The organism is Haloparvum sedimenti (assembly GCF_001462205.1).
Taxonomy (GTDB): Archaea; Halobacteriota; Halobacteria; order Halobacteriales; family Haloferacaceae; genus Haloparvum; species Haloparvum sedimenti.
Genome location: NZ_LKIR01000121.1, coordinates 6,521 through 61,015 on the forward strand (window position 1 = coordinate 6,521; position 54,495 = coordinate 61,015).

At 69.6% G+C, this 54,495-nt stretch carries 56 protein-coding genes and 1 tRNA gene (1 of these 57 running past the window's edge); 13 read left to right on the forward strand and 44 right to left on the reverse strand.

The window, feature by feature from the left end; genetic code table 11:
- Both AN233_RS17695 and AN233_RS07305 read right to left on the reverse strand, forming a co-directional pair.
- Positions 1 to 211, reverse strand: a 211-nt coding sequence (locus AN233_RS17695; RefSeq protein WP_218055073.1) for a hypothetical protein, incomplete at its 3' end; no start/stop codon positions are given.
- 18 nt (positions 212 to 229) lie between these two features.
- Positions 230 to 3,778 (reverse strand): hypothetical protein, encoded by a 3,549-nt coding sequence (locus tag AN233_RS07305; protein WP_058366141.1) that lies wholly within the window; start codon positions 3,776 to 3,778, stop codon positions 230 to 232.
- Between the two features lie 463 nt (positions 3,779 to 4,241).
- Here AN233_RS07305 and AN233_RS07310 point away from each other — a divergent pair, with 463 nt between their 5' ends.
- The 4 genes from AN233_RS07310 (at position 4,242) to AN233_RS07325 (ending at position 13,204) form a co-directional block, all read left to right on the forward strand.
- Positions 4,242 to 6,302, forward strand: coding sequence for a hypothetical protein (locus AN233_RS07310; RefSeq protein ID WP_058366142.1), 2,061 nt, complete (start codon positions 4,242 to 4,244; stop codon positions 6,300 to 6,302).
- A gap of 7 nt (positions 6,303 to 6,309) precedes the next feature.
- Positions 6,310 to 9,813 (forward strand): hypothetical protein, encoded by a 3,504-nt coding sequence (locus AN233_RS07315; RefSeq protein WP_058366143.1) that lies wholly within the window; start codon positions 6,310 to 6,312, stop codon positions 9,811 to 9,813.
- Between the two features lie 48 nt (positions 9,814 to 9,861).
- On the forward strand, positions 9,862 to 11,319 hold the full coding sequence (locus AN233_RS07320; protein WP_058366144.1) for a hypothetical protein: 1,458 nt from the start codon (positions 9,862 to 9,864) through the stop codon (positions 11,317 to 11,319).
- Positions 11,320 to 11,392: 73 nt separating this feature from the next.
- Complete coding sequence (locus AN233_RS07325; RefSeq protein WP_058366145.1) at positions 11,393 to 13,204, forward strand: restriction endonuclease; 1,812 nt, start codon at positions 11,393 to 11,395, stop codon at positions 13,202 to 13,204.
- 53 nt (positions 13,205 to 13,257) lie between these two features.
- On the opposite strand, the gene secY is transcribed toward AN233_RS07325, so the two are convergent.
- From secY to AN233_RS07445, 25 genes are read right to left on the reverse strand one after another with little or no spacing between them, the layout of a single operon-like run.
- Positions 13,258 to 14,727: a preprotein translocase subunit SecY gene (gene secY, locus AN233_RS07330; RefSeq protein WP_058366146.1), complete on the reverse strand. Its 1,470-nt coding sequence runs from the start codon at positions 14,725 to 14,727 to the stop codon at positions 13,258 to 13,260.
- Between the two features lie 3 nt (positions 14,728 to 14,730).
- Positions 14,731 to 15,222, reverse strand: coding sequence for an uL15m family ribosomal protein (locus AN233_RS07335; RefSeq protein ID WP_058366147.1), 492 nt, complete (start codon positions 15,220 to 15,222; stop codon positions 14,731 to 14,733).
- The gene (locus AN233_RS07340) at positions 15,219 to 15,683 is read right to left on the reverse strand and encodes a 50S ribosomal protein L30 (RefSeq protein ID WP_058366148.1); all 465 of its coding nucleotides are present in this window, start codon (positions 15,681 to 15,683) and stop codon (positions 15,219 to 15,221) included. The genes AN233_RS07335 and AN233_RS07340 overlap by 4 nt, the downstream gene beginning before the upstream one ends.
- The gene (locus tag AN233_RS07345) at positions 15,683 to 16,330 is read right to left on the reverse strand and encodes a 30S ribosomal protein S5 (RefSeq protein WP_058366149.1); all 648 of its coding nucleotides are present in this window, start codon (positions 16,328 to 16,330) and stop codon (positions 15,683 to 15,685) included. The genes AN233_RS07340 and AN233_RS07345 overlap by 1 nt, the downstream gene beginning before the upstream one ends.
- Positions 16,323 to 16,880, reverse strand: coding sequence for a 50S ribosomal protein L18 (locus tag AN233_RS07350; RefSeq protein WP_058366150.1), 558 nt, complete (start codon positions 16,878 to 16,880; stop codon positions 16,323 to 16,325). The genes AN233_RS07345 and AN233_RS07350 overlap by 8 nt, the downstream gene beginning before the upstream one ends.
- Complete coding sequence (locus AN233_RS07355) at positions 16,880 to 17,341, reverse strand: 50S ribosomal protein L19e (RefSeq protein ID WP_058366151.1); 462 nt, start codon at positions 17,339 to 17,341, stop codon at positions 16,880 to 16,882. The genes AN233_RS07350 and AN233_RS07355 overlap by 1 nt, the downstream gene beginning before the upstream one ends.
- Complete coding sequence (locus AN233_RS07360; protein WP_058366152.1) at positions 17,338 to 18,042, reverse strand: 50S ribosomal protein L32e; 705 nt, start codon at positions 18,040 to 18,042, stop codon at positions 17,338 to 17,340. The genes AN233_RS07355 and AN233_RS07360 overlap by 4 nt, the downstream gene beginning before the upstream one ends.
- Positions 18,043 to 18,579 (reverse strand): 50S ribosomal protein L6, encoded by a 537-nt coding sequence (locus AN233_RS07365; RefSeq protein ID WP_058366153.1) that lies wholly within the window; start codon positions 18,577 to 18,579, stop codon positions 18,043 to 18,045. It lies immediately after the preceding gene.
- A 2-nt stretch (positions 18,580 to 18,581) separates the two neighbouring features.
- On the reverse strand, positions 18,582 to 18,974 hold the full coding sequence (locus AN233_RS07370) for a 30S ribosomal protein S8 (RefSeq protein WP_058366154.1): 393 nt from the start codon (positions 18,972 to 18,974) through the stop codon (positions 18,582 to 18,584).
- Positions 18,975 to 18,976: 2 nt separating this feature from the next.
- A complete protein-coding gene (locus tag AN233_RS07375) occupies positions 18,977 to 19,156 on the reverse strand; it encodes a 30S ribosomal protein S14 (protein ID WP_058366155.1) in 180 nt (59 codons plus the stop codon).
- The gene (locus AN233_RS07380) at positions 19,153 to 19,665 is read right to left on the reverse strand and encodes a 50S ribosomal protein L5 (RefSeq protein WP_058366156.1); all 513 of its coding nucleotides are present in this window, start codon (positions 19,663 to 19,665) and stop codon (positions 19,153 to 19,155) included. Before AN233_RS07380 ends, AN233_RS07375 begins: the two co-directional genes overlap by 4 nt.
- Entirely contained in the window at positions 19,662 to 20,369 is a 708-nt protein-coding gene (locus AN233_RS07385; RefSeq protein WP_058366157.1) for a 30S ribosomal protein S4e, read from the reverse strand. Before AN233_RS07385 ends, AN233_RS07380 begins: the two co-directional genes overlap by 4 nt.
- Positions 20,366 to 20,722 carry a 50S ribosomal protein L24 gene (rplX, locus tag AN233_RS07390; RefSeq protein WP_058366158.1) on the reverse strand — a complete coding sequence of 119 codons (357 nt, stop codon included), beginning with the start codon at positions 20,720 to 20,722 and terminating at the stop codon, positions 20,366 to 20,368. Before rplX ends, AN233_RS07385 begins: the two co-directional genes overlap by 4 nt.
- 2 nt (positions 20,723 to 20,724) lie before the next feature.
- Entirely contained in the window at positions 20,725 to 21,123 is a 399-nt protein-coding gene (locus AN233_RS07395) for a 50S ribosomal protein L14 (RefSeq protein ID WP_058366159.1), read from the reverse strand.
- Positions 21,123 to 21,464: a 30S ribosomal protein S17 gene (locus tag AN233_RS07400; protein WP_058366160.1), complete on the reverse strand. Its 342-nt coding sequence runs from the start codon at positions 21,462 to 21,464 to the stop codon at positions 21,123 to 21,125. Before AN233_RS07400 ends, AN233_RS07395 begins: the two co-directional genes overlap by 1 nt.
- Positions 21,455 to 21,907 (reverse strand): ribonuclease P protein subunit, encoded by a 453-nt coding sequence (locus tag AN233_RS16410; protein ID WP_080508402.1) that lies wholly within the window; start codon positions 21,905 to 21,907, stop codon positions 21,455 to 21,457. The genes AN233_RS07400 and AN233_RS16410 overlap by 10 nt, the downstream gene beginning before the upstream one ends.
- Before the next feature lie 3 nt (positions 21,908 to 21,910).
- Entirely contained in the window at positions 21,911 to 22,123 is a 213-nt protein-coding gene (rpmC, locus tag AN233_RS07405) for a 50S ribosomal protein L29 (RefSeq protein ID WP_058366161.1), read from the reverse strand.
- A gap of 3 nt (positions 22,124 to 22,126) precedes the next feature.
- Positions 22,127 to 23,095, reverse strand: a complete 969-nt coding sequence (locus AN233_RS07410) for a 30S ribosomal protein S3 (protein WP_058366162.1) — start codon at positions 23,093 to 23,095, stop codon at positions 22,127 to 22,129.
- Entirely contained in the window at positions 23,095 to 23,553 is a 459-nt protein-coding gene (locus tag AN233_RS07415; RefSeq protein ID WP_058366163.1) for a 50S ribosomal protein L22, read from the reverse strand. The genes AN233_RS07410 and AN233_RS07415 overlap by 1 nt, the downstream gene beginning before the upstream one ends.
- A 3-nt stretch (positions 23,554 to 23,556) precedes the next feature.
- Entirely contained in the window at positions 23,557 to 23,982 is a 426-nt protein-coding gene (locus tag AN233_RS07420; protein WP_058366164.1) for a 30S ribosomal protein S19, read from the reverse strand.
- Positions 23,979 to 24,701, reverse strand: coding sequence for a 50S ribosomal protein L2 (locus AN233_RS07425; protein WP_058366165.1), 723 nt, complete (start codon positions 24,699 to 24,701; stop codon positions 23,979 to 23,981). Before AN233_RS07425 ends, AN233_RS07420 begins: the two co-directional genes overlap by 4 nt.
- Before the next feature lies 1 nt (position 24,702).
- Positions 24,703 to 24,957, reverse strand: coding sequence for a 50S ribosomal protein L23 (locus AN233_RS07430; protein WP_058366166.1), 255 nt, complete (start codon positions 24,955 to 24,957; stop codon positions 24,703 to 24,705).
- Entirely contained in the window at positions 24,954 to 25,700 is a 747-nt protein-coding gene (gene rpl4p, locus AN233_RS07435; protein ID WP_058366167.1) for a 50S ribosomal protein L4, read from the reverse strand. Before rpl4p ends, AN233_RS07430 begins: the two co-directional genes overlap by 4 nt.
- A gap of 3 nt (positions 25,701 to 25,703) precedes the next feature.
- Positions 25,704 to 26,720 carry a 50S ribosomal protein L3 gene (locus AN233_RS07440; RefSeq protein ID WP_058366168.1) on the reverse strand — a complete coding sequence of 339 codons (1,017 nt, stop codon included), beginning with the start codon at positions 26,718 to 26,720 and terminating at the stop codon, positions 25,704 to 25,706.
- Between the two features lie 3 nt (positions 26,721 to 26,723).
- The gene (locus AN233_RS07445) at positions 26,724 to 27,572 is read right to left on the reverse strand and encodes a putative RNA uridine N3 methyltransferase (RefSeq protein ID WP_058366169.1); all 849 of its coding nucleotides are present in this window, start codon (positions 27,570 to 27,572) and stop codon (positions 26,724 to 26,726) included.
- Between the two features lie 319 nt (positions 27,573 to 27,891).
- On the opposite strand from AN233_RS07445, the gene AN233_RS07450 reads away from it, so the two are divergent.
- Together AN233_RS07450 and AN233_RS07455 are read left to right on the forward strand one after the other, a co-directional pair.
- Positions 27,892 to 27,962, forward strand: a tRNA-Gly gene (locus AN233_RS07450).
- A gap of 136 nt (positions 27,963 to 28,098) precedes the next feature.
- Positions 28,099 to 28,593: a MaoC family dehydratase gene (locus AN233_RS07455; protein ID WP_058366170.1), complete on the forward strand. Its 495-nt coding sequence runs from the start codon at positions 28,099 to 28,101 to the stop codon at positions 28,591 to 28,593.
- A 273-nt stretch (positions 28,594 to 28,866) separates the two neighbouring features.
- Here the strand turns inward: AN233_RS07455 and AN233_RS07460 are convergent, their stop codons facing one another.
- Positions 28,867 to 29,217 (reverse strand): hypothetical protein, encoded by a 351-nt coding sequence (locus AN233_RS07460; protein WP_058366171.1) that lies wholly within the window; start codon positions 29,215 to 29,217, stop codon positions 28,867 to 28,869.
- A complete protein-coding gene (locus AN233_RS07465; RefSeq protein WP_058366172.1) occupies positions 29,218 to 30,681 on the reverse strand; it encodes an NAD(P)/FAD-dependent oxidoreductase in 1,464 nt (487 codons plus the stop codon).
- Positions 30,682 to 30,762: 81 nt separating this feature from the next.
- Between AN233_RS07465 and AN233_RS07470 the strand changes: the two genes are divergently transcribed.
- Complete coding sequence (locus AN233_RS07470) at positions 30,763 to 31,305, forward strand: TspO/MBR family protein (RefSeq protein ID WP_058366173.1); 543 nt, start codon at positions 30,763 to 30,765, stop codon at positions 31,303 to 31,305.
- 24 nt (positions 31,306 to 31,329) lie between these two features.
- Here AN233_RS07470 and AN233_RS07475 read toward each other — a convergent pair whose 3' ends face one another.
- Together AN233_RS07475 and AN233_RS07480 are read right to left on the reverse strand one after the other, a co-directional pair.
- On the reverse strand, positions 31,330 to 31,650 hold the full coding sequence (locus tag AN233_RS07475; protein ID WP_058366174.1) for a DUF6360 family protein: 321 nt from the start codon (positions 31,648 to 31,650) through the stop codon (positions 31,330 to 31,332).
- A complete protein-coding gene (locus tag AN233_RS07480; protein WP_058366175.1) occupies positions 31,650 to 33,458 on the reverse strand; it encodes a nitrite/sulfite reductase in 1,809 nt (602 codons plus the stop codon). Before AN233_RS07480 ends, AN233_RS07475 begins: the two co-directional genes overlap by 1 nt.
- 159 nt (positions 33,459 to 33,617) lie before the next feature.
- On the opposite strand from AN233_RS07480, the gene AN233_RS07485 reads away from it, so the two are divergent.
- Complete coding sequence (locus AN233_RS07485; protein WP_058366176.1) at positions 33,618 to 34,067, forward strand: hypothetical protein; 450 nt, start codon at positions 33,618 to 33,620, stop codon at positions 34,065 to 34,067.
- A gap of 308 nt (positions 34,068 to 34,375) precedes the next feature.
- Here the strand turns inward: AN233_RS07485 and AN233_RS07490 are convergent, their stop codons facing one another.
- Positions 34,376 to 34,669, reverse strand: coding sequence for a hypothetical protein (locus tag AN233_RS07490; protein ID WP_058366177.1), 294 nt, complete (start codon positions 34,667 to 34,669; stop codon positions 34,376 to 34,378).
- Positions 34,670 to 34,841: 172 nt separating this feature from the next.
- On the opposite strand from AN233_RS07490, the gene AN233_RS07495 reads away from it, so the two are divergent.
- Positions 34,842 to 35,045 carry a hypothetical protein gene (locus AN233_RS07495; protein ID WP_058366178.1) on the forward strand — a complete coding sequence of 68 codons (204 nt, stop codon included), beginning with the start codon at positions 34,842 to 34,844 and terminating at the stop codon, positions 35,043 to 35,045.
- A gap of 81 nt (positions 35,046 to 35,126) precedes the next feature.
- Here the strand turns inward: AN233_RS07495 and pepF are convergent, their stop codons facing one another.
- Both pepF and AN233_RS07505 read right to left on the reverse strand, forming a co-directional pair.
- Positions 35,127 to 36,926 carry an oligoendopeptidase F gene (gene pepF, locus AN233_RS07500; protein WP_058366179.1) on the reverse strand — a complete coding sequence of 600 codons (1,800 nt, stop codon included), beginning with the start codon at positions 36,924 to 36,926 and terminating at the stop codon, positions 35,127 to 35,129.
- A 103-nt stretch (positions 36,927 to 37,029) separates the two neighbouring features.
- A complete protein-coding gene (locus tag AN233_RS07505) occupies positions 37,030 to 38,553 on the reverse strand; it encodes a molybdopterin-dependent oxidoreductase (protein WP_058366180.1) in 1,524 nt (507 codons plus the stop codon).
- Between the two features lie 108 nt (positions 38,554 to 38,661).
- On the opposite strand from AN233_RS07505, the gene AN233_RS18385 reads away from it, so the two are divergent.
- Together AN233_RS18385 and AN233_RS07515 are read left to right on the forward strand one after the other, a co-directional pair.
- Complete coding sequence (locus AN233_RS18385; protein ID WP_058366181.1) at positions 38,662 to 38,880, forward strand: HVO_2523 family zinc finger protein; 219 nt, start codon at positions 38,662 to 38,664, stop codon at positions 38,878 to 38,880.
- Between the two features lie 162 nt (positions 38,881 to 39,042).
- Positions 39,043 to 40,029, forward strand: a complete 987-nt coding sequence (locus AN233_RS07515; RefSeq protein ID WP_058366182.1) for a phytoene/squalene synthase family protein — start codon at positions 39,043 to 39,045, stop codon at positions 40,027 to 40,029.
- A gap of 36 nt (positions 40,030 to 40,065) precedes the next feature.
- On the opposite strand, the gene AN233_RS07520 is transcribed toward AN233_RS07515, so the two are convergent.
- From AN233_RS07520 to AN233_RS07530, 3 genes are read right to left on the reverse strand one after another with little or no spacing between them, the layout of a single operon-like run.
- Positions 40,066 to 41,031, reverse strand: coding sequence for an HpcH/HpaI aldolase/citrate lyase family protein (locus AN233_RS07520; protein WP_080508403.1), 966 nt, complete (start codon positions 41,029 to 41,031; stop codon positions 40,066 to 40,068).
- The gene (gene aceA, locus AN233_RS07525; protein WP_058366183.1) at positions 41,031 to 42,080 is read right to left on the reverse strand and encodes an isocitrate lyase; all 1,050 of its coding nucleotides are present in this window, start codon (positions 42,078 to 42,080) and stop codon (positions 41,031 to 41,033) included. The genes AN233_RS07520 and aceA overlap by 1 nt, the downstream gene beginning before the upstream one ends.
- Positions 42,080 to 42,340: a hypothetical protein gene (locus AN233_RS07530; RefSeq protein ID WP_058366184.1), complete on the reverse strand. Its 261-nt coding sequence runs from the start codon at positions 42,338 to 42,340 to the stop codon at positions 42,080 to 42,082. The genes aceA and AN233_RS07530 overlap by 1 nt, the downstream gene beginning before the upstream one ends.
- A 1,020-nt stretch (positions 42,341 to 43,360) precedes the next feature.
- On the opposite strand from AN233_RS07530, the gene AN233_RS07535 reads away from it, so the two are divergent.
- Positions 43,361 to 44,440: an anthranilate phosphoribosyltransferase gene (locus AN233_RS07535; protein WP_058366185.1), complete on the forward strand. Its 1,080-nt coding sequence runs from the start codon at positions 43,361 to 43,363 to the stop codon at positions 44,438 to 44,440.
- A 19-nt stretch (positions 44,441 to 44,459) separates the two neighbouring features.
- On the opposite strand, the gene AN233_RS17260 is transcribed toward AN233_RS07535, so the two are convergent.
- The 7 genes from AN233_RS17260 to AN233_RS07570 form a co-directional block, all read right to left on the reverse strand.
- Positions 44,460 to 45,584, reverse strand: coding sequence for a hypothetical protein (locus tag AN233_RS17260; RefSeq protein ID WP_058366186.1), 1,125 nt, complete (start codon positions 45,582 to 45,584; stop codon positions 44,460 to 44,462).
- Between the two features lie 39 nt (positions 45,585 to 45,623).
- Positions 45,624 to 46,280, reverse strand: coding sequence for an HAD family hydrolase (locus AN233_RS07545; protein ID WP_058366187.1), 657 nt, complete (start codon positions 46,278 to 46,280; stop codon positions 45,624 to 45,626).
- A gap of 115 nt (positions 46,281 to 46,395) precedes the next feature.
- Complete coding sequence (locus AN233_RS07550; RefSeq protein WP_058366188.1) at positions 46,396 to 48,408, reverse strand: CARDB domain-containing protein; 2,013 nt, start codon at positions 48,406 to 48,408, stop codon at positions 46,396 to 46,398.
- Positions 48,409 to 48,516: 108 nt separating this feature from the next.
- Complete coding sequence (gene yciH / locus AN233_RS07555; protein ID WP_058366189.1) at positions 48,517 to 48,810, reverse strand: stress response translation initiation inhibitor YciH; 294 nt, start codon at positions 48,808 to 48,810, stop codon at positions 48,517 to 48,519.
- Between the two features lie 142 nt (positions 48,811 to 48,952).
- Positions 48,953 to 51,283, reverse strand: coding sequence for a transglutaminase TgpA family protein (locus AN233_RS07560; RefSeq protein ID WP_245626033.1), 2,331 nt, complete (start codon positions 51,281 to 51,283; stop codon positions 48,953 to 48,955).
- On the reverse strand, positions 51,280 to 52,368 hold the full coding sequence (locus AN233_RS07565; protein ID WP_058366190.1) for a DUF58 domain-containing protein: 1,089 nt from the start codon (positions 52,366 to 52,368) through the stop codon (positions 51,280 to 51,282). The genes AN233_RS07560 and AN233_RS07565 overlap by 4 nt, the downstream gene beginning before the upstream one ends.
- A gap of 4 nt (positions 52,369 to 52,372) precedes the next feature.
- Positions 52,373 to 53,404, reverse strand: coding sequence for an AAA family ATPase (locus AN233_RS07570; RefSeq protein WP_058366191.1), 1,032 nt, complete (start codon positions 53,402 to 53,404; stop codon positions 52,373 to 52,375).
- A 334-nt stretch (positions 53,405 to 53,738) separates the two neighbouring features.
- On the opposite strand from AN233_RS07570, the gene gcvT reads away from it, so the two are divergent.
- Positions 53,739 to 54,495 carry the 5' portion of a glycine cleavage system aminomethyltransferase GcvT gene (gene gcvT, locus AN233_RS07575; RefSeq protein ID WP_058366192.1) on the forward strand. Its footprint extends 473 nt past the window's final position, so only the first 757 of its 1,230 coding nucleotides appear in the window; its start codon is at positions 53,739 to 53,741; its stop codon lies off the right edge, out of view.

The following is a 54,495-nucleotide window of genomic DNA, read 5'->3' on the forward strand; positions in this document are numbered from 1 at the left end:
GCCATCCGGCGAGCAGACCACAGACCAGGAGCACCGGCACGTCGAGGTTGCCGCCGAACGGTCCCCCCAGCACCGACGTGAGCCCGTAGATGAGCCCCTCGTCGGTCCAGACGCGGTCCGCAGCCGTCACTATCGGTCGCGTGGACAGGGCGAGCAGGACGAACGACCCGACGACGGCGGCTAGCTCGAAGGCGTCCTTTGACTGAGACATGGTGGCGGAACGCTCGCCTCAGTCGTCGGCCTCGGTCGCCGTCTGAGTGATGTCGATGCTGCTCTCGTAGGTCCCCGTCGTCAACATGTCGAGGAAGATATCCCGCGGGTCGACGCCGTCGTCGGACTGGTCCGCGATCATCACCTCGGACATGAACTCCTGGTCCACGTTACGGACCGTGTCGCGGGCGACGAAGGCGCCGAAGTCGGCGCCCTCGTGCGGCTCGCCGTCCGCGGTGGCCCACTCGTGCATCGTGCTCCAGCGGTCCCACATCCCGCCGACGCCGATCGTGTGGTGTGCGGGGATGAAGCCGCCGCTCGCGCTCTCCTCGTAGAGGTCCTTGTAGCCGTTCCCCTTGGTGACCAGCTTGAGGTTGTCCAGGAACAGCCCGCCGATGAACGTCACCATCGTGATCTCGTCGCGGTCGCCGGCGCTGTGGCGACCCACGTTGTACATGTCGTTGTTCACGATCTCGACCTCGTTCTCGAAGGCCTCCCTAACCGCCGTGTACTGCTCGGTCATCGTATCCTCCTCCTCGTAGGCACGGGAGAGGTAGACGGGGTTGACCCGGATGTTCCCGAAGTTGGGCTCGACCTCCTGTCCCTTCGCGGTCGGGCTGAGGTCGTTGATCGGGGCGCGGCCGTCGTCCCCGTTCAGGAGGCTGCGGACCGAGTTGACGAGCTCCCGAACGATCCGGTCCTCGTTCGCTTCGAGAATGTCGGATTCCGCGATGTCGTGGGCCCCCGCGACGTGTTCCTGCTTGGCCTCGTCGTGGAACACGTACGGATGGTCGTTGCCGTCGGACCGGCCGACGCTTCCCTCGAGTTCGACCTCGTAGTGACCGCGGTAGTTGCGGGCGAAGTCGCGACCGTACGTCTCGCGACCCTGGTCGTACTCGTGGGCCTTGGGAAGCTCCACGTCGCTGAGCTCGACGCTGCCACGCGAGAGACCGCGGAGAAGCTCGAACCGCTGGATGAGGCCGGGCGCCTCGTCGTTCTCGCCGGTGAGCTTCGCCAGCTGGTCGCCGGACTTCGCGTGCTCTTTCGCGATCGGACCGAGGTACGCCTCCACGAGCGTGCGCGTCGTCGCCGTCTCGAAGTCGTCCGAGACGGAGCTCGGGTCCTGCGTATCGACCGCGTCCAGCGAGAGGACGCCCTTGAGCAGCGTGCCGGGGTCCTCGGCGTCGGTGTTGCGCAGCGCCTTCGAGACGGTGGTCTTGGTGTCGGCCGCGTCGAGCCCCTGCGGGAGGGAGATGGTCTTCGACTCCGCACCGCGACCGTCCGTCGTGTAGGTGAGGCTGTGAGAGACGAACTCCCCGCCCTCGCTGAACGCCGACTCGAACGCATCGACGAGCGAGTCGATCAGCTCGTCGCGTTTCGTCTCGATCTCGGACTCGCGCCGGAGGCGGTCGCTCGTGAACCGACAGCTGAACGTCTCCTCGACGGACGGGTCGGGGCTGTTCGGGTTGATCTCGAACCAGCCGGTCTCGCGGGCGGAGGTGACGTTCGTCTCGAACTCGTCCGAGCGGTCGTCGCCGCGACCGATGCCGAGGAAACCGGTCCCGTGGTTCAGCTTGTGCTTCTTCGCGGACTTGACGAAGCCGAAGCCGCGCTTGATCTCCGCGACGTCGATCTCGCCGACGCCGATCTCGTCGAGCTTGTCGTTGAGCGGGGCGACGCCCTCGATCTCCATCCCGTCGAGCGGGCCGATCCCGTCGAGCGTCACCGCGTCGACGCCGTCCTCCGTGGAGGCGCTCTCGACCTTCTCGACCGCGTTCTCGACCTCGTCGACGAGGTCGTCGATCGCCTCGACGACGCTCTCCTCGTGTTCGTTGATCGCCGCGAGGGCCTTCGCGTCGTCGTAGGCGGTCTCGTTCCACTCGTTGGCCCGCTTCGTGAGGTCGCCCGCCACGGTCTCGTGGAACTCGGACAGCTCGCCGACGGTGGTCCGGAGCGACTCGCGCTGGCTCCGCCAGCCGTCGATCATGCTCTCGAGGCTCGGGTCCTGGAACCGGTCCATCAGCAGCTCCGTGTCCGGGTCCATGATGACCTCGCGGATCGCCGTCCTGACGACCTCGGCCTCGCCCTTGTCGAGGTCAGTGTGTTCGGGCGTGATCGCCGACGCCGCCCGCCAGATCCGCGCCCGCGTCTCGATGTTCGTCAGCTCCGCCTTGAGGATCTCGACGAGGTCGTACCGGAGTTCGTCGTCCGGGCTGATCTCGGTGAACTCGGGCGTGTTCTCCAGCCGGTCGCGAATGATCCCCGGCACGTCGTTGACGAAGTCGACCGCCTCCGCCATCGGGTCGACGCTCTCGCCGTCGTCGTCGGCGTCCCCGTCCGCGTCCGGCGGCCGCACCATCGGGGCCGTGTCGATCGTCTCCTTGATCTCGTCGACGAGGTCGCCCAGGTCGGCCAGCTCGAGCGCCTCCTGTTCGAGCAGGGTGCCGCGGATGTCGTCCTCGATCCGACTGCGGAGCTGATAGGCGGCGTCGCGACCCCACTCCGTGTCGAGGCTCCCGAGACCGCCGCCGCGGAACTCCGCGCCGGCCGAGTCGGGGAACATCTCCTCGAGGTACTGCTCGATCACCTCGTAGAGGTCCGCCTCGTTCTCGAGTTCGGACTCCTTCGCGTCGAGCATCTCTCCGACCGCGTTCTCCGCCGCCTCCCGCATCTCGAGGTCGTACTTGATCGTGTACGGGGCCGCGAGCGTGAACGGCGTGTACCGCGGCGGGTTGGTCGCGATGCCGGTCGTCGGCGTGATGTAGGTGGTGAAGTTGCCGCTCCGGACCCCGTTCTGATGGGCGAGGATCGAGCGGACGACCCCCATCTCGAAGTCGTGGTTGTTGTCCTCGAGCTCCTCGAGGTGGGGAATGAGCGTGATCGTCTCGAAGGGGCCCTCGCCGGTGAGGTGGGCGTACTCCAGCTCCGAGAGCGCGGCGTGCGCGTTGGTCTTCTCGAGGCCGCCCGCCCCGTCGTGGGGGAGCACGCCGAAGAGGTGGACCTGTTTGTCTCCCTCCTGCAGTTCGCTGGCGAGGTCGAGCGCCATGCCGGAGCCGGTTCCGCCGCCGAGCGCGGCGACAATGTAGACCTGCTCCTCGCCGTTGCCGCCGGGCACCACGCTGTTGTCGGTGTACTCGGCGACGTGGAACAGCAGCTTGCTCACGGAGCGGCGGCGGAGCACGCCGCCGGAGAAGCCCTGATCGTTCACCTTCGAGAGCGGCTCGCGTCCCTGCTCGAGCCACCAGCTGGTGAGCCCCTGGTCCTCACAGAGGTTCCGCACCGCCGGCGGCGCCGTGAGCGACTCGGCGAGCCAGGTGTCCGGGACCATCTCGCTTATCAGGTGCGGCCCGTCGAACTCGACGAAGCCGTCATGGGGCAGGTAGTCGGTCCCCTTGTAGGCGTTCTCGACCTTCTCCTCGACGACCGAGGACCGGTCCGCGTGGAACTTGTCGTCGGTCGCGGAGTCGATGACCGTCGCCCGCAACGTCGCCGGTTCCGGCTCGTTGTACTCGTCGGTCTTCATCACCTCGTCGAGGATCCAGTCCTGCTGCATGAAGCGATAGACCACCCGACTCCCCCCACCACCGATCCCGATCAATCTGTCAGGAGTACTGCACCGTGGCATAACAGATGCCATGTTTCTCATCACATATAAAACCCGATTAGAACGGGGATACTGCCACTGAATCCGGGAGCGCGGACGGTGAGTGCGTCGGCGGACGGACGCGAACAGTCCACTCACGGATTGCGGGAAGGCACGGCCTACCGCCGATGTCGCCGCCGATCCTGTTCGGGCCGGGCGAGGTCCTCGACGAGGCACGTATCAGATATGCGACCTTCATAACCCTTTTGTCAGTTCACAGATTTACGCAGACTATACACATGTTAGGGACACGACCGTCCGCCGGGGCGGAAGCAGCCGATCGTGCTGCTTCGGAACGCGCCGGAGGCGTGGGGCTGTCGGTGTGGGGACGCCCGCGAAGTGACGGTGTTTCGGTGTGCGGACCGCATCGAAGCGCCGGAGGAGAGACATGAACCCGCAGGAGCGTCGCGACTTCGCCTGGTACCTCGGCGGTATCTTGCTGACGACGCCCGTTCTCGCCCACCTGTTCTACAACATGTGGCTGGGCGGGGGATACCTGCTGGCGCGGTACCTGACGATCGTCCCGTTCGTTCCCGACGGCGTGACCGGCGTCGAGGCGCTGCTCTCGTTCGGCTTCGGGGTCTACCTCGGCCTGTTGGCCCTCTACTCGAACGATTACCGAAAGCGGTACCAGGGGCTCCTGCTGCTGTCGGGACTCGTGGTGCTCGTCGGGGGACTGACGATCGGCGGCCTCGGGCTCGGAGTCACGCCGCTGAACGCGGCCGCGCTGGCGGCCGGGGTGCTTCTGGGCGTCGTGGTCGAGGCCGCCCGCTCCGACGCGCTCGGTCTCGAGGGGGAGCTCCGGCTGGTGAACTTCGAAAAGAGCTCGGTCGGCAACGCGGTCCGCGATGACGACGAGGCCGCGCAGTTCCGCGTCGCCTCGCTCGCGCTCGTCGCCGTCACGGTCCTCGCGGTGGTCGTCGGCAACGGGCTGTACCTCGTCGTCAGCCCGCCGGGCCTGGAGACGTACTCCTTCTCGGCGGCGTACGTCGTCGCGTCGCTGGTCTTCTTCTACTTCCTCCACGGGTTCATCACACTCGACCCGACCGGGGAGAGCGAGGGCGCCGACCCGAACACGACCTCCTTCGAGGTCATGGGTCCCAAGCAGTCGGGGAAGACCTACTTCGCGCTCGCGCTGTTCCTCGAGGTGCTGAACAACGAGGACAAGTACGACCTCGAGGGACGGAGCAAGGGAATCCGATCGCTGGTCAACGAGTACAACAACGCCGGCGAGGACCTCCGGTGGGACATCGCGAACACGCTCCCCGACGAGGCGGTCCCGCTCCGCTTCGAGTTCATCGCGCGGTCGCGGCTGAACCCCTCGCGGATCGAGGTGAACATGCTCGACCACCCCGGCGAGATCCTCCCCGACGTGAGCGAGAACCTCTCCGGCGAGCGCACGGTCACCGACGGCGGGTCGCCGGACGAGGACGAAGAGGAATCGGACGAGGTCACGGTGCCGCTTCCGGAGAATGCGACCGGCGACGATGACGAGATCCAGGCCAACAAGGTGCTCGACCGTCGGTTCAGTCGGGACGAGACGGACGCCGACGAGGAGGGGCCGGGCACCGAGGGAGAAACGGACGCCGAAGCGGACGAGACGGCACGCGACGAAGGCGATCGAAGCGCGTCGGACGACGGTGCCACGAGCGACGTGGACACGGTCGAGGCGGACGCCTCGGCGACCAACGGAGATGCGGAGGCGACGACCGTGGAGGACACCGGGTCGTCCGTCGACGCCGATACTTCGACGGTCGACTCCGATACATCGACCGTCGACCCCGACGCCTCGACGGTCGATCCGGACGAGGAACCGGACGCGAGCGCCGAGGAGCCGTCCGGCGACGCGTCGGAGGCCGCGTCGACCGCTGCGGACGCCGAAGGCGACGAGTCCGAGGACGGGGAGGCCGACGAGGCGGAAGCGACCGACGAGGACGCCGGTCCCACCGCGAGCGTGAACCGCGAGCCCGTCTCCGCACAGGACAAGGTGATAAAGCGGGTCGAGAACAACGTCAAGGAGTCGGACAAGCTCGTGTTCCTGCTCGACTCGGAGCGGTTCCACGGCCACGTGCCGCCCGGCGCGTCCTCGGCCAACATGCACGTCGAAGATTTCTCGGACATCGTCGAGAACGTCGACATCGACGACGTGGTGCTCGTCGCCTCGAAGGCGGACTTCTTCATCGAGGAGTGGCAGGAGGAGAAGGGCCATCAGGCACGGCCCGAGTCGAGCGCCAAGCGGTTCGAGAGCTTCCGCGAGTACGTCGCCGAGCAACTGTTGGGTGACCTCCAGGTCAAAGGGCTCGCGCGGATGGTCAACGCCTCGACGATCCACCCGGTCTACTTCATCACGGAGGAACGGGACGGGGAGCTCCAGCCCAAGCCGGACAAACAAGGGAACATCCAGCCGGTCGGCGTCGAGAACGTGCTCGAGTCGATCATCAGCTCCTGATCGACGCATGGGCACGCTCACCATCTACGGAACGCAGGGGAACCAGATCGAGCCGGAAGCGGAGACGGAGGTCCGCGCGGAGGGACGCCTCGCCGCCCACATCAACAACTCGGTCGACCTGTTCCTCGACCCGGCGTCGAACCGCGTCGTCGCCTACGTCCGCGCACGCGTCAGCGGCTCGCGACCGAACCACTACCACGCCGAGTACGTCGGCGAAGACGGGGAGAACCTCATCGCGGGGCTTCTCGACCGGCTTCGGGCGCTCGCGGACGACGACGACCCGACCGGCGACCACGAGTGGACGCTCCTTCGCGACCGCGACCGGTTCAACCTCGCGTGGTGGACCGTCGAGCTGCAGGATCCCTCGCTGGACGACCTCGGCGTCGACCTCCGAAAGCGGCTCGCGATCGACCAACTACTCGAGGAGGGGACGGACCTCGATTTCGGTGTGGCGGGCTACCGGGCGGCCGCGACGGCGCTGGGGTACTACGCCCGCCGGTCGGGGGAGACCCCCTCGATCGGCGTGAGCAGCGGGGGACGTATCGGCCCGGTCCAGTCGGTCGACCTCGTGTTGGCCCCGGGCGAGTACGAGGGGCTCACGCCGCTGACGGAGGGCACGGAGGCGGCGCTCCGGAGCAAACAGGACGACATCGAGGAGCTCGTCAGACAGGACTACGAGAGCCGAGCGCTCGACGCGGTCGAGAAGCTGTCGGCGACCGACGAGCTGAGCGCGTGGCAGCTCCATCAGGACCTGACGGCCCTCGAGACGTACCTCTCGTCGCTGTGGACCGACGACCCGCAGTCGGTCGAGGTCCGTTCCGACGCGGCCGAGCGCGTCGCCGAGACGGTGACCGGACTCCAACACGAGGGCCGGACGGGCGAGCTCCCCGACCCGCGAATGCTCGACGCCGAAGCCAAAGTGGGCGTTCGCGACCGCGTGCTCGAGCGGCTCGCCGAGGAGCGCGACCGCCTGGAGGACGAGCTCCCGGAGCGAGTGCGTGGAGAGTTCGACGCCGCGACCGACGACCTGACGAGCAACACGATCACGACCGTCACGCACTCGATCGAGGCGCTGCTCGACGTGTTCGACGGACATCGGGAGTCGGTTCCGGAGTCGTGCCCGAAGCCGGCACACCGGATCGTCGACCGGCTTCGGGAACTCGAGGCGAACACCGCGCTTCCGGCCCGGGAACGCGACGAGATCCGGAGCGAGGTGGAAGCGGAGCTCACGGAGACCCTCGAGGCGCTGAAAGAGCACAAGCGGTCGCAGTTCCTCGACCGGTTCGACCGCTGTCTGGAACAGGTCGAACTCGCGGACGTCCGCGACGACGACCTCGTGTCGTCGATCCGCCGGACCGTGGAGAGGGACGAGAGCGTCGACCGCGACTCGGACCTACTGACGCGCTTCGCCTCGGTCGTCGACGACGTGGAGTCGGCGGACGTGTTCACCGACGACGAGCGGCGCGACCTCCGGTCGGAGTTCCTCGGCCGGGTCGAGGACCGCGTCGCGCAGCTCAGGGCGAGCCGCGAGACCACGCTGAAAGAACAGCTGGAGGCGCAGCTCGACGAGATCGAACAGCGGAGCGGGAACGAGCCGATCGACGCGGTGTACGAGCGGCTCTGGACCGCGAAACAGCAGTGCACGCTCGACCCGAACCGCGAGATCGACGACCCGGCCGTCCGGAAGTTCGCGACCCTCGTCGCGCGGCTCAACCAGGACGAGGTCATCACCCAGAACCGGAAGTCGGAGATCCGCGCGGAGCTGGACGAGCGCATCGCATCGGAGCTGGACCGGATCGAGCGAGACAAGCGCGAGGCTGACGTCGAGCGCGTCGAGGACGAACTCGATCGCGTCGTTCCCGCGATGCGGACCGAGCTCGGGGAGCAGACCACCTTCGAGCGGCTCGAAGCGCTCCGTCAATACGTCAACGGCGACCGCGACCGCCTCGACGAGCGCCGCTTCGCCCCGATCGTCTCCGTCGTGGACGAGCTGGACGACGCCGAGAGCGGCGTCCTCGACGTGGAGGACATCCGCGAGGCTAGAGCCGAGATCCGGTCGCGCATCGAGGACCGGCAGGCGGAGATCCGGCGCGAGGAGAAGGACCGGCTCGCCTCGGACCTCGAGTCGGCGGTCGAGGAGCTGCTCGACCATTCCGGGATCTCCGCGCGAACGAGGCTGGAGATCCTCGACCGCATTCACTCCTTCTGGACCGAGAAGGGAGGGAACCACTCGACGAGCTGGCAAGCGGTGGCCGTCGAGGTCGATCAGCGACACGAGACGTCGGTCGCGTCGCTGTACGACCGGATCACCGACGACCTCGAGCAGGTTCGAAACCGTCGCAAGCGCACGATCCTCACGGACGAGCAGCGGCGGACGCTCAAGAACGAGCACTTCGAGTCCACGCTCGCGGACGCCATCGACCGGGCGAAAGCGGAGTACCGCGACGCCGTGGCCGAGCAGTTCGAGGGCGTGGTCATGGACGCCGTCGCGGGACTCAACAGGTACGAGTCGGACCTCGACCGGGTGCGGGAGGACCTCGAGACGCTCGAAGCGACGAAGGCCCTGCTGGAGGGCTCGACGCGTCGAGGCGGGTCGGCAGTGCCGGACCGTCTCCGCGAGTTCGTCGAGGAGTTCCGCACGGACGACCTGTTGCATCCCGACGAGGAGAAGCAGCTACGCGAGCAGCTGTTGGCGGTACTCAAGGAGCTGATCGAGGAACGCCGTGACCTCGAGACCGAGCTCCAGGAGGGGACGTTCCGCGACCTGCTCGAGGACTTCCAGGAGGAGGACCTCGACACGAGCGAGCGACTGGTGGCGCTGTTCCAGTTCGAGCGGCTCCTTCAGGAAACCGGCGAGACGGTCGAACAGGAGTACATCAGGAACCCGCAGGTGCTCAGAGAACGGCGGGAGAGCCTCGCCGAGGAGACGCGGTTGGACCTCGTCGAGGAGGTCGCCGGGATCCGAGCCGAGATCGCCGACGAGTACGCCGCCGTCGTGATCGACGACATCGGAACCTCGCTGGAGAACTACGTCGCCGACACCGGCGACAACGTGGACACGAACCAGGGGCTCGAGAGCTTCAACCAGTTCCTCTCGGGCTCGGAGTTCGATCCCCAGATCGCACAGCTCATCGCGGCGAAAGACCAGTTCGAACAGGCGCGGAGCCTACACGCGACCGGAGCGCTTCCGAACGGGGAGTACGAGGAGATCCAGGAGGCGCTTCACGAGAAGACGGAAGCGCTGAAGACGAACGCAAGCGCCTCCGGCGGGAGGCTGGGTGGCGTGTCGTCGAAGCTTTCGGCGGTCGTTCCGTCGGTCGGATTCCCCGACAGAAAGACGCTGGCCACGTTCGGAGCCGGCGTCGCCGTCGGCGTCGTCCTGACCGCGGCGGCGGTCGTGCTCACCGTCGGCCTCGCGGGCATCGGCCCCGTGCTCGCCCTCTCGGGGGCGGTCGTGGCGAGGCCGGTTCCCGAAGCGGTCGAAGCGCCCGGTGGGGACGCGTCAGAATAGGTCGACGCCGGAGAGCGGTCGAGCCGACACGAACTCCCGACTCAGACGATGACCTCGCACACCGCATTCACGCTCGGCGGCCGGACCTCGGCGGTCACCGTGACCGTGGGCGATCGGCCGGCGGCACTGCTGCCGGTCGGACAGAGCGTTATCCCCGCCGTCCCGGACCTCTTCTTGGCCGTGCTCGTGTTCACCCTGCTCCTCGGCCTCGCGGGTGCCGTCCTCTTCCTGTACACTCTGCGGTCTCGCGGCGACCACTCGGAGGAGTGGTCCAGACGGGACGCGGAGCAGGCCAAACAGCGGGCGGAGGAGGTTCTCGACCGTCTCGACGACCTCGTCGACGGCGATCCGGACCCCGAGAAGTGGGAGATCCCGCGACGGAAGCTGGAGGTCAGCGGCGAAGCGCTGGAGGCGGGCGAGTACACGAAAGCCCGCCAACACGCGCAGGGCGTGCTCCGGGCGGCGCAACGGAACGCGGAGAACGCCATCGAGACCGCGGCGATGGTCGTCGAGGATCCCGCCCCCGGGGCCGACCGGGAGCGAGCGACCGACAAGCTCGAGTCCGCGAGGAGCGCGCTCGAATCAGACCGGTACGCGGAAGCGTTCGTCCGGGCGCGCGAAGCCGACGAGGCCGCCGAGCCGGAGCTCAAGGAGCTGATCGAGACGGCACAGGCCGCCGCGGAGGCGGCCGCGTCCTCGGAGGTTGAGGCGAAGGAATCGCCCGCGGCCGCCGAACGGAGCGTGACGAAACGACGCGAGAGCCGGGACGCGTACGCCCGCGCGCTGGAGATCGCCGAGGCCCGCGACGAGGAGGAAATCGCCGAGCGACTCCGCGAGGAGATCGAGGACGCGGAGGACGCGCTTCGGGAGGCCGAGAAGCGTCGGGCCGTCGTGCGGATACGGGAGTCGACCGGGAGCGCGGCCGAGACCGCCGACCGCGGAAGCGCGCTCCGGGAGGACGGGGAGTACCGCGACGCCGAAGACGCGTTCGCGTCCGCGGCCAAGGAGTACGAACAAGCGCTGTCGGTGGCGCGCGAGCACGACCTCTCGTCGGCGATCGATCGGATCGAGACCGGTCTCGAGTGGACTCGCGGTCGGGAGACGACCGCGCGGCTGGACGCCGCGGAGGCCGCGATCGACGACGCGGCCGAGCGCGTGACCGAAGATCCCGAAGGGGTCAGCGAGGAGATGTCGGCGCTCATGGAGCGACTGGAGGAGGAAGCACACGCCGACGAACGGGACGAGCGCGTCGATGCGTTGCGGCGCGAGGCGGGCCGCGTCAGGCTGATCGCGAACACCGAACGCCTCGAGGGGTTGATCGAGGAGGCCGAGTCCAACATGACCGTCGACCGGATCGACACGGCGGTCGATAAGTACGAGTCGGCGCTGTCGGCCGCCGAGAAGGGGATCGACGTGGCCGACCGAAAGGGGTTCGACGACGAACAGGAGCGACTGGAACGGCTTGCGGGACTCTGCCGGGTGAGGCTCGATGACCTCCGGGAGTGACCGTCCCGCTGCGGGGCGACGCCCCGTCGCATCGGGGGGGTTTCCTCGAATCGCGCTGAGGCGGATCGAGCGGATGGACTGGCGGACGTTCGAACACGTGGTGGGCGACCTCTGGGAGGAGATGGGGTACACAACGGTCGTTCGACAAGGGAGCAACGACCGGAAGATCGACGTTATCGCCCGGAAGCGTGGTCCGGGCGGAAAGACGATCGCCATCCAAGTCAAACGCTACGACCCCCGCGCCGGCAACGACGTGACGCGGACCGAGGTACAGGAGTACTACGGCATTCATACGCAGATCGACGCCGACGAGTGCATGATCGTCACGAGCGGCGAGTTCGCCGCCGACGCCGAAGAGATCGCGGAGCGGCTCGGCGTGCGAACCGTCGACGGAGAGGAGTTCCTCCTGGCGATGGAGCGGCACGCGAGCCTCGATTTCTACGCCAAACACGCGGCCGCGCTCGGGATCGAGACCGGCGACGTGTGGGCGGAGGTCGCCGCCCGCAGCGAGCGGTCGACCGCGGGCCGGGTCCGAACCTACTGTCGCTCCATGCTCGGACGTGCCGAGGTGCTGGCAGGGCGCGCGAGCCGGGAGGTGGGAAACGCGAACGTCCGCTGGCGGGGCGTGAGCCGACGAGCACGGCTCCGCCTCCGCGGGTACGACCCCGCGATCTACGCCGAACGTAACGGGAACGGGCGGGACGGACCGGCCGATACCGACGGTTCCGGTGATACGTCCGCAGCGGCGCAGTCGGATCGCTCGTCGACCGCCGACCGCCTGCGTGAGGTCGGACGGCGGTTCCGCTACCGAGGGACGGATCGGATGCGTGCGCCGCCGGTCACCTGGTCGCCTGGCGGGCGGTCGCTGACCCCCTCGACCGGCGTCCGGCCCCGCCTCCGACGGTCGCAGTGGTTCAGCCGATCCCGCCAGACCGCCGCGTGTCTGATCGCGGCCGTCTGCTGTCTCCTCGTCAGCGCGGCCACGCTCGCCGGCGTCGATATCGTCGTCGGAGGGTACCCCGTAGAAGCGTTCCTCGTGGGCGGCGCTGCGGTCGGCGTCGTCGGCATCGTGGCACCGAGTCTCGTGCTGGCGCGAACGCCAGTCGAGGCCGCGCGAGCCGCCTACGCACCCCTCGCAGCCGTCCCCGTCGTCGCCTGGGTAATCGGCGGATATTCGAGCGTCGCGAGCTCGATCCACGCGCTCACCGCGCTCGTCGTGGCGGCGACCGCGGGATTCCTGATCCACACGCGGATCACGTCGGCGCGCGCGACAGACGACCCCTCGTTCAGCCTTGGCGGCGCCGAGCTGGAGTACCAAGCGATTCACAACCCGATCACGCTCGCCGGGCTCGCGGGCTGCGTACTCGTCTGGTCGGCCCTCGCGCTCGCGGCGCTCGACGCGGCCGGTCTCGTCGGCCTCGGGAGCGGACCGCAGCGCACCCTCGCAGCGGTCGGCCTCCTGATCGTGGTCGCCGCGTGTCTCGGGTACGTCTGGAACGGCGGCGTCGTCGGCATCACGGCCTCCGTCGTCGCTTTCGGGGGCGTGGTCACCCTCGCGTCGATGCGCGCGGCGGTGCCGCTCGCGACCGGGGTCGACGCCGGCGTCCTGTTCGGCGGCGTCCTGTCGCTGCTCGTCGCCGCGACGTTCCTCCTGTTCCACACCGAACACCGGACGGTCGCGCGCTGGCAGGTCCTCGTCGGCGGCCTCTCGGCCGGGTTCCTGCTCGAGGTGACCGACTACTGGCCCGTCCGCGTCGTCGCGCGGTCGTCCGAGACCGTCGGCGGCCGAGCGCTGATCGCCGCGACCGCGGTCGCGGCGACCGCGCTGTTCTGTGCGGTGCTGTGGCTGGAGCGACGGGCGATTCGCGAGACGCTCGGGCGGTGAAGCGATAAAAAACGAGGGGCCGCCGGACCGCGGACGCGTTCGCCGCGAGCGCGCTACTCGTTGCCGAACATCTGGCGCATCATCGGGTGCATCTCCATGAGCTGCTCCTCGGCGATCTCCTCGTACAGCTTGTACGTGATGGAGACCGCGAGCAGCAGGCCCGTACCGGAGACGCCGCCGACGGTGCCGAGCATGTTCGCCATGACCGCGAGCAGGCCCACGAGGGCGCCGCCGATGACGGTCACCTGCGGGATGTACCGCTCCATGACCTTCTCGACGACCTGCGGGTTGCGCCGGAAGCCGGGGATCTGCATCCCCGAGTTCTGGATCTGTTTCGCGGTCGCCTCCGGACCCATGTCCGTCGTCTCCACCCAGAAGATGGCGAAGATGGCGCCGCCGACGACCATCACCGTCAGGTCGATGGCGACGCGGACGGCGATCATCCACGGCTCCGCGGTCGTCTCACCGAGGAACCACATCCACTGGCCGGGCTGTTGGATCGGCGCGACGTAGTAGAAGAACCCCGAGATGGGGGTCCCCTGGTCGTTGTACGCGCCGAGCCACGTCGGCATCGCCGCCCACTGGGAGTTGAGGATCTGACCGAGGAACTGGACGTTCGCTTGCAGCGCGCGAACGAGGATCATCGGCAGGACGGACGCGTAGATGAGCTTCACCGGGAATCGACCCCGTGCGCCCTTCACGCGGGCGTGCGACAGTGGGATCTCCACGCGGACCGACTCCGCGTAGACGACGACACCGAAGATGAAGATCGTCGTGAACAGCGCCAGCAGACTCCCGGGCTCGAAGAGGAGGCTCTGGAGACCGTCCGCAGTGAACGGCGATCCGATCTCCTCGTTGCCGGTGATGATCGCGACCCAGCGGGCGAAAAAGCCCGACTGGCCGAGCGCCGAGAAGCTGAAGAAACCGCCGACGAGCTGCTGGCTCACCGCCGCGATGATGAACAGCCCAACGCCGGATCCGACGCCCCACTTGCTCACGATCTCGTCCATGAACAGGATGAGCACGCCGCCGACGAATATCTGGGCGAAGATCAGCACCTGGACGGCGAAGACGCTCACGCCGAGCGCGCTCGCGACCGACTGGTCAACCGGCAGGAAGCCGCCGGAGAACACCATCGGCGCGGCCGTCAGGCCCGTGACGATGAACACCAACAGCTTCTGGAGCCCCTGGTAGAGCACCTGGTCGCGCGGGTCGCTCGTGTCCAGCCCGAGCAGGTTGGCGCCGCCGAGCAGCTGCAGCACGATGGACGCCGTGACGATGGGTCCGATCCCCACCTGCAGCAGCGAGCCGGACTCCCCGGCCAGGATCGAGCGGAACTGGCCGAAGAAGTCGCTGCTCTGGCCCGCCGCCAGCCCGAACGGGTTGATGTTGGTGAGGAAGAAGTACACCATCAGGATCCCGGCGGTCCACAGCAGCTTCCGTTTGAACGGAACGTGGCCCTCGGGACGCCGGACTGTCGGCATCCGCGTGAGTACCGGTTCGGCGGCGTCCTTCCAGCTCATACGTTACGCCTCGTCGCTCTCGTCGTCTGAAGTGTCTTCCGCTTCGTCGGCGGTCTCCGCCCGCTCGGAGAGGACGGCGTCGCCGCCGGCCTCCTCGATGAGCTCGACCGCGCCCGCGGTGAACGCGTCGGCGGTGACGACCAGCTCGCTGCGGACCTGGCCGCCGCCGAGCACCTTCACCACGTCGGCCTCGTGGCCGTCCTCGACGACGTCGCGCGCGTCGATGACGTACGCGTCGCCGTCCTCCTCGGCGAGGCCGTCCGCGGCGTACAGCGCCGCGTCCTCGTCGAGCTTCTGGACCTTGACCTCGCGGACGTCCGCGCGGGCGTCCTCGGGTCGCTTGAAGCCGTGCTTGCCGAGCGGTCCGTAGTTGTGGAACTCGTGTTTGGCGCGTCCCGCCGCGCCGCGACCGCCACGGTGGCCGGCGCCGCGCCGGTTCTTGTGGGAGCCGCCGCCGTGCGTACGGGAGCCGCGCTGTCGTCGTTTCTTGCTCATCGCATGTCCTCCAGTAGCGCGTCGATCTCCTCGGTGGAGTGACGACCCAGCTCGCCGCCCTCGATGGTCGGGTGCTTGATGCCCTCGTGACCGCCACGGGGCGGGTGCAGACGGACGGTCGGGGAGAGGCCCTGCTCGCGCAGCGTCGTCTCCTCGTCGACCAACGCCTCGGCGAGCGCCTCCAAGTCGGCGTAGTCGGTGTTCTCGTCGATCCACTCGTCGTCGACGTCGGCGTCGCCCTCGAGGGGCTCGCCGCGTCGCGCGAGCGTGGCCGCGACCGCGTCGACGCTCGGCTCGCCGAACGCCACGAAGTCGTTGACCTTGGTGACCATGCCGCGGTAGGAGTCCGTCTCGGGGACGAACGTCGCGTGGTTGACGCGACCGATGTTGAGCATGTCGAGGGTGTCGACGACATCCTCGCTCATGTTCACGTCGCCGCGGATCTGAACGAGCGCCTGCATCACTCGCTCACCTCGTCGTAGTGGACCTCACGGGCGTGCTCCGGCGTGCGCGCCGCGGCCGCGTTCTCCAGCGCGTTGAACGTCGCCTTCGCGAGGTTGACCGTGGTGCGGGTGTTGCCGTCGGAGCTGGTCCAGGCGTCCTGCACGCCGGCCAGTTCGAGGATGTTGCGCACCGTCTCCGCGGCCGCCAGCCCGAGCCCCTGCGGGGCGGGCTTGACTTCGACGGTCACGGAGCCGGCCTTCCCCTCGGCCTTGCGGGTGAGGGAGTTGGTCCCGCCCGGCTGGTCCTCCCAGGACCCGGAGCCGCGGTCGACCTTGATGATGTTCAGTTTCGCCACGTCGATGGCCTTCTGGATGGCGCCACCGACCTGCTCGTCGCGGGCCTGCGCGTAGCCGAGGTAGCCGTCGCGGTTACCGACCGCGACGACGCAGCGGAACTTCACGCGGCGCCCGGAGTCGGTCATGCGCTGGACCATGTTGATGTCCAGCACCTCGTCTTCGAGCCCCGGCAGGAGCTGGTCGACGATCTCGGCCTCCTTCAGCGGGAGCCCCGAGTTCAGCGCCTGCTCCATCGACGAGATCTCTCCTTCCTGTACCTTGCGGCCGAGGCGCGTCCGCGGCTCCCAGCCGTCGTTGTTTCTACTCATAGTCCTCCTGGATGGTGGCGAGCACGTCGTCGAAGTGCTCGGGCAGTTCCGTGGCGTCGAAGTCCCCGCTGTAGAGCGGCTCGTCGAGCTGCTCGGCGTAATCGGCGATGTGCTCGCCGCGGTTACGCGACCAGTCCGCCAGCACGCTCTCGCTGTGGGGGATCTCGAGCCCCGCGTCGATCGCTCCTTCCTGCACCGCGAACACCTTTCCGCCGGGCGTCGCCGTGTTGAGACCGATGTCGAGGACCGCGTCCTCGAACCCGTCCGCCACGGCGCGCGCACCGAGCAGGTACCCCGTCAGGTACGCACTGGGGAGGTTGCCCGTGGGGGCGTCCCAGCCGTACTCGTCGAGGTCCTCGCTGGAGGCGCTCACGTGAATCTCGTCACCGTTCTGTCCGGGGGTGGCCAGCTGCGCCCTGACGTGAGCGTTGCTCACCCGGGCGACCAGGCGAGGCTTGCCCGATTTCAGCAGGCGCAACCTCTGATGGTAGTCCGTCCGGACCTCACGGCGCCGTCGCATCGGCACCTTGTATCGTGGTCCTGTCGCCATTAGTTCGTCACCTCGTATCCGTAGTTGTTCTCGATGTACGCCTCGAGACGGGCGACGTCGTCGAACTCGCCGCCGCCCGCCTTGTTGTACAGCGTACGGTACTCCGACGCGTCGAGGACGTCCTCGTCGTCGCGGAGCTCCTTCAGGCGCGCCCGCTGTGCGCGGATGCGCGCCTTCCAGTCGTCCTTGGTGTTCTGCCGCGCGCCGGACTTCCCCTTGCGGGAGCCGGCGCCCTTGCGGTGACCGTACGAGCGCTTCTCGGCGCGCTCGCGGGCCCGGCCGCGCGAGTTGGACTTGGCGTCCTTCGCGCGGATGGTTCCCTGGTCGATGAGTTCGCGGACGTCCTCGCGGGTGATGGCGTCCTCGATCTCCTCCTGTGCCTCGGGGTCGAGCCAGACGCGGTTCTCGCCGACATCGAGTTCGTCAGCCGCGAGCCGCTTCTGTGCGCTGAGGTCGCTCATTGCTCGTCAACCTCCACTTCGACGTAGGTCGGGTTGAGCACGCGAATTTCGCGCTCCTCGGCGATCTCCTCGATGCGCTCGCGCTTGCGAGCACCGACGGAGCCGCCGATGCGGACGGCCTGCGTGTCGCCGTCGACGCCCTCGAGGTCGTCCGTGTTCTCCACGCGGACCTCCTCGAAGCCGCTCGGGTGCAGGTCGCGGGCCGCCTTCGGCGAGCGGAAGCCCGCCTCGACGGTGTCGCCCTTGCCCTTCATCCCGCGGCGCTGCTTCGAGAGCGTGCCGCGGGGGCGTCGCCACGACGTGGGGACGCGCTTCTTCTTGTGGTAGTCCTGACGGTTGAACTGCGGCTTGCCCTCGCGGTGCTTCTGGGCGAGCGCGCGCGCAGTGTCGTCGTCGAGCTCCGGCGTCTTGTCCGCGTGACCGCGGGGCCGGAGCTCCGTTTCGGTTTCCTCCTCGGATTCGGCCTCGTCGGCCTCCTCCTCCGTCTCGTCTTCGATCTCGGCTTCGGTCTCCGTCTCGACTTCGAGGCCACCGACGTCGGCCTTGATACGCGCGGCGAGCGCGTTGCCGATGCCGTCGACCTCCGCGAGTTCGGACTGCGAGGCCGCCTTCACGTCCTCGACGGACTCGTAGCCCGCCTCGCGAAGCGCCTCGGCCTTCGAGGGACCGACGCCGCTGATGTCTTCGAGTTCGTCTGCCATTTAGGCTCCTCCTTTCTGGGGCTTCTCGACGATGTACACGCCGTCCTGGAAGACGCGCGTGTCCTTGTCGGTCACCTTCGTGAGCTGTTCGATGTCGGCGGCGGTCTGTCCCACGTCCTCCTTGCTCGGACCGGAGAGCGTGATCTCCTCGCCGTCGACCTGTACGTCGGTGTCTCCGCGGACCGGCGTGCGCCGGGCCGCCTTCTCGCCGAGGAAGTTCTCGATGACGACCTCGTCGCCCTCCACGTCGACCTGCATCGGGAAGTGGGCGTAGAAGACTTCCATCTTGTACTCCCATCCCTCGGTGACGCCGTGGATCATGTTGGCGACGTGGCTCTCGAACGTGCCGACCGTCGCGTTCGTCTTCGCGTCGTCGTTCTCGGACGCGATGACGACCGCGTCGTCCTCGACGGAAACGTCCACGTCGGGGTACCAGAGGCGGCGCGTGACGCTGCCGTTCGGCCCCTCGACGGTGAGGTCGAGGTGGTCGAGCTCGGCGGAGACGTCGTCCGGAATCGTGATTTCGACTCTGTTCATTGTTAGTAGACGTATGCGATCACTTGGCCACCGATGCCCTGTTCGCGGGCCTCGTAGTGGCTCATAACGCCGTGGCTCGTCGTGACGATGAGTGCCCCGTAGTCACGGGCGGGGAGGAACCGCTTCTCCCACTTCTCGAACTCGTCGGCACCCGCGGAGTAGCGGGGCTTGACGGCGCCACATTCGTTGATCGATCCTTTCAGTTCGACGTCGAAGACGCCGGCTCGGCCGTCGTCGACGAACTCGAAGCCGTCGACGTACCCGCGGTCGTAAAAGACCTCGAGGACCGAACCGATGACGTTCGACGCGGGCTCTACCGTATACGACAGATGGCCAACGCTCTCGGCGTTATCGAGTCCGGCGAGCGCGTTGGCGAGGGGGTCGTTGCCTGCCATGATTAGCTGTACTTCTTGAATCCCATCTCGCGGGCGACCTCGCGGAAGCACTGCCGGCAGAGGTTGATGTCGTACTTGCCGACGAGCCCCTGATTGCGGTCACAGCGCCGGCAGGAGTGCTGCTGGCCCGTGCGCTTCGCGGCGTGCTCGCCCGTCTGTTCGTTTGCGTCGCTCTCGCTCATGCGTCAACCTCCACGTCGAAGTTCTCCTCGAGGTACGCGGCCGCGTCCTCGGGCGTCATGCGGTGGCCGTCCGGGATCGACCGGGTCTCCACGTCACGCTTCGTGACGCGGTAGCCGGGCCGGACGATCGTCGCAGTCACGTCGAGCCCGTAGATACCGACGTTCGGGTCGTACTCCTGGCTCGGGAAGTCGGTGTGGTCCTCGACTCCGAAGCTGAGGTTGCCCGTCTCGTCGAACTGGTTCTCGGAGACCTCGACCAGATCGAGGGCGGTCGCGAGGAACTCCGCGGCCGCCTCGTCGCGCAGCGTCACCTTGGCGCCGATCGGGTCACCCTTGCGGATGCCGAACTCGCCGACGGTGCGCTTCGCGGTGGTGCGGACGGAGTCCTGTTCGGTGATCTCCTCGATGATGCGCTCGGCCTCGGCGAGCGGTTCCCCGCCCTGTCCGACGCCCATGTGCACGACGACCTTCTCGATGCGCGCCTCGCGCATGGCGTGGTCCGCGCTCATTCGTCATCACCCGTGAAGTTCTCGTCGATGACCACGACGTACTCCTCGACCGTCTCGAAGTCGCCGTCGTCCGCGGAAACGGTGACGGCGTTCGAGCCGGAGCCGAGGGTCACGTCGATCTCGTCGATCTCGCCGATACGGCCGGCGTGCTGACCGGAGACGGCGGTGACGAGCGCGCCCTCCTCGTAGGTGAAGTGGGCGACGATCTCCTTCGTCTCGTTGTCGACGACGATGGAGTCCTTCGTGTCGTACTCGCCGGCGTCCTCGGCGTCCACGCGCACGTTCGTGCCGTCGTGGAGCGTCAGCTGGACGTCGCCGCCGGGGACGGCCGTCTTGTTCGAAATGCGGCCGAGCCGGCTGCTCGCGGCGTCCTCGTCGACGGAGGTCAGCGCGAGCCGACCGCCCTCGTCGGGGAAGACGCGGTAATACTCCTCCCGCTCGGCGAACGCCAGGATGTCGAACATCCCGATGGGTCGCGCCTCGTCGGAGACCGCGTCGCCGTTGACCAGAACGGAATCCTGGTTCAGCGCGTAGCGGGCCTCCTTCCGGCTGTCGACGTACCCGAGCACGTCACGCAGCAGGATGAGCAGGGGAACGCCGGCCTCGCCGTGCGGTCCCGCGCCAGCCTTCACCGTGAAGGTCTCGGTCTTGCGTTCGACCGGCCAGGAGTTCGGTACTGCCAGTCGCTTCTGGTGGTTCGTCATTCGTTGTCCTCCTGGAGACGCGCCTCACGGCGGTCGTCCTCGAGGTCGAGCTCCGTCACGCGGACGTTGCTCGCCGGGAGCGGGCGCGGGGCTTCCTCACCGTCGGCCTTCTCGACGGTCACACCTTCGACGGTGATGACCGCGTCGGTCAGGTCGACGGCAAGCACCTCGGCCTCCTCGCCGGCGTCGTCGCCGCGGAGCACCTCGACGGTGTCGCCCGCGTTCACGCGGACGTTGCGCTGGCCGTACTCCTCGCGGAGCTCCTCCGAGAGGGTGGCACGGACCTGCTTTTGCCGCTCGTGGAGCGGCGCGTTCTCCGTCTGCTTTCGTTGTTTGCGTGGCTGTCGCGTCATGGTTAGACGATCATCGTCGCGGTCGAGGCGATGCTGCCGAAGCGCTCGGCGACCTCGCGAGCGATGGGGCCCTTGATCTCCGTGCCCCGCGGCTCCTCGAGGTCGTCGATGACGACGGCGGCGTTGTCCTCGAACTTCACGCGCGTGCCGTTCGGTCGGCGGATCGGCTTGCGCTGGCGGACGATAACCGCCTCCAGCACCTGCCGCCGCATCTCCGGAGTCCCCTTGGTGACCGAGACGGTCACCTTGTCGCCGATGCCCGCCTTCGGGTGGCGGTTCTTCGTACCGGAGTAGCCGTGGACGCTGATCACTCGCAGCTCACGGGCGCCGGTGTTGTCGGCGCACGTGATCAGCGAGCCGCGTTCGAGGCCCTGCGTGACGTCGGCCTTCAGCGCCTCCATCACTCGTCACCTCCGATCTGGACGACGACGTGGGACTTCGTCTTCGACAGCGGTCGCGTCTCCGCGATCTTCACTTCGTCACCGACTTCGACCGAGTCCAGCACGCCCGGTACGTGTGCCGGGATGCGGGAACGACGCTTCATGTACCGGTCGTACTTGGGTACGAAGACGTCGTATTCTCGCTCGACGATGACGGTCTTTGCCATATCCGTCGACACGACCGTGCCCTCTCGGACCTGGCCGCGGACGGACAGCTGCCCGTAAAACGGGCACTTCTCGTAGTCGTAATCCTCCGGGTTATCCGGTTCCGGAGGCGTGGGTACGTCAATTCCTATCGCCATGTAGAGACACCTCGTTCGGTGCGTTCGGCGGGTCGTGAGAGCAGTTGGTCGCCATCCACCGTAACGTAGACCACGTCTTTGCACTCGCCTAGGGAGCGGCTCGCCGACCCGGCGCCCGTTCGGGCTACCGAGGCGGACGGGCCAGACTGGCGAGGGCGTACCCCCGCAGTATCCGGCCCGAGTTGGGACGTGGACCCCGGCTCCTTACGAGAGCCGGCGGCTTCATCTGTGCGCGTCGTGACGGAATCTCCGAGCGCGAACTCGAACGTCGTGCCCGCCTTGGGCACGCGCTTGTCCCCCGTCGGCGTCCGCACGACGAGCGTGCGTTCGCTCTCACGCAGGACACGGCCGGCGACGCTGGAATAGGCGTCGCTGGCGGCGGCGGCCACCCGAACCGGGAGGCCGACGAGTTCGTGTCGCGTGAGCGTGTCGGGGGAGATCATTCGTTATTCGTCGTCGAAGTCGCCTTCTTCGCGCTGGATCGTCTTGATCCGCGCGATGGTGCGGTTCAGTTCGTTCATGCGGCCCGGACTCTCGGGCATCCCGCCGGCGGCCTGCTGGGCCTTCACGTTGAGCAGCTCGGTCTCGAGCTCCTCGAGCTCGGCCTCGCGCTCGGCGGCGGTCATGTCGCGAATTTCGTCAGTATAGAGGATGGCCATGTATTACTCCTCCGTTTCCTCGGTCTCGGCGTCGGCGTCCGCGTCGGACTCCTCGTCCTCGTCGGCCGCCTCCATCTCCTCGACCAGTTCGGCCGCCTCTTCCTCGACGTCCTCCTCGAGGTCCTCGAGCTCCTCGTCTTCCGGCGTGGTCTGCTCGATCTCCTCTTCGGGAGCGACGTCGGTCGCCTCGGGCGAGGTCTCCTGGGTCTCCTCGACGACTTCCTCGACGATCTCCTCGTCGATGACGTCCGTCGGGTCCTCCTCGGGCACCTCGACCTCCTCGTCGGCGCCCACGTCGGGCACCTCCTCGGGTTCCTCCTCGAGGAGGGACTCGACGCCCTCCTCCTCGATCTCCTGTTCGACCTCGGGCGCCTCGACGTCCTCGTTGATGTCGAAGTCGTCGGGCAGCTCCGCACCCGGCGGGATGATCTTCACCGTGACGCCGATGGTGCCGAGCTTCATGACGGCGACGCCCTGCCCCTCGTCGACGACGTCCTCCGCGGGCTCACCGTTGTGCTTGATGTAGCCGCGGTTGAACTTCTCGACGCGGGAGCGCGCCCCGGTCACCTTGCCGGAGAGGACGATCTCGGCGCCCAGCGCGCCGGACTCCATGATGCGGTCGATCGTGGTGTGACCGGCCTTGCGGAAGTACCAGCCGCGCTCTAAGGCGTTCGCGAGACGGTCCGCGACGATGCGTGCGTTGAGGTCCGGCTCGTCGACCTCCTGCACGTCGATCTGCGGGTCGTCCATGTCGAACCGCTCCTCGAGCTCGGTGGTGATCTTCCGGATGTTCTTCCCGCCCTTGCCGATGACCATGCCGGGCTTCTCGGCTTTGAGCTGGATCTGCGTGCCCATCGGCGTCTTGGCGATGTCCATACCGCCGTAGCCGGCGCGACCGAGTTCGTCAGCGAAGAACTCGTCGATCTGGGCGCGCTGAAGGCCGTTTTCGATGAACTGGTGTTCGTCTGCCATTAGTTGTCCTCCTCGATGATGAGCTCGACGTCACAGAGGGTCGTGTTCCACGGCGAGGCGCGGCCGAACGCCCGGGGCTTGCGGCCCGGTCGCTCGCCGACCTTGTGCGGCGCGACGTGCTTGATGACCATCGCGTCGCCGTCGAACCCCTGCTCGGTCGCGTTGTTCTTGACGTTGGTGAGCAGTTTGAGGAAGTCCTTGGAGGCCTTCTCGGGGTAGCGGCCCGCGTCCCAGCCGTCGATGTCGCCCTTGTGGCCGACACCGGTGTTGTGCTGTTTGAACGGGACGGACTGCTCCTCGTCGATGACGGACTGGAGGTACGTCTCGGCCTCCGCGACCGTCTTGCCCTTGAGCTGCCGGGCGATCGCCTTGCTGTGCTTCAGGCTGATGGGCCGCTCGCGGAGCATCCCCTTGGCGGTGGTCTCCGGGTCGGCCTCGACGCTGTAGTTGATTCCCATGGGTTACTTGAGGGGCACGAACTTCGAGGACCGGGTCGCGCCGATGCCGGCCTGCCCGTGGGAGACCGTGCTCCGCGTGAGGTGGAACTCGCCGAGATAGTGACCGATCATCTCGGGCTCGACTCGCACGCGCTCGAAGCTGTGGCCGTTGTAGACGGAGAACGTCAGTCCGACGAACTCCGGCAGGATCGGCATGTCGCGCAGGTGCGTCCGGATCGGGTCGTCCCCCGTCTCCTCCGGGTCGCGGCTGCGTGCCGTCTCCAGCAGCTTCTCCTTCTCGGGACCCAGTCCTCGGGTGATGCTTCGCCGCTGTCGCGCGGGGAGCAGTTCCACGACCTCGTCGAGGTCCATCTCCTGGAGCTCGTCGAGCGAGTGACCGCGGTAGGCGAACTCCTCGCCCTCGCGGCCGATGCGGTATTCGGAACTCATTTGTTGCTACCTCGTCCGGTTCGCTTGGATGCGATGTCGCCGACCTTCCGTCCCGGCGGGGCGTCCCGCGAGACCGACTTCGGCTTGCCGGGGTGCTGCCGGCCGCCGCCACCGAACGGGTGGTCGACGGCGTTCATGGCCACACCGCGGACGCGCGGGTACTTCGTGCCACGCGACTTCATTTTGTGATGCTTGTTGCCGGCCTTGACGAAGGGCTTCTCCGTCCGGCCGCCGCCCGCGACTACGCCGATGGTGGCGCGGCACTGCGGGTCGAGTCGCTTGACCTCGCCGCTGGGTAGCTGAACGACAGCCACCTTGCGGTCGTGGGTCATCAGCGTCGCCGAGACGCCCGAGGCGCGGGCGAACTTGCCGCCGTCGCCGCGGTTGCTCTCGACGTTACAGACCGGGACGCCCTCCGGGATCTCCGCCAGCGGCATCGTGTTGCCGGGCTTGATCTCCGCGGAGACGCCGATCTCGATCGTCTCGCCCACCGTCACGCCCTCGGGCGCGAGGATGAGCCGACGGTCGCCGTCATCGAACTCGACGTCCGCGAGCGGTGCCGAGCGCGCGGGGTCGTGTTCGATGTCGACGACTTCGCCGGTGATCGTGTCGGTGTCTTCCAGCGTCTTGTGCGACAGTTCCGCCTTGTAGCGGTGGGACGGGGCCCGGAACGTCGGGCCGCCGCGTCCACGCCGCTGTCCCTGAATCCTTCGTCCCATCTTAGAACACCCCGATGCGGGAAGCGATCTCGGTGGCGTCGTCGTCCTCGGAGAGGCCGACGGTCGCCTTCTTCGTTCCCTGCGGAGTTATCTGCGTGTTCACGTCGACGACCTCGACGTCGTAGCGCTCGGAGATGGCGTCGCGGATCTCCGGCTTCGTCGCGTCGATGTGGACGACGAACTGGAGCTTGTTGTCGAAGTCCATCTCGTCCATCGCCTTCTCGGTGACGATGGGGTGCTCGATGACGGTGCTCATCGCTCCGCCACCTCCTCGAGCGCGCTCTCGGTCCAGACGGTGAGTCGGCCCGGGTGCGTCCCGGGCGCGAGGTCCTCCGCGTTCACCTCGTCGGCCGTCGCCACGTCGGCGCCCGCGAGGTTGCGGGCGGCGCGGGACGGCTCCTCGCTGGTGACGAAGAGGATCGACTTGGGCTGGCTGTACTTGCGGCCGCGGAGCTTGCCCTGGCCGGCGCGGACGGAGCGCCCCTCCTCGGCGCGCTCGATGTCCGCGTAGACGCCGGCGCCTTCGAGGAAGGCGACGACCTCCTTGGTCTTCTCCAGGTCCTCGAACTCGTCGGAGACGACGAGCGGGAGCTCCGCGTCCTCGTCGAACGCGTGGCCGCGCTCGGCGACGACCTCGGCGTCCGCGGTGGCCGCGATGGCCGAGCGGACGGCGAGCTGACGCTCCTTCTTGTTGAGGTCCTTCGACTGGTCCTTCTCCGCCTTCGGCGGATGAGCGCGGCGGCCGGACACCGCGAACGGAACGCGGCGGGCCTGCCCGTTCTCGCGCGGGACGTGCGCCATCCCGCGGCCCGAACCCGGCGACTCCGCGGGCGTGCGGAGGCCGGCGAACTCGTCTGCGCCGTAGGCCTGCTTTCGGTTTGCCTGTGCGACGGTGACGGCCCGCCGGATCAGGTCCGGTCGGAACCCCGTCTCGAAGACGTCCGGCAGCTCGACGCTGCCCTCGTCCCCGCCGTCCAGATCGCGTACTGTTGCCTTCATAACTTATCCCTGGTTGGATGCGGTAGAGACGTACCGGACCTCGGGGTCGAGGCGCGGCTGGTCGTTCGGTCGGATAGCCGGGCGGAAGCGGAGAAGCCGCTTGTTCGGACCCGGCAGCGAGCCCTTGATGAGCGCGTAGGAACCGTCGACTTCGCCGTAGTTGACGAAGCCGCCGTCGACCGAGGCGTCGTCTCCCTCGCCGAAGTCGATCAGGCGCTTGTTGAGCTCGGTGCGCTGGTGGTAGCCGGTCTGGCCCTGCTGGGGGACCGTCGAGCGAACGCGCGACGGGTTCCACGGGCCGAGGTTACCGATCCGGCGCCGCCAGCCCTGACGGGCGTGCTTGCCCTTCCGCTTCTGGACGCCCCAGCGCTTGACGGGGCCCTGGGTGCCCTTCCCCTTCGTGATACCCGAGACGTCGGTGTACTGACCGGCGCGGAAGACGTCGCCGAACTCGTGGGCGCCGCCGTCCTCGACCAGGTCGAGCGCGAAGTCGACGCGCTCCTCGACGGAGCCGCCGCCGACGCGCGTCTCCATGACGTCGGGCTTCTTCTTGGGGACGTTCGCGAGGTCGGCCGGAGCGGTGTGGGTGATGACGCGGACGTCGTCGACCGCGCCCTCCTCCAGCAGCGTCCGGAGCTCCTCGGCGTCCTCCTCGAAGGTGTCTTCCGCCGGCAGGTCGAGCGTGCGGTCGAGCTCCTCGTGGAACTCGGTCGCCCAGACCTCGGTGACCGGCTTCTGTCCGTACGGCGTCTCCTCGTAGGCTCGGAGGGCGACCGCGTACATCGGCGGCGTCTCCACCACCGTCACGGGGACGGACTCCTCCATCCCCTCACGCGGCGAGTTGGCTTCGTCGTTGACCATCACGACGTGGGTCATCCCGGCCTTGTAACCGGCGAATCCCTGCAGCGCAGGGGAACCCTCGTCGTCGGGCCACGAGCGGATGCGAGGCACCTCGCTCGCCGCGCGAGTGCGCGGACCGAAACCCAGCGAGCCTTTTCGTGGTCGGCTTGGTTGTGGCATTGGTTACTCCGTGAGTCTGAGAGCGCCCAGTGACGCGAACATCGCTTCCTCCGTTCGCACCACCGCGCTCTCCTGTCGCGGGATCGTGTTGAGCCAGAGGTCGAACCCCGGATCGGGTTCGACTGGACCGCCGTTGGCGGCCCGGACGTCCTCGGGTGTAACCCCGAGGATCGCCGGAAGCCCTCGCCCCGGCGCGCCGAAGACGACGGCGGTGTCGTTCCTCGACGTGCGGGCGACGAGTTCGCCGAGCCGCGAGACGGAGAGCTCCTCCCCGTGTCGCGACGTGGCGACGGCGAACTCCTCGCGTGCGAGTGCGTCCGGCAGGTCCGCGCCCACGACCTGGAAACCGTCCTCCGGCTTCCCGGCGATGCGGGCGCGGACCGGTTCTCTCGAAGAGATCCTGATGGTAACGCGCTCCCCCTGCTCGACCTCCATATCGGAGGGGACGAGCAGCGAGATCGGGTGTTCCCCCAGCGGGGAATTGACCCGAACGCGGCCTTCAGATCCGACCTCGGTCACGAGTCCCTGTGTTAACGACTCGTCCCCGCCAGGGGCCGAGCCGGTCCGTGACTCGACGCGGAGCGGCGGCAGCACGCCCGCGTACTGCAGTTCGTCGCGCTGCCCCCAGAGCTCCTTCCGGAGGTCCGGGGGCGTCGCGGCGTACCGCAGCACGGTGCGGACGAATCCGCCACCCCATCGGCGCTCGCCTTCCCGATCAGGGAAGACGACGAGCCGGCTCGCCCCGAAGACCGCCGCCGCGCGGGCGACGTATCCGAGCTTGCGAGTTGCCTCGCGTTTGTCCTCGGCTTCGCGGACGAGCGAGGACGGCACACACAACGTGAGTCCGTCCATGGGTCGCCTCGTCACTAGACTGTATCCACAGTTTCCGATCCACCGGTAAAAGCGTAGCGGTCCGGATTTCGGGCTGTGGCGGGTTCACACGCCCCCTGAGCGGGGTTTTCACCGTGTGAACCCGTGACGATGGAAGAACGGGTTTCCATATCTGGCGGGTTTATATTGAGTCTTCGCGAGCGCGCACGCGAGGTCGCGTCCGACGGTCCGGTGCTGCGACGCCCCGGCCGCGATCACGAACCGTGCCACCGGACGCCGAGCGGCCCCCGGAACGGAACCCTTATGTTCGCGTCGGCGGTTAGCAATGAGTGCGAAGGGCGCACCGGTAGTGTAGTGGTATCACGCAACCTTGCCATGGTTGCAACCCGAGTTCAAATCTCGGCCGGTGCATTTCTCCAACGGCGCGAGGAGCTTCCCCAGAGCGGTTTGTCTCCTGAACGCCGCACGCCCGTCCCCGTCCGGCGAGCGACGCGCCGGTCGCGGCCGGGATCGCAACCGTCCTCACCGTCCTCACACAAGGGCGTACGTGACCCTCCACTTCGAGGACTTGGACACGGAGACCCGCTTCGACCTCGGCAAGGCCACGCTCACCGAGGCCGAGATCGTGGCGTTCGCGGAGCGCTTCGACCCGCACCCGTTCCACGTCGACCCCGACGTAGGCGAGGAGTCGCCGTTCGGCGGGCTGGTGGCGTCGGGCCTCCACACCTACTGCGTCTGCAACCGGCTCGCGACGGACGCCCTCTTCGGCGACCTGGCGTTCCTCGGCGGGATGGGCGTCGAGGAACTCCGCTGGCACCGACCGGTCCGACCGGGTGATACGCTCACGGGGACGACCGGCGTGGTCGACCTCCGCGCCTCCGAGTCCCACCCCGAGCGCGGCTACGCGGACCTGTACACCGAGGGCGTGAACGCCGACGGCGAGCGCGTCATCTCGTGGACCGCGCTCGGGATGGTGCGGCGCCGTGATGCGGGAGCGGAACTGGTCCGTGAGAACGCGGTCGGAACCGAACCCCACGAGTAATCCGGTGGCGGGCGAAATCGGGGCGGAACCGGGGCGGAACCTTCGTAACCGGAGGCACGCGCGGGTCATTCCCGCGACCGCACGGCACCGCAGCCACACGGCACCGCAGCCTCACGCCTCCCCAGCCTCGGCCGCGAGCGGGGCGCGGAAACCGCACAGCAATGCGCCCCGCTCGCGACCTCCCTCGCGCGTTTCTCGCGCGCCGACGGAACCGCACAGCGTTCCTCCGATCGCTTTTGAGCGCGACGGCGTGACCCCCGCCACGACAGCCGACTACGGGGGGTCGCCGTCCTCGGACTCCACGGGGCGCTCCGGATCCAGGCGGATCGTCGCGTCGGTCTCGATCCGGACGGCGGCGTCGACCTCGCAGAGTGCGTCGATCCCCGTCTCCGGGACGCGGACGAGCCAGGCGTCGAACCCGAGGTCGCGGACGACCGCGCCGTCAGCCGCGGCGACGGCCTCTCGGAGCGGTGCCGGCGCGGCCGCGTCGCCGTCCGAATCGGTCGCGGTATCCCCGGCCGCGCCGGTCTCGACCGCGTTCGGGTCGACCTCCACCACGAGGCCGACTTCCTCGTCCGGTTTCGGGTCGCGCCTGATGCTCCGGACGGCGTGCGAGAGGTACATCTACTCCCCCGCGTCGGCTTCGACGGTCGAGTCGGTCGGCGCACCTGCCGCTCGCTCCGCGACGCGGTCGGCCGCCTCGAACCCCGCGAGGATACCGCCGTTGAGCGAGCGTTCGGGGTACTGCGCCCGGCTCGCCATCCCCGCGTAGTAGACGCCGGGCGCGACCGCGTCCGCGAGGTCGTAGGGGATCACCTTCTCCAGGTAGCCGCGTTCGTAGACGGGCGCCGCCCGCGGGTTCCGCGCGACGCGGAACTCCCGCACGTCCTCATCGGGGTCGAACGCGGGGAACAGGTCCGCGATGCCGTCGAGCCAGCGCTCCCGGAGCGCCTCGTCGTCGTCCTGCCAGTTCGCCTCCTCGCGCGACTGCACGTAGCTCGCGACGTACAGCAGGTGGTCGCCGCCGTACCGCTCCGGCGGGACGAAGTTCGTGTGCTCGATCAGCGCGCCGAACGGCGCCTCGTCCGCGACGTTGAGCCAGTAGGTGTCCGTCAAGGGCTCCTCGAGGGTCACCGTCGCACAGACCGCACCCTGGAAGTCGATGTCGCACGCGTAGCCGGTGAGCGCTTCGAGGACGTTCGGCATCGCCGCGACGACGACGCCGTCGACCTCCCTGACCTCCTCGCTCTCGCCCGTCTCGACCGTGACGGTCTCGACCGGGCCGCGGAGGTCCTCGTCGGAGGCAGTCGCGTCCGTGTCCGCGCCCTCGCCCGCGACCGCGCCCTCGTCCGCCACCGCCGCGCTCCCGGCCCCCGCGACCCGCGGGTCCGCGAAGCCGACGTTCGTCACGCGGGCGCCCGTGGTGACGTTCTCGCGGCCGACCGCGTCGACGAGCGCGTCGAGCAGGACGCCGAAGGAGCCGTCGAGGTAGCCGAGCACCTCGCCGCGCAGGAGGTCGCGCTCGCCGCGGAACTTGATCCGCCCGAGCAGCCACGCCGCGGAGACGTCCCCCTTTCTGTCGCCGAACTTGGCGTCGAGCAGGGGCTCGAAGAAGTGGTCGTAGACGCCGCGAGTCGTGTGCTCGATCAGGAACTCGTCGACCGGCACGTCCTCGAAGTCGGTCAGGTCCTCGTAGGTGCCGAACGACGGGATCCCGCCGCGCACGTCGACCTCCTGCGTCAGGAGCGCCAGCCGGAACTTGTCGTAGAGGCTCATGTGCGGGTACGCGAGGATCTCCCACGGCTTGTCCAGCGGGTGGACCACGCCGTCGACGTAGTAGGCGTTCTCGCCGATCCGCCACTCGATCCGGTCGCCGACCCCCAGCTCCTCGGCCAGCTTGACGATGGTCTCCTCTGACTTCGATAGGTGGTGATAGAACTTCTCGATCGGCTGTCCGGCGGTCTCGTGGAGCGCCGCGAGCCCGCCCACCTCGTCGGACGCCTCGAACACCTGCACCTCGTGGCCGCGTTCCTGAAGCCGGTAGGCGGCCGCGAGGCCGGCGATCCCGCCGCCGACGACTGCGTACATGCCTCACACTCCGCGTGACCGGCGTAAGTGCGTTGTGGAACCCGGAGGGATCGTTATGAGGCTCGCCGCCGTATTCATGGCATGACTCCCCACTGGACCCGCCGCGACACCGTCGCCGCCGCCGGCGCCGCGGTCGCCTGCAACCTCCTCGGCGCGCTCGGCGTTCCCTTCACGACGCCCGACGCTGCCTGGTTCCGCGCGCTCGAGCTCCCCGCGTTCTACCCGCCGAACTGGGCTTTCGGCGTCGTCTGGCCGATCCTGTACGCGCTGATCGGGATCGCCGCCTACCTCGTCTACCGCGAGGGCCGGGCGCGGGACGCGGCCGCGGTCGGAATGGGGGGCCAGAAGAAGGGCGGACTCCTCCCGACCGACCCCACCGCCCGCCTCGCGCTCGGACTGTTCGCGGTCCAGCTTGCCGTCAACGTCGCCTGGTCCCCGGTGTTCTGGGGACTCCAGCGCGTCGACCTCGGGCTCGCGGTGCTGGTCCTCCTGATCGGACTCGTCGGCGCCACGGTCGCGGCGTTCGCGCGCGTCGACCGCCGCGCCGCCGCCCTGCTGGTCCCCTACCTCGCGTGGGTCTGCTTCGCGACCGTGCTGAACGCCGCGATCCTGTTCGGGAACTAAGGCTGCGCGGCTCGGTCGCCGGCCTCAGTCCGCGTTCACGTCGCCCGTGGTCGGGTCCCGGGACGCCGCCGCCACGCGGTCGGCGTGGCTCCGCAGGTCCTCGGCGACCGCCCGGGCCTGCTCGGGCGTCAGCCGGAGCACGTCCGCGTGTGGGTGAAGACCCTCGACGCCGGCGAGGTCGGTCCCGTCGAGTTCGACGCGCAACTCGACGTGGTCCGGCTCTCGGCGGGCCGCGGTCGCATCGAGGACGCCGAGCGCCTCGGCGGACCAGTCCGCGCCGACCGCCTCGCCCTCGACCAGGTCGAGCGTCGTGTGTCCGGTGACGCGAGAGATCCGGCCGGGCATCAGTCGTCGCTCCGGAGCGGCGTGTCGTCCGGCGCGGTCGGCGCGGGGCTGTCCTCGAGCGCGTCCTCCTCCGCGTAGGGGTACCAGGTCCGTTTGGTGTTGTGCATGAACGGGTCCTCGTAGGAGGTCTCCGCGGGTTCGATCAGGTCGGCGAGCGCCTCGTCGTCGCGGGCGGCGACGAACTCGCGGAACGACTCCGTGCCCTCGCGACGCTCCGCGTACGCCTCGATCAGGCTCGCGATGGCGCCCGGGACCTCATCGACGGGGACGCGCTGGACGACCCATCGCGCGAACGTGGGGTCCTCCCCCAGTCCGCCGCCGAGTCCGATATCGAGCGCCTCCACCGGCTCGCCGTCCTTCCGGGTCTTCATGCCCCGCAGCGCCACGTCCGCGATCTGCGGCTGCGCGCAGGAGGCGGTGCAACCGGAGAGGTGGACGTGGAAGTCCTCCACGTCGTCGGGGAGGTCGACGTTCGCGCGGAGCCAGCGCGCGAACCGGACCTGTCGGTTCTTCGTCTCCACGATGGACAGCGAGCAGAACTCCGTCCCCGTACACGCGATGGAACCGCGCTGGAAGGGGTGCGGGTCCGGGCTGTAGCGGTCGAGCACCGGCTCGTCGCGCAGGTCGGGGACCGCGTCGTCGGGCACGTCGGTGAGGATCACGTTCTGACGCTGCGTGAGCCGAACCTCACCGGAGCCGTGCGTCTCCGCGGCGTCCGCGAGCGCGAGCGCGTCGTCGACGCCGATGCGCCCGACGAGCACGTTGAGTCCGACGTAGTTGTCGCCGTTCGCCTGCGCGTGGACGCCGACGTGGTCGGCGTGGCCGCGGTCGGGTTCCGCACGCCCGCGGTCGCCGGCCCCCGCCCCGCCCGCGTTGTACGAGTAGGTCTCCCGGAGGTCCCGCCCCGCGGGCGCGAGGTCGCCGTCGACGTACTCCTCGACGAGCACGCGGCGGAACTTCTCGATCCCCCACTCGTCGACGAGGAACTTCACGCGGGCGTTGTAGCGGTCCTCGCGGTCGCCGCGGTCGCGGAACAGCGCGCTGACCGCGCCCGCCACGTCGACCGCCTCCTCGGGAGTGACGAAGACGTCGAGGTCCTTCGCGATCCGGGGCTCGTTGCGCGCCAGGCCCCCGCCGACGCGGACGTTGTACCCGCGGACGGTCTCCCCGTCGCGCTCCGCCTCCGCGGGCTCGAACGCGAGGTCGTTGATGTCGCCCTGGCCGCAGCCCTCGTGACAGCCGGTCACGCTCACCTTCCACTTGCGCGGGAGGTTCGCGTGCGCGTCATCGCCCTTGAACCGGTCGTGGAGGTCGTCCGCCAGCCCGCGGGCGTCGACGAACTCCGCCTCGTCCTTGCCCGCGACCGGACAGCCGACGATGTTGCGCCAGGAGTCGCCACAGGCCTGCTGCGTGGAGAGACCCGCCTCTTCGAGCCGGTCGAAGATCTCGGGCACGTCCTCGAGGTTGATCCAGTGGAGCTGGATCGCCTGCCGGGTGGTCACGTCGAGGTAGCCGTTCCCGAACTCGGGGTTCTCGACGGGACCGGTCGCGAAATCGCGAGCGATCTCCGCGACCGCGCGGAACTGCCCCGGCTTCAGCACGCCGCCCGGCGGCCCGATCCGCATCATGAAGTACGACTCCTGGCCGGAGCGCTGGTGGTACAGGCCGTACCACTTGAAGCGCTCGAACCACGCGTCGCGCTCGTCGTCGGGGATCGAGTCGAACCCCGCCTTGGCGAAGCGCTCGATGTGCTCGCGGATCTCCTCGCCGTACACGTCCTCCTTCCATCGCTCGACGTCGGTCGGCATGGATCCTCGGTGTGCCCGTCGGGGGAAAAGGGGGGACCGCCGCGTCAACCATTCGCGCGACCGCGGACGGGACGCGAGGGGATCACCGTCGCGAGATGGCGGAGAATTTTGCTCATTCAGCGGAGAAAGCACTTATGACGTCCCGCGCTTCCGCCGCGTATGCCCTCCGATCACCCCCGGCGTCGCCTCCTCGCGGCGGTCGGCGCTGTCGCGGTCGGTTCCGCGGGCTGTCTCGGGGCGCCCCCCGCCTCCGACGGGACGGAATCGCCGACAGCGACGCGCACGGAGACGCCCACTCCCACCCCCACTCCGAACCCGCCCGTCGGCGACGAGGAGGCGACCGAGCGCGCCCTCGCCGCGGAGGAGGCGTACCTGCAGGACCGCCTGTCCGCGGCCGACTGTCTGGAGAACTGGGGAACGACCCCGACGACCGCGAGCAGGGAGGCGGCGGTCGTCGCCCATACCGACGAGCACGTCCGCGTGGAGCTCCAGCACCCCTACTGGTACTCCACGGCCAGCGCGGAGGCCGACAGCGCGAGCGAAGCCGTTTACGAGGTCACCGCCGACGACGAGCGTCGCGTCGAGGGGGACGAGATCCAGCCCTGTTAGCCGTCGCCATACGGGACCGAGATCGCACACCAGGGTAGGGGATCGACAGTCCGAGAACCCCCACCCGGAGCGAGCACGCTGCACTCACGGCGGGAGTCGCGCCCGATCCGTGAAAAGCGTCCGGACGAACGCGGTGCTGTGGCGGTGCTGCGGTGCTGCGGTGCTGCGGTGCTGCGGTGCTGCTGCGGTGCGGTGGATGGGGCTTTCCGGGTGGTGCTGTCCAGCACAGCAGTATCGACAGCAGTCACAAAAACACCACTCCGGGACGGGGACCCGACAAAAACTCCGCGCGATGCCGAGTATCGCCATCACTCAACACGTTCCGGCTGCTCCGCGACGGCGAACCCGTCCGCACCGACGCGACCCACGCGCACCCACCCGACGCGGCCGGAGGCACCGCAGTCCAGACACCGTCCCACGGTCCGCGCTTCCACGGCGCTGTCTTCGCGGCGAGCCTTCTCAAACGCCTCCACGAGCACGTCGGAGCGGTCACAGTCACAGCAGGCGGCGTCGAGCCGCCAGACGTCCGCGACGCCGACCGCGCGGTCGCCGCCGACCGAGATCCACGCGCCGTCGTCGAAGACGCGGACGGAGGTGTCCATACTCGCCCGTCACACCGCGGACGCCTCATCCCGGCGACGGTCGCAACCGTTGCCGGCGTGTCGGACGGACCGACAGTCACGGAAACGCACAATTCTCGACGCTATCGGCGAGCAGCGTCCGAGTTTGTCGCCGCCGGCCGCCTTCTTAGGGATCCCGGCGGTAGGACGGTGCATGACCGACGAGGGACGCGACGTGCGCGAACACGCCTCCGCCGACGTGGCGCCGGAGCTGTACGCGACCGACGGCGGGGCCGCCGGCGACGCGGACGCCGCCCGCGAGGAGAACGCTGGCGATGACGATCATCTGGACGACCTCCCGGAGGGCGCCGGTTGCACGGAGATCTGGGAGCACCTCTCGGAGCGCCGCGAAGAGTAGCGGCCACTGAACGGCGCGCAGAAGCGACCGCCGGAACGATACGCGGAGGGGCGGTGCGTGGAGGGCGGTGCGCGCGAGCGTCTACTCCAGGTCCAGCAGCCCCGCGATCTCGTCGAGGTAGTCGCGGTAGACGCCGATCGCGGACTCGACCGGCTCGGGCTGGGCCATGTCGATGCCGGACTCGCGGACGACCTCGAGGGGGTAGTCGGAGCCGCCGGCCTTCAGCATCGCGCGGTAGTCCGCGGCCGCCTCGTCACCCTCATCCAGGATGCGGTCGACGATGGCCGCCGCGGCCGCGATGCCCGTCGAGTACTGGTAGACGTAGAAGTTGTAGTAGAAGTGGGGGATGCGCTCCCACTCGCGCTCGATGCCGCCGGTGAGTTCGACGGGGGCGTAGTAGCGCCCCTTCAGGTCGCCGTAGATCTCGTCGAAGGCGTCGGGCGTGAGCGCGCCGTCGTTCTCGACGACCTCGTGGATCTCCTGTTCGAACGCTGCGAACATGGTCTGGCGGAACAGCGTCGAGCGGAAGCGTTCGAGGTACTCGTCGAGGACGTGGGTGCGGAGCTCGTCGTCCTCGAGGGTCTCCAGCAGGTGCTGGGTCAGCAGCGTCTCGTTGACGGTGGAGGCGATCTCCGCGACGAAGATGTCGTAGCTGGCGTCGTGCCACGGCTGCGCGTCGCCCGCCAGCTCGGAGTGCATCGAGTGGCCGAGCTCGTGCGCGAGCGTGAACATCGACGCGATGTCGTCCTGGTAGTTCATCAGGATGAACGGCTGCGTGTCGTAGGTTCCCGAGGAGAAGGCGCCGGAGCGCTTGCCGCGGTTCTCGAAGACGTCGACCCACCGGCTGTCGAGGCCCTCGCGCATGCGCTCCTGGTACGCCTCGCCGAGGGGTGCGACCGCCTCGACGATCCACTCGCGGGCCTGCTCGTACTCCACGTCCGGCCCCTCCTCGCCGGTGAGAGACATGTAGAGGTCGTGGCTCTCCAGCCCGTCGACGCCGAGCGCCCGCTCCTTCAGCTCCGCGTGGCGGTGGAGCGCGTCGAGGTTGTCGTCGACGGTGTCGACGAGGGTGTCGTACACGTCCGTGGGGACGTTGGTGCCGTCGAGGGCGGCCTCACGGGCGGTCTCGTAGCCGCGGATCTCCGCGTTCGTGACGTGGCTCCGGACCGCCTTCTCAAGCGAGGTGCCGACCGTGTTGCGCACGCCGGCCCACTCCTCGTAGAACGTCTCGTGGACGCGCTTCCGGAACTCGCGGTCCGGCTTCGTCTGGAGCTTCGTGAAGTTCGCCTGCGTGATCTCCACCTCCTCGCCGTCGGGGTCCTCGACGACGCCGTACGTGAGGTCCGCGTTCGTCAGCATGGAGTAGATCTCCGAGGGCGCGTCGGTCACCTCCGAGAGGTCCGCGAGCACCTCCTCGACCTCCGCGGAGCGCGTGTGCGGCTTCATCCGGAGCACGTCGTCGAAGTAGTGCTCGTAGGTCTCCAGTTCCGGCTCCGCGTCGATCATCGCCTCGACCTCCTCGCGGGAGAGCGACTGGAGCTCCGGCTCGACGAAGGAGGTGGCGCTCGACGCCTCGGAGCTCAGCGACGACCCCTTGGCGGACATCGCCTGATACTCCTGATTCCGGGTGTCCTCCGAGCTACGGAGCCGGGCGTACGTCGTCACCTGCGCGACCTCGCGCAGGATCTCCTCGCGGAGCTCGAGGAACTCCAGCAGCGTCGCCGCGTCCTCGGTCACGCGCCCCTCGTAGGCCCGCAGCTCCTCGACGCGCTCCGAGACCGCCTCGTAGGCCGCCTCCCACGCCTCGTCGCTCTCGTAGATGCTCTCCAGATCCCACTGGTACGCCGCGTCGATCTCCGATCGTTCGGGGACACCACTCATGATTCGCGCGACGGTGTGGGTCGGTGTAAACCTTGCCAAACCGTGAGCCGGCAAGGCTCGTAGGGGTCTTCGGCCGCCTCAGGGACGTGGGTCACTCGCCGCCTCAGGGCTCCACGGTTCGCCGCACCCAGCCGGTCGCTCCGGAGGGGAACGCGTCGGACTCCTCGGCGGGCTGGACGGTGCCGTCCGGCTCGACCGCCCGCGCGACGACCTCGTGTGGCTCGTCGGCCTCGTACTCGTGACGCCACATCCGCCACGCGTCGGCCGCGACCCCCTCGACCCGTGCCTCGCCGTCCGCCGGGGCCGCCCCCGGGAGCCGGTCCGAGAGCGTCGCGTCGGTCCACGTCTCGCCGCCGTCGGTCGACACCTCGACGCGGTCGACGCCGCGGGTCCCCGCGTAGGCGTGCCCGCCGACGAGGACCGTCCCGTCCCCGCGCGGCTCGACCGCGTGGATCTTCGCGACCGTCTCGACCGGTCCGGTGCCGTGCCAGCCGCGCTCCTCCCAGTAACCGGTGACCTCCTCGTCGCGGACCTCGATCCCCGTCACCCACTTGACGTTGATCTCGCCCCAGTGGCCCGGTATCAGGAGTCGCACGGGGTGGCCGTGCCCGCGGGGCAGCAGCTCGCCGTTCATCCGCCACGCGAGGAAGCCGCGCTCCAGCGCAGCCCGCGGGAACCCCTGGTAGTAGCCATCGTGGGCCTCGATCCGGACGCAACACTCCGCGGGGGCCTCGGCCTCCGCCAGCAGGTCCGCGACCGGGACCCCCGTCCACAGCGCGGTGTCCATCGTCCGCCCGTTCAGCTCGTCGCTGACGCAGCGTAGAGTGACGAACCGGTGCTCTCCCTCGCGGTCGGTGAGGTCGTCGTAGTCGACCGCGAACTCGGTCGGCCCGCCGGAGACGGTCAGCTCCCACGCCTCCCGGTCGACGACCGGCGTCGACGTGTTAATGTCGACCTGATAGAAACCGTCGGAGACGAGCGGGTCGATGCCCGGAACGCCGAGCGAGCGCTCGTCGGCGGCCTCCAGCAGTGCGAGGACCCCTTCGTCCTCGACCGTCTCGTCCGGCAGGTCCGCGGCCCGCGGAGCGACCAGCCAGCCGATCCCCGCTGCGGCTCCCGCCGCACCGACCGCCCGCAGGACGGCGCGGCGGTCGGGCACCGTACGAGCGTCCGGGTCCGTCACCGCCCGCCCGGCGACCGCGAGCGTGACGCCGCCCGCCGCCCCCGCGGCCAGCGCCGCGAGGGGACGGACCGTGAGCGCGAAGGCGGCAACGGTCTGGACGAGAAACGCACCGAAGAGGGCGTCCGCTCGACTCCGGTTCAGCTGTCCGGCGAGGCGTACGACGCCGGCCACGAGCGCCGCGAACAGCGCCACCGTCCCGACTGCGGCCGCGACCGCGAGCAGGGGGCGCCCGTACTCGCCGAGCGTCAGGATCCCCCACGTCACCAGCGCGTCCGGAAGCAGGTACAGAAGCGTCGATGCGACCGCCGTCACGAGAAACGCCGGACCGTCGCCCGCGACGACGAACGATCCCGCGACGGCCGCCGCTCCGGAGGCGCCGAATGCGAGCGCGAGCACCGCGGCACGGCGGGCGAGCGACTCCGCGGGCGCGGAGAGTCGGTCCATAACCGACGTTAGAGACGGAGCGTGTTAAGAACCCGCACGGATCCCGGATCGGCGCCGGACGTGGTCGCCACGCCGGGAGTTAAGAGCCGGCGGCCCGAACGGTCGGGCATGGCGAGCGATCCGACGGATTCAACGGCCGACTCGGCGGCGGATGGCGCGGCCGCATCCGATTCGGCGGCGGGCGATGCGGCGGCCGACGCCTGCGCCGTCGAGACGCCGCGCGGCCGTCCCTGCCCGGTCTGTGGCGCGTCGATGCGGCACCGCCACTGCAAGTACGTCTGTCCGGAACACGGCGTCGTCTACGACTGCAGCGACACCTTCTACTGACCCGCGAACGTTTCGAACTCCCGAGTCGTTCGGCGGTGGTCCGCGCTCCCGACCGGTATCCCAACGCCCACTCGGACGAACAATTATGTCCCTACGTGCCGTACTAACGACCGACATGAACCTCCGCACGCTCGCCCGCGAGACTCGTCCGGCGGGGACAGGATGGTAGCCGACGACCGGGTCGCTCGCGGGAAGCGGATCCAGCAGCGCACGGGCAAGACGTTCCACGTCGCCACCCGGCTGCTTCCCGAGCGAACCCGCCATCCGACGTACGTGCTCTACGGCTTCTTCCGGGTCGCCGACGAGGTGGTCGACGCCGCGGACACGGCGCCGCCCAACGAGCAGCGCGCGGAGTTGGAGCGCATCCGCCGTGTCGCGCTCGGCGAGGAGCCGGCCGGCGACGGTCCGCAGGAGGACGTGCTGGCGGCCTTCTCCGATCTCCGCGAGGACCACGGCATCGCCCCCTCGGACGTGGACGTCTTTATCGACGCGATGGCGGCCGACATCGACCGCTCGCGCTACGAGACGTACGCGGAGTTGGAGGCGTACATGGACGGCTCCGCGGCGGCGGTCGGCCGGATGATGACCGCCGTGATGGACGTCGCTAAGCCCGAGAAGGCGCTCCCGCACGCGACCAAGCTCGGCGAGGCGTTCCAGCTGACGAACTTCCTTCGCGACGTGGGCGAGGACGTGCGCGAGCGCGACCGGGTCTACCTTCCCGTCGAGACGCTGGAGCGCCACGGCGCCTCGGTCGAGCAGATTCTCGACCTGGAGTTCGACGACCGCGTTGCGGCCGCGATGCGCGACCTGCTGGACCGGACCGAGCGCCTCTACGCGGAAGGGGTCTCGGGAATCCGGTACCTGCCCGAGGACTGTCAGCTCGCCGTGCTGCTGGCGGCGGTGCTGTACGCGGACCACCACCGGCTGATCCGCGCGCTGGACTACGACACGCTGTCGACGACGCCCTCGCTGTCGACCGCGCGCAAGTTCCGGCTCCTCGCCCGGACGCGGTGGCTCTGGCAGTGGAACGACGACCCCGAGGTGGTGTTCCGAGCGGCCTCGGACGGCTTCGACTCCGCGCCCGCGAGCGGGCCGCTGGAGAGCCATCGACTCAGCAACTGCCGGCTGGTCTCCTTTCTGACGCGGTAGCGCCGCGTCCGACGAAAAAGCGGTGGCGGCGGCGGCTCAGAGGATGCCGGCGCGCTCGGCGCGGGCGACGATGCCGCGCGCCATCTTGTCGGTCGCCTCGTCGACCATCTCTCCGTCGACCGAGACCGCACCCTTCCCCGCTTCCTTCGCCTCGGCGTACGCCTCGACGATGCGTCGGGCCTTCTCGGCCTCCGCGGGGTCGGGCGCGAACGTCTCGTTGGCGGGCTCGATCTGCGAGGGGTGGATCGCCCACTTGCCGTCACAGCCGAGTTGGCTCGCCCACCGGCAGGAGTCGCGGAACCCCTCGGCGTCCTCGATCTCCGCGTAGGGGCCGTCGATCACCTGCAGTCCCTCCGCCTTCGCGGCGTGGGCGATGCGCGCGAGCTGGTAGTGCCAGTAGTGGCCGGGGTAGCCGCCCCCCGAGCCGATGGTGAGCCCGGCCGCACCGACGCTTGCGGTGTAGTCGCCGGGACCGAAGACGAGCGACTCCAGCCGGTCGCTCGCCCCGGCGATCGCCCCGACTTTCGTCATCGCCTCGGCGGACTCGATCTGCGCCTGCAAGCCGATCCCGCCGACCGGGAGGTCGTTGTTCCGTTCGACCTGCGTCAGCAGGTTGTCCACGGTCGCGACCGTCTCCGGGTTGTTCGCCATCGGCACCATGATCGTGTCGAGGTGCTCGCCGGCGCGCCCCACGACCTCGATCACGTCGTCGTAGAACCACCGCGTGTCGACGCCGTTCATCCGGTAGCAGGGCCGGGTGTCGGACCAGTCGTACTCGATCAGGCCCTCGATGACGTTCTCGCGGGCGTCGACCTTCTCGCGGGGCGCGACGGAGTCCTCCAGGTCGAGGAACGCCTCGTCGGCGCCGGAGTCGGGCGCGCGCTCGATCATCTTCGGGTCCGACCCTGGCGTCGCGAGCTGGCTCCGACGGAGCGTGACGGACTCGGAGTCGGGGCTTGCCCCGGCGTCGTCCCCGGTGCCTCGGTCGGTCTCGGCGGCCATCAGTCGTCACTCCCCGCCGAGCCGTCCGCGGTGATCGGGTCGCTCTCCTCCTCGCTGAAGCCGGCGGACTCCTCCTGTCTGCGCCGGGCCTCGGGGTCGAACTCGGCCTCGGTCTCCTGGTAGTGCGGGACGAACGAGAGCTCGTGGTGGCTCTCCGTCTCGTGGCCGAGGTAGCGCTCCTCGAGGTCGAACTGCGCCTCCTCGGCGTTCTCCGCGATGTTCGAGAGGTCCTCGTAGACGCTGTGGGCGCCCGAGTGGAGCCCGTAGAGCGTGATGAAGATGTAGCTGTAGCCCAGGTCGCCCAGCTCCTGGAACGTGAGCGGGTCCTCCTCCTCGCTCCACGCGAACGAGGAGGAGTAGTTGAACGCGAGGTCCAGATCCGGGTGCGTCTCGCCGATCTCCTCGGCGTATCGGACCGCGTCCTCGCGGGAGGGGTCGGGCATCTCCGGCCAGACCATGTCGACGCCGGCGTCGGCGTAGATCCGGCCGCGTTCGAGGTGCTCCTCCCAGTCGCCGTTCGCGGAGCCGTACGCGTCCGTGCGCGCGATGACGACCGTGTCCTCGCTCTGTCTGGCGTCGACCGCGGCCTCGAAGCGCGAGCGGGCCTCCTCGCGGGAGACGATCTGCTTGCCCGCGATGTGGCCGCACCGCTTCGGCGAGGTCTGGTCCTCGATGTGGACCGCCGCGACCCCCGCCTTCTCGTACTCGCGGACGGCGCGGCGGACGTTGTGGATCCCGCCGTAGCCGGTGTCACAGTCCGCGATCACCGGGAGGTTCGTCGCCTCGACCATGCGCTTGGCGTTCTCGACCATCTCGGTCATGGTGACCATCTCCAGGTCGGGGAAGCCGAACTGCCCCAGCACCGTGGAGTAGCCGCTCATGTACGCGGCGTCGAGATCGGCCATCTCCGCGAGCCGGGCGTCGAGCGCGTGGTAGATGCCGGGCGCGAAGACGTAGTCCTGTTCGTCCAGCAGCCGGCGGAACTCGCGGCCGGCCGGGTTGTCCACGTCGCGGGTGAAGACGTCGTCGTCGAGCTCTGAGGGGTGCATCAGTTCGTCTCCTCCTGCAGGTACTCCTCGATCCGGTCCAGACGGCGGTTGACGGCGGACAGCTCGCGCTGGAGCGTTTCCATCGTGGGCTGGGGCCGCGTCGTCGGGCCGTTCAACATCGGGACCAGCGGCGCGTCCGTCTCGCGGTCGGGGCGCTGCCCAGAAGCAGTCGTCTCCGCGGTCCGCTCCGCGGTCGTGCGGTCAGTCGGTGTGCGGTTCGTCGGTCGGGTCGTCGTGTCGGTGTCGTCAGTTCGGGGCATCTGGATACGTGGGTGGTTGCGGTGGTCGTCTGCCGGTGCGGTCGGTCGGTCGTGCGCCGTGGCGATGTACGCCGGAAGCGGATACTGGTGCGCTCATGTGTGCGACACCAGGACGGACCGGACGGCTGGTAATAAAGTTAATGAACAATAATGGTAATATTCGTTGATCGGTTTTAGGAGGGCAAGCCGCCTTAAATGGGGCAAGGTAACATGGAACAATACCGGTCTGGATAGAGTGTCGAAATCCCGTGTTCGTCCACTGGCGACACCGGCCACCGCTTCTGATCTCGGTTTGCCGTGGATCCTGCCGGTCTGGACGGCAACACCGAGAACGCCTCAGGCGGTTCGATCGGCGGTCGTGAGACGGTCCGGGCTGCCTGCGGTGGCGGGCTGCCGGGCCGCGACTCACGGGCTCCCGCTCGTGCCTCGCGGGAACGCGACACGCGCTGTGCTCCTCGCTCTCCGGCGTGCAGTAGCGCGCCGAAAATCGGAGATTTCGAGCCACCGTTCGCTCCCACTGCATTCACGGCGACGCTGGAGACACCGCCCGCTTCGGGGCCTGAGACGAGGTCTCAGACTAGCGAGTGCTTCGATCTCGCGTCGCTTGCGGCGTCGGGGCCGGATCGAGTCGGCTTCCCCTTTCAGTCCCACCGCCCCGCCCCGCGACCGCCCCGCGACCGCACCACAGGCCTCACGCCTCCCCAGCCTCGGCCGCGGGCCGGCCGCGGAACAGCAGCGCATCGCGGCCGGCCCGCGGCCTCCCTCGCGCGCGTTTCTCGCGCGCGCCGACCACACAGCACCGTAACCGCACTCGCCCGGACGTTTTTCAGGAATGCCGCGCGACTCCCGCCGTGAGTGTAGCGCGGCCGGTTGCCGTAGGAACGCCGCCCGACTGTTGTGGTTCGTTCTCGAAGCAGTCGAGGCGAAACGTCGACCAGCGTCCGGCTCTTCGGGTCGGTTCTTCCCGCTGCGCGGGAGTCGAGCGGGAGGCTTTTCGTCGGAGAACCCGAACCGAGGGGTATGGCTCAGGCGACCACGGAGTTCGGCGAGTGGCCCCTCAAGCGGCTGATGACCGAGGTCTGCGGCTCCGGCCCGAAGTCGGCCGCGGACCTCACGCGCGCGCAGGCCCGAGAGGCGTTCGAGCGCATCCTCGCGGACGAACCCGACCCGACCACGCTGGGCGCCTTCTGGCTCGCCAACCGCTGGAAGAAGAACAACCCCGAGGAGCTGGCGGCGTTCACCGACGTGATGTGCGAGCGCGTCGAGTACGCCGAACCGGACTGCGACCCCGTCGACTGCGGCGCGAACTACGACGGGAAGGAGCGGTCCGCGCTGCTCGGCGTCGCGGCGGGCGTCGTCGCCGCCGCGGCCGGCACTCCCGTGGTCGCCCACTCCGGCGACCGCGTCCCCTCGCAGAAGGCGGACTCGTACAAGCACGTCCTCGACGAACTGGGCGTCGCAACCGAGCTGACGCCCCGCGACTCCGCGGCGATGGTCGACGAGGTCGGCTTCGGCTTCTACTACCAGCCGGCGTTCAACCCCGCTGTCGACGACCTCTGGGAGCGCCGGGACATGATGGGCGTGCGGACGTTCGTCAACACCGTCGAGACGCTGGCGAACCCCGCGGGCGCGTCGGTCCACCTCGGCTCCTTCTACCACCTCGCGTTTGCCAAGAAGGTGATCGAGACGTTCGAGGCGAGCGAGTTCCACGACCTCGACCGCGTCCTGATGTTCCAGGGGATGGAGGGGTACGACGACGTGCGCCCCGGCTACACGAAGGTCGCCGAGTGGGACGCCGTCGGCACGCAAGGCGGCTCCAGCTTCGAGGACTTCGAGATCGAGACCGCCGAGTACGGCATGGATTTCGAGACCGAGGACCTCGGCGTCGAGGACGTGGCCGCCGACTCCGCGACCATCACCGAGGAGGTGCTCGCCGGCGAGCGCGAGGACCGCTTCGCGGACGCGATCGCGCTCAACGCCGCGCTCCGCATCTACGCCCGCGAGGACGCGGACACCATCGACGAGGGGCTCGAGGCCGCCCGCGAGGCGATCGCCGACGGCTCCGCGGCCGCGACGCTCGAGGAACTGCAGGCGTTCTGAGCCCCTGCGCTCGGAGCGACTACTCTTCGACCACGTCGAACCGCGCCGCGAACCGCCGTTCCCAGTCCTCGCCGCGCGCGTCGATCTCGAAGCGGTACTCGCCGGGCTCGAACGCGACCGCCTCCTCGATGCCTGCACCGGAACCCGGGTCGTCCGCGGCCGTCGCGGTGACGCGCCCGCCGAGATCCGCGCAACCACTGTAGCGGATCTCGGCACCCAGATCGGTCCGGATATCGCGTTCGTCGACGGCGGCCCACTCCTCGCCCTCGCGCCGCTTCACGGCCCAGTGGTCCGGACCGAAGCTCACGCGCTCGCCCGACCAGTTACAGAGTTCGACGGACAGGTCCTCGCCGAGCGCGACCGTCTCCGGCTCCGCGTGGAGGTAGACACGCTCGTCCCCGTCGAGCGCGTGGAAACACCGGAGATCGGCCGGACACGGCTCGTCGCGGAACGCCGACGATTCCGGGTCCGGGAGCGCGTCGTCCGGCACCGGGGGGTCGTCGCCGGCTTCGACCTCGAACAGCGCCGCGTGGACGAGGTCCCCGGGATCCGGAGCCGCGACGACGAAGGCGTACCGGCCGGGGCGGAACGCGACGGTCTCACCCGCCGTCGTCTCGTCGTCGGGCGCGTCGCCGTCGACGGCGAGGTGCACGTCCCACTCGTGGGTCTCGCCCGGTTCGACGTGGTCCTGATAGTCCTCGATGGCGCCGCGGTCGGTCGCGGAGCGCCACGCCCCGTCGCTCCGGTCGTAGCGAAGCACCTCCCAGTGGTAGGGGCCGAACGGGATCGGGTCCGCGGTCCGGTTGTGGAGCCGCATCCCGACGGAGTCTCCGAGCGTCCCGACCTCCGAGGCGGGTTCCAGAAGCACCGCCTCGTCGCCGTCGAGACGGTGGTAACACCCCAGTTCGTCGTCGGGGTCGATCCACCATCCGGCGTCGGCGAGGTCCGGGCACGGCTCCGTGTAGAACCGGGAGTCGATATCGACCGGCTCGGAGGTGTCGGCCGCGTCCGTGTCGGAGGCGGTCCCGGAAGCGGTTCCAGCATCGGCGTCCGTCGGCGACTCGGCTGTCGGCGCGGTGCGGTCGACACAACCGGCGAGGAGGGCTCCCGAACCGACGGCTGCGAGGAGGGCGCGGCGTCGCATGACCGCGACTGCTCGCCGGTCGGATAAGTGTCTTCGGTGCTACTCGGCCCCGAGCGCGCCCGGGAAGTCGTCGAACGACGCCACGCGGTAGTCGCCGAGGACGCAGCGGCCGCGCTCCTCGTGACCGAGGCGTTCGACGTGGACCGCGTCGAGGCCAGCGTTCCAGGCGGCGCCCACGTCGCTCGCGCCGTCGCCGGCGTAGTAGCCGCGGTCGCCGGCGGCGGGGTCGACCCCGATGTCGGCCATCGCCAGTTTCACCGGGTCCGGGTCGGGCTTCCAGCCCGTCTCCTCGGTGCAACAGACCACGGTGTCGAAGTGGTCGCGCAGGTCGAGTCGGTCGAGCACCGGGTCCGCGAGGAACTGCTGGCAGTGCGTGACGAGACCGGTCGGTCCCTCCAGGGCCTCCAACAGGCGCGCGGCGTCGTCGTGGAGGTAGGTCGCCTCGGCGCGGGCACCGGGGTCCTCGTTCGCGTGGAACGCGTCCCAGAAGGCCGCCGGCTCGACGCCCCACTCGCGGAGCGTGCGGTCGCGCGAGCCCCCCAGCCCGTGCCAGAGCACGCGCGCCTCGGCGTCCGAAAAGTCGCGACCGAGCGCGTCGCCGACGCCGTCGAACACCTCGCGCGTGTAGGACCACTCCGCGTCGACGAGCGTCCCGTCGAGGTCGAAGAGGTGGAAGTCGTAGGCGTCGGCCGTCATCGGCGGGCCGTAGTCGCCCCGCGGACATGGCCCTTTCGGAGGTAGATCGGTCGTGCCGCGTCAGTCAGTTCTGTCGGCGACCTCCGTCGGCGGCGCCCTCGCGGCCCGTCGTCGATCAGGCCCGCCATCGCGCCAACACCGCGGTCAGCGTCAGCGCCGCCGCGGCGACCGCGGGACCGAAGCCGGGAACGCCGGAGTCGGTTTCGCCCGTGGCGCCGTCGGCGCTCGTCTCGGCGGGGGCGACCGTCACCGCCGCGGTCGCGTCGCCGAGTTCGATCGTCGTCTCGCCCGGCTCGTCGAGCGAGACGGTGGCGGTGTAGGTCGTCGACTCGCCCGCGTCGAGCCTGATCGTCTCGGCTGACCTCGTCTCGCCGTCGACCACGAGCGCGAGGTCGCGCTCGGCGGGGATCTCGGCGTCGTTGCTGACGGTCGCGGTGACGGTCACCTCGTCGCCGGCGGTCACGCGGCTCGGTTCGACCACGAGGTTCGAAACGGTCGCGGTCGCGGGCTCCGACACGATCACCGTGAGGCGCGTGCCGCCGACCGCGACCTCGTGTTCGCCCGGCTCTGAGAAGTCGCGCTCGAAGGACTCGACCAGCGTCTCGTTCGCCCCGATCCGGCCGCTCCGGGCGTCGACCGGCTCGCCGTCGACGGTCAGCGCGAGGTCGTACTCCCCGGCGACGCCGCCGGTGTTGACCACGGTCGCGTCCAGTTCGAGCGTCTCGCCGGTGACGAGCCTGACGGGGTCGCGCTCGACCGGTCGGTCGCGGTAGGGGCCGCTCGCGCGCACCGCCTCCGCGTCGGCGAGCGAGAAGCCGATTCGGGCCGGGAGCCGGCCGAACGCCTCGTCGTGGGTCTCACGGTCCCACGTCCCCGGGACCGCGTCGGTTGTCGTGTAGCGCTCCGCGGTCCCGCGGGCGTCCCCGCCGCCGGCCTCCTCGACGCCTCGCAGGAGCCGGTCGCCGTCGATGGGGTCGTCGGCCGCGTTCAGCTCGCGAAAGACGGTCGCGAGCGACGCCTCGCCGTCGGTCACCAGCCGGAGCCGCCGGTCGATCTCGCCCGCGACGAGGCTTCCCTTCGTGTACTGGGCGTAATTCGCCCACGTCTCGGGGTCCGATAGGGTCGCCGATGCCTGCGGGTCGCGCTCGCCGCGCGCGAGGACGCTCCGGAAGTCCGCAAAGTCCGTGCCGCCGCGCTCCAGCGTCAGTAAGGCGGCGTAGTAGGTCGCGGCCCCCTCCGTGAACCACCGCGCCGACGACGCGGTCCGGTACCCTTGTCTGGTGTGGACGTACTCGTGGACCCAGACGTTGTCCGCCGTGTCGAGCCGCTCTTCGTCGCGGATCCACACGTCCGCGTCGCCGGTCTGGATCCCCCTGACGCCCCACTCGACCTCGCCGGTCGGCGCCGCGACGAGGAACACCTCGGGGTCGCGGTCGCCGACCTGCATCGCCCCCGAGGCGTGTTCCATCGAGTCGAGCACGTCCGCGGGCGGTTCGGCCATCTCGGCCGCCTCCGGAACGATCAGCCGGAACCGCTGGCCGTTCGCCTCGCGCGTGACCGTCTCGTGCGGGCCCAGGAACGCCATCGCGCGGCTCGCGGCGCCCTCGCCGTCGACGCGGTTCTCGCGGACGAACCGGTGGTCCGCAGTGCTCCGCCAGCTCGCGCCGATCGCGGGCGGGCGGACGAGCGCCCAGTCGCCCGCGTCCGCGAACAGGTAGTCGCCGCGTCCCTCCAGCGGCCCGCTCTCGTCGACCGTCCGGTTCGCGGGCATCCGGTAAGTCAGCGCGGGTTCCTCGGTCGTCCCGTCCCAGCGCCAGACGCCGTCGCCCTCGCTCGCGAACCCGTCCGCGCGCACGTCCCGCGCGCCAGCCGGAAGCGTCAGCCGGAACTCGGTGACCGCGTCCGGCAGCGACACGCGCGAGGTGGCGCCGTACTCCCCCCTGGTGTCGACCCGCCGAAGCGAACTCTCGAGCCGGATCGCGTCGCTGCTCGACAGGCTCACCGCGTCCGCGCCTCGGACGACCGAGTCCCCGGCGACCGCGTCCCCGCCGACCGCTCCCGCGAGGGGCGCGGCCGTCAGCGCGATCGCCAGCAGGATCGCGAGCCCAACCCGTCGATACGTCTCCATGGCGGAGGGAGGATCGGGGCCCGCTTAGTGGTGGGGGATCGGGCCGGCGCAGCCGCTGGACGGCTGGGTCAGAAAAACGGTGCTCGACGCGGGGTGGTTAGGTGGCGGTCACGCGACGTTGAACCCCTTCTCGCGGAGGAAGTCCTCCACGCGTCCGGAGTGGTTCCCCTGAAGTTCGATGGCGCCGTCCTCGACGGTCCCGCCGCAGGCGAACTTCGATTTGAGGTCCGACGACAGCGAGTCGAGGTCCACGTCCTTGGGGTCGAATCCTTCGATGACCGTTACCTCCTTACCGTATCTACGCTCGTCGATGCGGATGCTGATCTGCTGGGACTCCTTGGCAACGTCTTCGCAGACGCAGAGTTCCTGAGGCAGCCCGCACGTCGAGCAGACTTCCGACATTACAGCCTGAGACTACTGGACGGCGGTATTAAATAGTGTCGGGAGGGGCGCCGTCGTCCGGGGCAAAAGGATCGGCCGTCGCCGGTCGGCGTGAGCGGTCACGGGGGCGGCCGCGGGCGGTCACGGAGGTCGCCGCGGACGGTCACAGAAACCGACGCACGAGGGGCGTCGCCTCCAGCGCCAGCCGGCGGACCGTCCGCACGGCCGCATCGGCGGTCTCGCGGTCGACGCCGTCGCCGTACCGCGCCCGCTCGTAGGCATCGCGAATCACCGCAGTGCGCTCGTCGACGCCCCGAAGCTCCAGCGCGGAGAGGTACGCCCGCGGGGTCTCACCCGGTCGCCGCGCGCGGTAGCGTCGCTCCAGCAGGTACTCCAGCCTCGCGTACGCCCGGAGGGCGTCCGAGTCGGGATCGCGCCGCCGGAACGGGAACCGGAGCCACAGCGCCCGGTACGCCCGGCTCGTCGCGCCGACGTGGTGAGCCCCCGCGACGACGCCGAACAGCAGGAGCAGGCCGTACCCGACCGCGTCGCGGTCGACCGACAGCCCGCCATCGTCCCGCTCACCCTCCACCTCGACGCCGGTCACGTCGGCCGAGACGGTGTCGATCCCGCTCGCACCCGTATCGTCCGGGTCGAGGCCGGCGGGACCGCCGGCCTCGGGGCCGCCGACCGCCGCGTCGTCGCTCCCGTTCGTCTCCGCGTCCGTGTCGTTTCCGTTCGGCTCCGCGGTCGGCGTCGTCGGAGTGGACGCGGGCTCGTCCTCGGACTCGGGCACGGTGCGGTCCGTGTCGACGCCCGCCTCGCCCGCGTTTCGCGCTTCCGTCAGCCGCACGTCGCGGGCCTCCGCGCGCTCCGCGCTCGGCGTGGGGTCGAACCGGACCCACCCGTGGTCGGGGACGTACACCTGCACCCACGCGTGGGCGTCCTGTCCGCGGACCACCCACTCGTCCTGGGCGACGCGCTCGCCGGGGCCGTACCCGGTGACGAACCGGGCGGGGATGTCCTGCGAGCGCAGCATGGCGACCATCGTCGTCGCGAAGTAGACGCAGTAGCCGGCGTCCATCTCGAAGAGGAACGCGTCCGCCACGTCGCCCTCGGGTCGCTGGACGGTCAGCGAGTACTCCTTCGACTCCTCCAGGTAGCGCTCGACCGCGCGCGCCGTGTCGTAGGGGTTGTCCGCGCCCGCCTCCGTCCTGATCTCGCCGGTCAGCTCGCCGACCCGGTCGGGCGTGCTCTCGGGGAGCTGGGTGTACCGCTCTTCGATCCCCGCCGGGTAGTCCGTGCCGGCGGTCCGGAGGTCTTCGGGCGTCGCGACGAGGACTTCGCTCTCGACGTCGATCGTGTCGTCCTCGGGAACCGTGGTGCCCGGCTGGATCCGTCCCTCGCCGTCGACCTGTGCGCTCCGGGCCGTCTGACCGCCCACGGAGACTGGCTTGTGCGCGGCGGGAATCGCGTCGAGGTCGGTCTCGGCCGTGACCGTCTGATCGACCTGCACGGTCGTTCCCGGCGGCCCCTCGACGGGCCCGTCGTACGGCGCCGTCTCGCCGGTCCGCACCCAGCCGTCGCCGGTGTAGCGGTCGAACGTCGACGTGCTCCAGTAGGACTCCTGCGTGCTCTCGACCGTGAACCGCACCTCCGGGGAGAGCCGGACCGACCCGGCGACCCGCACGTCGTCTTGTGTACCCACGATCGACGACTCGATGCCGGGCGTTCCCCGGTCCGACAGCAGCGGCTGGGTCGCGCCGCCGGGCACGACCGCGACCGTCGCCGACAGAAGCACCATGGCCGCGAGCACGGTCGCGAGCGTGCCCCGCCGCGCCGCGAGCGCTCCCGGCGCCGACAGCGTCGTCAGCCCGGCGGCGAGCGAAACGCCGACCACCCCCGCCAGCGTGGCGGCCGTGCCGGCGTCACCCGTCAGCACGAAGAAGCCGAGCGCGCCGGCCGCGACCGAGGCGCCGGCGACGTGGCGGCCCCGCGCCGCGAGGTACCACGTCAGGAACGTCGGTACGGGCGCCAGCGAGAGCGCCCACAGCTCGGCGGCGGTCAGCCGCAGCACGGAGAGCCCCGTCAGAAGGGAGACCGTGTCGAAGGCGACGTTCCGCACGGAGAACAGCGCGCGCTGGCTCGCCGGCACCGAGAAGTAGTAGACCGCCAGCCCGGCGACGAACAGCCCGCCGGTGACCAGCACCGCCGCCCGCGGGGCGAGCACGCGCGCGACGGCGACGCCCGCGGCCGCGGCGACCGCGACCGCGACCGCGAGCCGCGCGCTCCCGCCGACCACGTCGGTTATCGACAGGAAGACCCCGACGTAGGCCGCGGTCGCCAGCGCGACGCCCGCCGCGGCGGGCTGGACGAGTCCGGCAGGCACCAGCCCGAGGGGACCGACGCCGTCGGGAGAGCTCTCGCGGTCGGTCGGCGGGCCGCCGCCATCGCCGAGCGCGTCGTCACCTCCGGCCGACGGACCGCCGCTCACCGCGGATCACCCCCGGCGGTCGCCCGTCGTGCGGCGTCATCGGGAGGGCGGACCGCGGCAGTCGAGCCGGTCTCGGCGTCTCCGTCCGAGAGACGGAGCGTCTCGAAGGGGATCTCGTCGCCGTCGATCCGGACGGTGGTCCCGGTGCGGTCCGCCTCTATCACCACGTCGGCGTCCGCGTCCGGCACCGCACCGCGGGGGGTCCGCGCCAGCAGTTCGAGCAGGCGCCGACGGCTGTCGGGTCCGCCGTCGGTCGAGACGCGACCGTTCGGGACCGCGACGTCGACGGGAACGCCGTCGTCCAACAGCGCCAGCGCGACGCTCGCGACCGCGCTCGCGAGGTCGTCCGCGCCGTCGCCGCGCGCGCCGCCGCGTATCGAGACGCGGCGCTGGTCGGTCTCGGCGGCGAACTCGTTGACGATCAGGTCGTCACGCTTGGCGGTCGCCGCCCAGTTCACGTCCCGGAGCGCGTCGCCGCGCGCGTACTCGCGCAGGCGGTCGAACTCGTTGCGCTGTCGACTCGCGCCGAGCGCGTCCTCGCGGTAGAGCTCCCGGCGGAACCACCCGACGACGGGGTGGCGCTCGGGATACACCAGCACCGACTCCGTGCCGCGGCAGAGCAGGTCGCGCTCCAGCAACCCGAACACGTCCGTCGCGGACAGCGTGACGGGCCCGAGCGTCCGGTCGCCGCGGGCCTCGTAGGTCACTTCGTACCGGACCGGCTCCGCGCCCACCGTCGCGCGCGTCGGCGCCTCGGGACCGGCGAGACCCTCGCCGAGGTCGTCGCGGACCGTCGCCACGAAGGGGGCGTCGAGCGCCTCGCGGAGCGCGTCGCCGTCGCCGAAACGCAGGACGACCTCGTGAGTCGTGCCGACGAAGTCGTCGGGCGGGAGCCGGCGGCGGACGCTCGGCGCGTCGAGCCGCGAGAGCTGGACCGCGGCGGCGACGAGCGCGACGACGCCGGGGAGCACGACCGCGTTCAGCGAGCGCGCGCCCGACAGCGCCGCCATGCCGAACCCGACGGCGACGATACCGAGGACGACGCGACCGCGGCGCGTGAGCCGGAGGTCCGAGAGGGCGGCCATCGGCTCACTCTACGGCCACCGAATCGAGCGCGCTCGCGACCACGTCCGCGCCCGTCCGTGAGCCGGACTCCGGCCTGATGCGGTGTGCGAGCACGGTCGGCGCCTCTCCCTGCACGTCGTCGGGGATCACGTAGTCGCGGCCGTCGAGGACGGCCCGGGCCTGTGCGGTCCGCAGGAGGGCGATGCTCCCGCGGGGGCTCGCGCCGAGGGCGGCGTGTTCGCGGGTGTAGGCGGTCAGCCGGGAGACGTACGACCGCACCGGCTCCGTCGCCTCCACGCTCGCGACCGTCTCGCGGGCGCGCCGGAGGTCCTCGACGGTCGCGACGGGCTCCAGCGACTCGACGGGATGCTCGCCGGCGGGGCGGCCCGTTCCGTCTCGGCCCTCCCCGTCTCGATCCCTTCCGATGCGGTCGCCGGAGACCCGGTCGAGGATCTCCGCCTCCTCGTCCGGGCTCGGATAGCCGAGCCGGAGCTTCTTGGTGAACCGATCGATCTCCGCGACAGGAAGCTCGTAGGTCCGCCCCGGCTCCACGTCGTTCTGTGTCGCGATCACGCAGAAGGGGTCGGGAAGCTCGCGGGTGACGCCGTCGGTGGTCACCTGCCGCTCCTCCATCGCCTCCAGCAGCGCGGACTGCGTCTTCGGCGGCGCGCGGTTTATCTCGTCGCCGAGGACGACGTTCGCGAAGACGGGACCGGGCTGGAAGTCGAACTCGCTGGTACGCTGGTTGAACACGTTCACGCCGGTCACGTCGGAGGGGAGCAGGTCCGGCGTGAACTGGACGCGCTTGAACGAGCAGTCGACGGAGGCGGCGATCGCCTTCGCCAGCGTCGTCTTTCCGACGCCGGGCACGTCCTCGATCAGGAGGTGCCCGCGCGCGAGGATCGTGACGAGGATGTGCTCGACGGCGTCGTGTTTCCCGACGATCACCGACTCGACGCTGTCGACGATCCGGTCGGCCAGCGCGGCCGCCTCGTCGGTCGCGAGCGGCGTTCGACGGGCGAGACCGCCGTCGGATGCGTCCGTGGCGTCAGTCATGTGGAAACCCGCGGCTGTCGGCCGTCACGGCCGGCCAGATAAAACGATTGTGGGGGACTCACACGGACCGTGGTTCTCGGTGGCACGTGCCCCGCGGTAAGGGTTCCGACTACCTAAGGGTGCGGTTCGGCCCCGTGCGCGCACGACCGTGGTCCGGCCTGAGCGACGGCGGGCGCCCGGTCGCGGACGCGACCCACGAACGAGGCGATCTCGACCGCGATTGAGAGATAGAAATACAGAAACGTGGATCGAATTGGGGGCGATCGCCGCCTCGGGAACGCGTCCGAACGGCCGCGATAACAAAACATTAGGTACGGGGCCCGTAGTTGCGCACATGGCCCGACGGAAGCCGCCGCTGCACGCGGTTCACGAGGACCGTGGCGCTCGCTTCACGGACTTCGGCGGGTGGGACATGCCGGTGGAGTTCGACTCCATCCGCACGGAACACTCGGCGGTCCGCGAGGCGGCCGGCATCTTCGACGTCTCCCACATGGGGGAGGTCGAGGTCGCCGGACCGGACGCCACGACCCTGATGCAGCGGCTGACGACGAACGACGTGACCGCGCTCGACCCGGGCGACTCCCAGTACGCGGCGATCACCGACGCGGAGGGGGTCATGCACGACGACACCGTCGTCTATCGGCTCCCCGACGGGACGCCCGCGGGCGAGGCGGCCGACGGCCGGGTCGCGGCCGGTCGGAACGGCGACGAGCCGGCGTACCTGTTCATCCCGAACGCGGGCCACGACGACGAGGCGTACGCGCGCTGGGTCGAGTACCGCGACGAGCACGCGCTCGACGCCGACGTGGAGCTGACGACCGGGGAGTGGGCGATGGTCGCGGTGCAGGGCCCCGACGCGCCCGAACTGCTGTTCGAAGCGACCGAGGTCGGCTCCGAGGGCATCGAGAGCACCGCGGGCGGCGCCGACGCCGCGGCGGTGCGCGACCTCTCGAAGTTCGAGGCGACCCACGCCGCGGTCGCGGGCGTCGAGAGCTGGGTGGCCCGCACGGGCTACACCGGCGAGGCCGGCTTCGAAGTGCTCTGTCCGACCCCCGACGCGGAGGCGGTCTGGGACGCGTTCGACTGCCAGC

Bases quoted from the DNA above. Each gene is read 5' to 3' on its own strand.
- AN233_RS07310 (WP_058366142.1), top strand. From the start codon at position 4,242: ATGAACCCGCAGGAGCGTCGCGACTTCGCCTGGTACCTCGGCGGTATC.
- AN233_RS07315 (WP_058366143.1), top strand. From the start codon at position 6,310: ATGGGCACGCTCACCATCTACGGAACGCAGGGGAACCAGATCGAGCCG.
- AN233_RS07320 (WP_058366144.1), top strand. From the start codon at position 9,862: ATGACCTCGCACACCGCATTCACGCTCGGCGGCCGGACCTCGGCGGTC.
- AN233_RS07325 (WP_058366145.1), top strand. From the start codon at position 11,393: ATGGACTGGCGGACGTTCGAACACGTGGTGGGCGACCTCTGGGAGGAG.
- secY (WP_058366146.1), bottom strand. From the start codon at position 14,727: ATGAGCTGGAAGGACGCCGCCGAACCGGTACTCACGCGGATGCCGACA.
- AN233_RS07335 (WP_058366147.1), bottom strand. From the start codon at position 15,222: ATGAGCAAGAAACGACGACAGCGCGGCTCCCGTACGCACGGCGGCGGC.
- AN233_RS07340 (WP_058366148.1), bottom strand. From the start codon at position 15,683: ATGCAGGCGCTCGTTCAGATCCGCGGCGACGTGAACATGAGCGAGGAT.
- AN233_RS07345 (WP_058366149.1), bottom strand. From the start codon at position 16,330: ATGAGTAGAAACAACGACGGCTGGGAGCCGCGGACGCGCCTCGGCCGC.
- AN233_RS07350 (WP_058366150.1), bottom strand. From the start codon at position 16,880: ATGGCGACAGGACCACGATACAAGGTGCCGATGCGACGGCGCCGTGAG.
- AN233_RS07355 (WP_058366151.1), bottom strand. From the start codon at position 17,341: ATGAGCGACCTCAGCGCACAGAAGCGGCTCGCGGCTGACGAACTCGAT.
- AN233_RS07360 (WP_058366152.1), bottom strand. From the start codon at position 18,042: ATGGCAGACGAACTCGAAGACATCAGCGGCGTCGGTCCCTCGAAGGCC.
- AN233_RS07365 (WP_058366153.1), bottom strand. From the start codon at position 18,579: ATGAACAGAGTCGAAATCACGATTCCGGACGACGTCTCCGCCGAGCTC.
- AN233_RS07370 (WP_058366154.1), bottom strand. From the start codon at position 18,974: ATGGCAGGCAACGACCCCCTCGCCAACGCGCTCGCCGGACTCGATAAC.
- AN233_RS07375 (WP_058366155.1), bottom strand. From the start codon at position 19,156: ATGAGCGAGAGCGACGCAAACGAACAGACGGGCGAGCACGCCGCGAAG.
- AN233_RS07380 (WP_058366156.1), bottom strand. From the start codon at position 19,665: ATGAGCGCGGACCACGCCATGCGCGAGGCGCGCATCGAGAAGGTCGTC.
- AN233_RS07385 (WP_058366157.1), bottom strand. From the start codon at position 20,369: ATGACGAACCACCAGAAGCGACTGGCAGTACCGAACTCCTGGCCGGTC.
- rplX (WP_058366158.1), bottom strand. From the start codon at position 20,722: ATGACGCGACAGCCACGCAAACAACGAAAGCAGACGGAGAACGCGCCG.
- AN233_RS07395 (WP_058366159.1), bottom strand. From the start codon at position 21,123: ATGGAGGCGCTGAAGGCCGACGTCACGCAGGGCCTCGAACGCGGCTCG.
- AN233_RS07400 (WP_058366160.1), bottom strand. From the start codon at position 21,464: ATGGCGATAGGAATTGACGTACCCACGCCTCCGGAACCGGATAACCCG.
- AN233_RS16410 (WP_080508402.1), bottom strand. From the start codon at position 21,907: ATGATCTCCCCCGACACGCTCACGCGACACGAACTCGTCGGCCTCCCG.
- rpmC (WP_058366161.1), bottom strand. From the start codon at position 22,123: ATGGCCATCCTCTATACTGACGAAATTCGCGACATGACCGCCGCCGAG.
- AN233_RS07410 (WP_058366162.1), bottom strand. From the start codon at position 23,095: ATGGCAGACGAACACCAGTTCATCGAAAACGGCCTTCAGCGCGCCCAG.
- AN233_RS07415 (WP_058366163.1), bottom strand. From the start codon at position 23,553: ATGGGAATCAACTACAGCGTCGAGGCCGACCCGGAGACCACCGCCAAG.
- AN233_RS07420 (WP_058366164.1), bottom strand. From the start codon at position 23,982: ATGAGTTCCGAATACCGCATCGGCCGCGAGGGCGAGGAGTTCGCCTAC.
- AN233_RS07425 (WP_058366165.1), bottom strand. From the start codon at position 24,701: ATGGGACGAAGGATTCAGGGACAGCGGCGTGGACGCGGCGGCCCGACG.
- AN233_RS07430 (WP_058366166.1), bottom strand. From the start codon at position 24,957: ATGAGCACCGTCATCGAGCACCCCATCGTCACCGAGAAGGCGATGGAC.
- rpl4p (WP_058366167.1), bottom strand. From the start codon at position 25,700: ATGAAGGCAACAGTACGCGATCTGGACGGCGGGGACGAGGGCAGCGTC.
- AN233_RS07440 (WP_058366168.1), bottom strand. From the start codon at position 26,720: ATGCCACAACCAAGCCGACCACGAAAAGGCTCGCTGGGTTTCGGTCCG.
- AN233_RS07445 (WP_058366169.1), bottom strand. From the start codon at position 27,572: ATGGACGGACTCACGTTGTGTGTGCCGTCCTCGCTCGTCCGCGAAGCC.
- AN233_RS07460 (WP_058366171.1), bottom strand. From the start codon at position 29,217: ATGTACCTCTCGCACGCCGTCCGGAGCATCAGGCGCGACCCGAAACCG.
- AN233_RS07465 (WP_058366172.1), bottom strand. From the start codon at position 30,681: ATGTACGCAGTCGTCGGCGGCGGGATCGCCGGCCTCGCGGCCGCCTAC.
- AN233_RS07470 (WP_058366173.1), top strand. From the start codon at position 30,763: ATGACTCCCCACTGGACCCGCCGCGACACCGTCGCCGCCGCCGGCGCC.
- AN233_RS07475 (WP_058366174.1), bottom strand. From the start codon at position 31,650: ATGCCCGGCCGGATCTCTCGCGTCACCGGACACACGACGCTCGACCTG.
- AN233_RS07480 (WP_058366175.1), bottom strand. From the start codon at position 33,458: ATGCCGACCGACGTCGAGCGATGGAAGGAGGACGTGTACGGCGAGGAG.
- AN233_RS07485 (WP_058366176.1), top strand. From the start codon at position 33,618: ATGCCCTCCGATCACCCCCGGCGTCGCCTCCTCGCGGCGGTCGGCGCT.
- AN233_RS07490 (WP_058366177.1), bottom strand. From the start codon at position 34,669: ATGGACACCTCCGTCCGCGTCTTCGACGACGGCGCGTGGATCTCGGTC.
- AN233_RS07495 (WP_058366178.1), top strand. From the start codon at position 34,842: ATGACCGACGAGGGACGCGACGTGCGCGAACACGCCTCCGCCGACGTG.
- pepF (WP_058366179.1), bottom strand. From the start codon at position 36,926: ATGAGTGGTGTCCCCGAACGATCGGAGATCGACGCGGCGTACCAGTGG.
- AN233_RS07505 (WP_058366180.1), bottom strand. From the start codon at position 38,553: ATGGACCGACTCTCCGCGCCCGCGGAGTCGCTCGCCCGCCGTGCCGCG.
- AN233_RS18385 (WP_058366181.1), top strand. From the start codon at position 38,662: ATGGCGAGCGATCCGACGGATTCAACGGCCGACTCGGCGGCGGATGGC.
- AN233_RS07515 (WP_058366182.1), top strand. From the start codon at position 39,043: ATGGTAGCCGACGACCGGGTCGCTCGCGGGAAGCGGATCCAGCAGCGC.
- AN233_RS07520 (WP_080508403.1), bottom strand. From the start codon at position 41,031: ATGGCCGCCGAGACCGACCGAGGCACCGGGGACGACGCCGGGGCAAGC.
- aceA (WP_058366183.1), bottom strand. From the start codon at position 42,080: ATGCACCCCTCAGAGCTCGACGACGACGTCTTCACCCGCGACGTGGAC.
- AN233_RS07530 (WP_058366184.1), bottom strand. From the start codon at position 42,340: ATGCCCCGAACTGACGACACCGACACGACGACCCGACCGACGAACCGC.
- AN233_RS07535 (WP_058366185.1), top strand. From the start codon at position 43,361: ATGGCTCAGGCGACCACGGAGTTCGGCGAGTGGCCCCTCAAGCGGCTG.
- AN233_RS17260 (WP_058366186.1), bottom strand. From the start codon at position 45,584: ATGCGACGCCGCGCCCTCCTCGCAGCCGTCGGTTCGGGAGCCCTCCTC.
- AN233_RS07545 (WP_058366187.1), bottom strand. From the start codon at position 46,280: ATGACGGCCGACGCCTACGACTTCCACCTCTTCGACCTCGACGGGACG.
- AN233_RS07550 (WP_058366188.1), bottom strand. From the start codon at position 48,408: ATGGAGACGTATCGACGGGTTGGGCTCGCGATCCTGCTGGCGATCGCG.
- yciH (WP_058366189.1), bottom strand. From the start codon at position 48,810: ATGTCGGAAGTCTGCTCGACGTGCGGGCTGCCTCAGGAACTCTGCGTC.
- AN233_RS07565 (WP_058366190.1), bottom strand. From the start codon at position 52,368: ATGGCCGCCCTCTCGGACCTCCGGCTCACGCGCCGCGGTCGCGTCGTC.
- AN233_RS07570 (WP_058366191.1), bottom strand. From the start codon at position 53,404: ATGACTGACGCCACGGACGCATCCGACGGCGGTCTCGCCCGTCGAACG.